General features: G+C 51.5%; 68 protein-coding genes, 1 tRNA gene and 5 pseudogenes. 17 read left to right on the forward strand and 57 right to left on the reverse strand.

What is annotated here, in order from left to right:
* The 41 genes and pseudogenes from stfP to D9734_RS18875 all read right to left on the reverse strand — a co-directional run.
* Positions 1–304 (reverse strand): annotated as a pseudogene (stfP, locus tag D9734_RS18670) (protein StfP); the annotation flags it as partial.
* Positions 305–307: 3 nt separating this feature from the next.
* Positions 308–892 carry a YmfQ family protein gene (locus D9734_RS18675; RefSeq protein WP_000383567.1) on the reverse strand — a complete coding sequence of 195 codons (585 nt, stop codon included), beginning with the start codon at positions 890–892 and terminating at the stop codon, positions 308–310.
* Entirely contained in the window at positions 883–1,941 is a 1,059-nt protein-coding gene (locus D9734_RS18680; protein ID WP_130209661.1) for a baseplate J/gp47 family protein, read from the reverse strand. The genes D9734_RS18675 and D9734_RS18680 overlap by 10 nt, the downstream gene beginning before the upstream one ends.
* On the reverse strand, positions 1,928–2,353 hold the full coding sequence (locus tag D9734_RS18685; RefSeq protein WP_000424732.1) for a phage GP46 family protein: 426 nt from the start codon (positions 2,351–2,353) through the stop codon (positions 1,928–1,930). Before D9734_RS18685 ends, D9734_RS18680 begins: the two co-directional genes overlap by 14 nt.
* Positions 2,353–2,901: a phage baseplate assembly protein V gene (locus D9734_RS18690; protein ID WP_001752126.1), complete on the reverse strand. Its 549-nt coding sequence runs from the start codon at positions 2,899–2,901 to the stop codon at positions 2,353–2,355. The genes D9734_RS18685 and D9734_RS18690 overlap by 1 nt, the downstream gene beginning before the upstream one ends.
* The gene (locus D9734_RS18695; RefSeq protein WP_021567870.1) at positions 2,901–3,980 is read right to left on the reverse strand and encodes a phage baseplate assembly protein; all 1,080 of its coding nucleotides are present in this window, start codon (positions 3,978–3,980) and stop codon (positions 2,901–2,903) included. Before D9734_RS18695 ends, D9734_RS18690 begins: the two co-directional genes overlap by 1 nt.
* The gene (locus D9734_RS18700; protein WP_032172860.1) at positions 3,977–5,305 is read right to left on the reverse strand and encodes a DNA circularization N-terminal domain-containing protein; all 1,329 of its coding nucleotides are present in this window, start codon (positions 5,303–5,305) and stop codon (positions 3,977–3,979) included. Before D9734_RS18700 ends, D9734_RS18695 begins: the two co-directional genes overlap by 4 nt.
* A 60-nt stretch (positions 5,306–5,365) precedes the next feature.
* Entirely contained in the window at positions 5,366–7,201 is a 1,836-nt protein-coding gene (locus D9734_RS18705; RefSeq protein WP_130209663.1) for a phage tail tape measure protein, read from the reverse strand.
* Positions 7,202–7,342: 141 nt separating this feature from the next.
* The gene (locus D9734_RS18715) at positions 7,343–7,612 is read right to left on the reverse strand and encodes a phage tail assembly protein (protein WP_000661054.1); all 270 of its coding nucleotides are present in this window, start codon (positions 7,610–7,612) and stop codon (positions 7,343–7,345) included.
* The gene (locus D9734_RS18720; protein WP_000090998.1) at positions 7,612–7,968 is read right to left on the reverse strand and encodes a phage tail tube protein; all 357 of its coding nucleotides are present in this window, start codon (positions 7,966–7,968) and stop codon (positions 7,612–7,614) included. The genes D9734_RS18715 and D9734_RS18720 overlap by 1 nt, the downstream gene beginning before the upstream one ends.
* Positions 7,968–9,464 carry a phage tail sheath subtilisin-like domain-containing protein gene (locus D9734_RS18725; protein WP_096969770.1) on the reverse strand — a complete coding sequence of 499 codons (1,497 nt, stop codon included), beginning with the start codon at positions 9,462–9,464 and terminating at the stop codon, positions 7,968–7,970. The genes D9734_RS18720 and D9734_RS18725 overlap by 1 nt, the downstream gene beginning before the upstream one ends.
* Positions 9,448–9,618 carry a DUF2635 domain-containing protein gene (locus D9734_RS18730; protein WP_000497751.1) on the reverse strand — a complete coding sequence of 57 codons (171 nt, stop codon included), beginning with the start codon at positions 9,616–9,618 and terminating at the stop codon, positions 9,448–9,450. Before D9734_RS18730 ends, D9734_RS18725 begins: the two co-directional genes overlap by 17 nt.
* Positions 9,619–9,626: 8 nt before the next feature.
* Positions 9,627–10,187: a hypothetical protein gene (locus D9734_RS18735; protein ID WP_000779279.1), complete on the reverse strand. Its 561-nt coding sequence runs from the start codon at positions 10,185–10,187 to the stop codon at positions 9,627–9,629.
* Positions 10,184–10,690 carry a hypothetical protein gene (locus D9734_RS18740; protein WP_000213502.1) on the reverse strand — a complete coding sequence of 169 codons (507 nt, stop codon included), beginning with the start codon at positions 10,688–10,690 and terminating at the stop codon, positions 10,184–10,186. The genes D9734_RS18735 and D9734_RS18740 overlap by 4 nt, the downstream gene beginning before the upstream one ends.
* Positions 10,665–11,075 (reverse strand): phage head closure protein, encoded by a 411-nt coding sequence (locus D9734_RS18745; protein ID WP_000702388.1) that lies wholly within the window; start codon positions 11,073–11,075, stop codon positions 10,665–10,667. Before D9734_RS18745 ends, D9734_RS18740 begins: the two co-directional genes overlap by 26 nt.
* Positions 11,072–11,395 carry a head-tail connector protein gene (locus D9734_RS18750; RefSeq protein ID WP_000927707.1) on the reverse strand — a complete coding sequence of 108 codons (324 nt, stop codon included), beginning with the start codon at positions 11,393–11,395 and terminating at the stop codon, positions 11,072–11,074. The genes D9734_RS18745 and D9734_RS18750 overlap by 4 nt, the downstream gene beginning before the upstream one ends.
* A 2-nt stretch (positions 11,396–11,397) precedes the next feature.
* A complete protein-coding gene (locus tag D9734_RS18755; RefSeq protein ID WP_000601364.1) occupies positions 11,398–11,598 on the reverse strand; it encodes a hypothetical protein in 201 nt (66 codons plus the stop codon).
* Positions 11,599–11,647: 49 nt separating this feature from the next.
* Positions 11,648–12,853 (reverse strand): phage major capsid protein, encoded by a 1,206-nt coding sequence (locus D9734_RS18760; protein WP_000257506.1) that lies wholly within the window; start codon positions 12,851–12,853, stop codon positions 11,648–11,650.
* 14 nt (positions 12,854–12,867) lie between these two features.
* Positions 12,868–13,518 carry an HK97 family phage prohead protease gene (locus D9734_RS18765; RefSeq protein WP_001193631.1) on the reverse strand — a complete coding sequence of 217 codons (651 nt, stop codon included), beginning with the start codon at positions 13,516–13,518 and terminating at the stop codon, positions 12,868–12,870.
* On the reverse strand, positions 13,496–14,737 hold the full coding sequence (locus D9734_RS18770; protein WP_000466250.1) for a phage portal protein: 1,242 nt from the start codon (positions 14,735–14,737) through the stop codon (positions 13,496–13,498). Before D9734_RS18770 ends, D9734_RS18765 begins: the two co-directional genes overlap by 23 nt.
* Positions 14,737–14,919, reverse strand: coding sequence for a protein YmfR (gene ymfR, locus D9734_RS18775; protein WP_000605604.1), 183 nt, complete (start codon positions 14,917–14,919; stop codon positions 14,737–14,739). The genes D9734_RS18770 and ymfR overlap by 1 nt, the downstream gene beginning before the upstream one ends.
* A gap of 11 nt (positions 14,920–14,930) precedes the next feature.
* Positions 14,931–16,664, reverse strand: a complete 1,734-nt coding sequence (locus tag D9734_RS18780) for a terminase large subunit (RefSeq protein ID WP_000088153.1) — start codon at positions 16,662–16,664, stop codon at positions 14,931–14,933.
* The gene (locus D9734_RS18785) at positions 16,661–17,155 is read right to left on the reverse strand and encodes a phage terminase small subunit P27 family (protein ID WP_000929175.1); all 495 of its coding nucleotides are present in this window, start codon (positions 17,153–17,155) and stop codon (positions 16,661–16,663) included. Before D9734_RS18785 ends, D9734_RS18780 begins: the two co-directional genes overlap by 4 nt.
* Before the next feature lie 125 nt (positions 17,156–17,280).
* A complete protein-coding gene (locus tag D9734_RS18790) occupies positions 17,281–17,631 on the reverse strand; it encodes an HNH endonuclease (RefSeq protein WP_130209665.1) in 351 nt (116 codons plus the stop codon).
* A 92-nt stretch (positions 17,632–17,723) separates the two neighbouring features.
* Positions 17,724–17,921, reverse strand: coding sequence for a hypothetical protein (locus D9734_RS18795; RefSeq protein ID WP_044864224.1), 198 nt, complete (start codon positions 17,919–17,921; stop codon positions 17,724–17,726).
* Between the two features lie 91 nt (positions 17,922–18,012).
* The gene (locus D9734_RS18800) at positions 18,013–18,564 is read right to left on the reverse strand and encodes a hypothetical protein (RefSeq protein ID WP_044864225.1); all 552 of its coding nucleotides are present in this window, start codon (positions 18,562–18,564) and stop codon (positions 18,013–18,015) included.
* A complete protein-coding gene (locus D9734_RS18805; RefSeq protein WP_105288599.1) occupies positions 18,548–19,024 on the reverse strand; it encodes a glycoside hydrolase family protein in 477 nt (158 codons plus the stop codon). The genes D9734_RS18800 and D9734_RS18805 overlap by 17 nt, the downstream gene beginning before the upstream one ends.
* Before the next feature lie 3 nt (positions 19,025–19,027).
* A complete protein-coding gene (locus tag D9734_RS18810; RefSeq protein ID WP_049592843.1) occupies positions 19,028–19,363 on the reverse strand; it encodes a phage holin, lambda family in 336 nt (111 codons plus the stop codon).
* 180 nt (positions 19,364–19,543) lie between these two features.
* Complete coding sequence (locus D9734_RS18815; RefSeq protein WP_032236481.1) at positions 19,544–20,833, reverse strand: DUF6575 domain-containing protein; 1,290 nt, start codon at positions 20,831–20,833, stop codon at positions 19,544–19,546.
* Entirely contained in the window at positions 20,830–21,270 is a 441-nt protein-coding gene (locus D9734_RS18820; RefSeq protein ID WP_032236482.1) for a hypothetical protein, read from the reverse strand. The genes D9734_RS18815 and D9734_RS18820 overlap by 4 nt, the downstream gene beginning before the upstream one ends.
* A gap of 599 nt (positions 21,271–21,869) precedes the next feature.
* Positions 21,870–22,622: an antitermination protein gene (locus D9734_RS18825; protein ID WP_105288598.1), complete on the reverse strand. Its 753-nt coding sequence runs from the start codon at positions 22,620–22,622 to the stop codon at positions 21,870–21,872.
* A 13-nt stretch (positions 22,623–22,635) separates the two neighbouring features.
* Positions 22,636–23,625 (reverse strand): DUF968 domain-containing protein, encoded by a 990-nt coding sequence (locus tag D9734_RS18830; RefSeq protein WP_130209667.1) that lies wholly within the window; start codon positions 23,623–23,625, stop codon positions 22,636–22,638.
* A gap of 7 nt (positions 23,626–23,632) precedes the next feature.
* The gene (locus tag D9734_RS18835) at positions 23,633–24,430 is read right to left on the reverse strand and encodes a KilA-N domain-containing protein (RefSeq protein ID WP_001061397.1); all 798 of its coding nucleotides are present in this window, start codon (positions 24,428–24,430) and stop codon (positions 23,633–23,635) included.
* A gap of 19 nt (positions 24,431–24,449) precedes the next feature.
* Entirely contained in the window at positions 24,450–24,839 is a 390-nt protein-coding gene (locus D9734_RS18840) for a RusA family crossover junction endodeoxyribonuclease (protein WP_000767113.1), read from the reverse strand.
* Positions 24,836–25,162: a LexA repressor gene (locus D9734_RS18845; RefSeq protein WP_021576792.1), complete on the reverse strand. Its 327-nt coding sequence runs from the start codon at positions 25,160–25,162 to the stop codon at positions 24,836–24,838. Before D9734_RS18845 ends, D9734_RS18840 begins: the two co-directional genes overlap by 4 nt.
* Entirely contained in the window at positions 25,159–25,812 is a 654-nt protein-coding gene (locus D9734_RS18850) for a phage N-6-adenine-methyltransferase (RefSeq protein ID WP_024249645.1), read from the reverse strand. Before D9734_RS18850 ends, D9734_RS18845 begins: the two co-directional genes overlap by 4 nt.
* On the reverse strand, positions 25,812–26,306 hold the full coding sequence (locus D9734_RS18855) for a PerC family transcriptional regulator (protein ID WP_072178178.1): 495 nt from the start codon (positions 26,304–26,306) through the stop codon (positions 25,812–25,814). The genes D9734_RS18850 and D9734_RS18855 overlap by 1 nt, the downstream gene beginning before the upstream one ends.
* The gene (locus D9734_RS18860) at positions 26,303–27,244 is read right to left on the reverse strand and encodes a helix-turn-helix domain-containing protein (protein ID WP_130209669.1); all 942 of its coding nucleotides are present in this window, start codon (positions 27,242–27,244) and stop codon (positions 26,303–26,305) included. The genes D9734_RS18855 and D9734_RS18860 overlap by 4 nt, the downstream gene beginning before the upstream one ends.
* Complete coding sequence (locus D9734_RS18865) at positions 27,234–27,413, reverse strand: DUF4222 domain-containing protein (RefSeq protein ID WP_001250269.1); 180 nt, start codon at positions 27,411–27,413, stop codon at positions 27,234–27,236. Before D9734_RS18865 ends, D9734_RS18860 begins: the two co-directional genes overlap by 11 nt.
* 175 nt (positions 27,414–27,588) lie before the next feature.
* Entirely contained in the window at positions 27,589–28,146 is a 558-nt protein-coding gene (gene ymfL / locus D9734_RS18870) for a protein YmfL (RefSeq protein ID WP_000515829.1), read from the reverse strand.
* A 43-nt stretch (positions 28,147–28,189) separates the two neighbouring features.
* Positions 28,190–28,390: a YdaS family helix-turn-helix protein gene (locus tag D9734_RS18875; protein WP_000649477.1), complete on the reverse strand. Its 201-nt coding sequence runs from the start codon at positions 28,388–28,390 to the stop codon at positions 28,190–28,192.
* Positions 28,391–28,480: 90 nt separating this feature from the next.
* On the opposite strand from D9734_RS18875, the gene D9734_RS18880 reads away from it, so the two are divergent.
* Together D9734_RS18880 and D9734_RS18885 are read left to right on the forward strand one after the other, a co-directional pair.
* Positions 28,481–29,155, forward strand: a complete 675-nt coding sequence (locus D9734_RS18880; RefSeq protein WP_000848748.1) for a LexA family transcriptional repressor — start codon at positions 28,481–28,483, stop codon at positions 29,153–29,155.
* Positions 29,156–29,326: 171 nt separating this feature from the next.
* On the forward strand, positions 29,327–29,530 hold the full coding sequence (locus D9734_RS18885) for a ClpX C4-type zinc finger protein (RefSeq protein WP_001369946.1): 204 nt from the start codon (positions 29,327–29,329) through the stop codon (positions 29,528–29,530).
* Between the two features lie 201 nt (positions 29,531–29,731).
* On the opposite strand, the gene D9734_RS18895 is transcribed toward D9734_RS18885, so the two are convergent.
* A complete protein-coding gene (locus D9734_RS18895) occupies positions 29,732–29,977 on the reverse strand; it encodes a hypothetical protein (protein WP_000141753.1) in 246 nt (81 codons plus the stop codon).
* 112 nt (positions 29,978–30,089) lie between these two features.
* Here D9734_RS18895 and D9734_RS18900 point away from each other — a divergent pair.
* From D9734_RS18900 to D9734_RS18935, 8 genes and pseudogenes are all read left to right on the forward strand, one after another.
* Positions 30,090–30,400 (forward strand): annotated as a pseudogene (locus D9734_RS18900) (hypothetical protein).
* 14 nt (positions 30,401–30,414) lie between these two features.
* A complete protein-coding gene (yfdP, locus tag D9734_RS18905; protein ID WP_000135682.1) occupies positions 30,415–30,777 on the forward strand; it encodes a protein YfdP in 363 nt (120 codons plus the stop codon).
* A 65-nt stretch (positions 30,778–30,842) separates the two neighbouring features.
* Positions 30,843–31,667, forward strand: coding sequence for a DUF2303 family protein (locus D9734_RS18910; RefSeq protein ID WP_000081287.1), 825 nt, complete (start codon positions 30,843–30,845; stop codon positions 31,665–31,667).
* A 127-nt stretch (positions 31,668–31,794) separates the two neighbouring features.
* Positions 31,795–32,331, forward strand: a complete 537-nt coding sequence (yfdR, locus tag D9734_RS18915) for a 5'-deoxynucleotidase (RefSeq protein ID WP_021038217.1) — start codon at positions 31,795–31,797, stop codon at positions 32,329–32,331.
* Positions 32,322–32,684 (forward strand): hypothetical protein, encoded by a 363-nt coding sequence (locus tag D9734_RS18920; protein ID WP_130209671.1) that lies wholly within the window; start codon positions 32,322–32,324, stop codon positions 32,682–32,684. Before yfdR ends, D9734_RS18920 begins: the two co-directional genes overlap by 10 nt.
* Positions 32,684–32,989: a protein YfdT gene (gene yfdT / locus D9734_RS18925; protein ID WP_000206732.1), complete on the forward strand. Its 306-nt coding sequence runs from the start codon at positions 32,684–32,686 to the stop codon at positions 32,987–32,989. The genes D9734_RS18920 and yfdT overlap by 1 nt, the downstream gene beginning before the upstream one ends.
* The gene (locus D9734_RS23605) at positions 32,905–33,339 is read left to right on the forward strand and encodes a helix-turn-helix domain-containing protein (protein ID WP_077873866.1); all 435 of its coding nucleotides are present in this window, start codon (positions 32,905–32,907) and stop codon (positions 33,337–33,339) included. Before yfdT ends, D9734_RS23605 begins: the two co-directional genes overlap by 85 nt.
* Entirely contained in the window at positions 33,261–34,379 is a 1,119-nt protein-coding gene (locus D9734_RS18935) for a site-specific integrase (protein WP_240780549.1), read from the forward strand. The genes D9734_RS23605 and D9734_RS18935 overlap by 79 nt, the downstream gene beginning before the upstream one ends.
* A gap of 14 nt (positions 34,380–34,393) precedes the next feature.
* Here the strand turns inward: D9734_RS18935 and D9734_RS18940 are convergent.
* From D9734_RS18940 to proB, 3 genes are all read right to left on the reverse strand, one after another.
* Positions 34,394–34,469, reverse strand: a tRNA-Thr gene (locus tag D9734_RS18940).
* Positions 34,470–34,583: 114 nt separating this feature from the next.
* The gene (proA, locus tag D9734_RS18945; protein WP_130209673.1) at positions 34,584–35,837 is read right to left on the reverse strand and encodes a glutamate-5-semialdehyde dehydrogenase; all 1,254 of its coding nucleotides are present in this window, start codon (positions 35,835–35,837) and stop codon (positions 34,584–34,586) included.
* Positions 35,838–35,848: 11 nt separating this feature from the next.
* Positions 35,849–36,952, reverse strand: coding sequence for a glutamate 5-kinase (gene proB, locus D9734_RS18950; RefSeq protein WP_001285288.1), 1,104 nt, complete (start codon positions 36,950–36,952; stop codon positions 35,849–35,851).
* A gap of 287 nt (positions 36,953–37,239) precedes the next feature.
* On the opposite strand from proB, the gene phoE reads away from it, so the two are divergent.
* The gene (phoE, locus tag D9734_RS18955) at positions 37,240–38,295 is read left to right on the forward strand and encodes a phosphoporin PhoE (RefSeq protein WP_062883175.1); all 1,056 of its coding nucleotides are present in this window, start codon (positions 37,240–37,242) and stop codon (positions 38,293–38,295) included.
* A 100-nt stretch (positions 38,296–38,395) separates the two neighbouring features.
* On the opposite strand, the gene crl is transcribed toward phoE, so the two are convergent.
* The 3 genes from crl to gpt all read right to left on the reverse strand — a co-directional run bounded on the left by crl (position 38,396) and on the right by gpt (position 40,650).
* A complete protein-coding gene (gene crl, locus D9734_RS18960) occupies positions 38,396–38,797 on the reverse strand; it encodes a sigma factor-binding protein Crl (protein WP_130209675.1) in 402 nt (133 codons plus the stop codon).
* A gap of 57 nt (positions 38,798–38,854) precedes the next feature.
* Entirely contained in the window at positions 38,855–40,099 is a 1,245-nt protein-coding gene (gene frsA / locus D9734_RS18965; protein ID WP_130209677.1) for an esterase FrsA, read from the reverse strand.
* A 92-nt stretch (positions 40,100–40,191) separates the two neighbouring features.
* On the reverse strand, positions 40,192–40,650 hold the full coding sequence (gene gpt, locus D9734_RS18970; RefSeq protein WP_001291990.1) for a xanthine phosphoribosyltransferase: 459 nt from the start codon (positions 40,648–40,650) through the stop codon (positions 40,192–40,194).
* A 260-nt stretch (positions 40,651–40,910) separates the two neighbouring features.
* Between gpt and pepD the strand changes: the two genes are divergently transcribed.
* Positions 40,911–42,368 carry a cytosol nonspecific dipeptidase gene (gene pepD, locus D9734_RS18975; protein ID WP_130209679.1) on the forward strand — a complete coding sequence of 486 codons (1,458 nt, stop codon included), beginning with the start codon at positions 40,911–40,913 and terminating at the stop codon, positions 42,366–42,368.
* Positions 42,369–42,424: 56 nt separating this feature from the next.
* Here pepD and prfH read toward each other — a convergent pair.
* The 5 genes and pseudogenes from prfH to lafU form a co-directional block, all read right to left on the reverse strand.
* Positions 42,425–42,592: pseudogene (gene prfH / locus D9734_RS18980) on the reverse strand (peptide chain release factor H); the annotation flags it as partial.
* Positions 42,591–42,953, reverse strand: a pseudogene (locus D9734_RS18985) (RtcB family protein); the annotation flags it as partial. The pseudogenes prfH and D9734_RS18985, both read right to left, overlap by 2 nt.
* A gap of 190 nt (positions 42,954–43,143) precedes the next feature.
* Entirely contained in the window at positions 43,144–43,596 is a 453-nt protein-coding gene (locus D9734_RS18990; RefSeq protein WP_130209683.1) for a GNAT family N-acetyltransferase, read from the reverse strand.
* The gene (gene dinB / locus D9734_RS18995) at positions 43,593–44,648 is read right to left on the reverse strand and encodes a DNA polymerase IV (protein WP_130209685.1); all 1,056 of its coding nucleotides are present in this window, start codon (positions 44,646–44,648) and stop codon (positions 43,593–43,595) included. The genes D9734_RS18990 and dinB overlap by 4 nt, the downstream gene beginning before the upstream one ends.
* A gap of 70 nt (positions 44,649–44,718) precedes the next feature.
* On the reverse strand, positions 44,719–45,504 hold the full coding sequence (lafU, locus tag D9734_RS19000; protein ID WP_165383296.1) for a putative lateral flagellar export/assembly protein LafU: 786 nt from the start codon (positions 45,502–45,504) through the stop codon (positions 44,719–44,721).
* Between lafU and D9734_RS19005 the strand changes: the two are divergent.
* The 3 genes and pseudogenes from D9734_RS19005 to D9734_RS19015 form a co-directional block, all read left to right on the forward strand.
* A pseudogene (locus D9734_RS19005) lies at positions 45,476–47,188 on the forward strand (flagellar biosynthesis protein FlhA); the annotation flags it as partial. The gene lafU and the pseudogene D9734_RS19005 sit on opposite strands and share 29 nt — an antisense overlap.
* A gap of 104 nt (positions 47,189–47,292) precedes the next feature.
* Positions 47,293–47,571: a type II toxin-antitoxin system HicA family toxin gene (locus D9734_RS19010; protein ID WP_130209691.1), complete on the forward strand. Its 279-nt coding sequence runs from the start codon at positions 47,293–47,295 to the stop codon at positions 47,569–47,571.
* Positions 47,564–47,920, forward strand: coding sequence for a type II toxin-antitoxin system HicB family antitoxin (locus D9734_RS19015; protein WP_130209693.1), 357 nt, complete (start codon positions 47,564–47,566; stop codon positions 47,918–47,920). The genes D9734_RS19010 and D9734_RS19015 overlap by 8 nt, the downstream gene beginning before the upstream one ends.
* A 56-nt stretch (positions 47,921–47,976) precedes the next feature.
* Here the strand turns inward: D9734_RS19015 and D9734_RS19020 are convergent, their stop codons facing one another.
* Entirely contained in the window at positions 47,977–48,726 is a 750-nt protein-coding gene (locus tag D9734_RS19020; RefSeq protein WP_130209695.1) for a C40 family peptidase, read from the reverse strand.
* Between the two features lie 311 nt (positions 48,727–49,037).
* Here D9734_RS19020 and dpaA point away from each other — a divergent pair, with 311 nt between their 5' ends.
* The gene (gene dpaA, locus D9734_RS19025; RefSeq protein ID WP_001225679.1) at positions 49,038–49,778 is read left to right on the forward strand and encodes a peptidoglycan meso-diaminopimelic acid protein amidase; all 741 of its coding nucleotides are present in this window, start codon (positions 49,038–49,040) and stop codon (positions 49,776–49,778) included.
* Here dpaA and D9734_RS19030 read toward each other — a convergent pair.
* On the reverse strand, positions 49,749–50,516 hold the full coding sequence (locus D9734_RS19030; protein ID WP_000333380.1) for a class II glutamine amidotransferase: 768 nt from the start codon (positions 50,514–50,516) through the stop codon (positions 49,749–49,751). The two genes, dpaA and D9734_RS19030, sit on opposite strands and share 30 nt — an antisense overlap.
* A gap of 205 nt (positions 50,517–50,721) precedes the next feature.
* Positions 50,722–51,300 (reverse strand): D-sedoheptulose 7-phosphate isomerase, encoded by a 579-nt coding sequence (gene lpcA, locus D9734_RS19035; protein ID WP_016159301.1) that lies wholly within the window; start codon positions 51,298–51,300, stop codon positions 50,722–50,724.
* A 239-nt stretch (positions 51,301–51,539) separates the two neighbouring features.
* Between lpcA and fadE the strand changes: the two genes are divergently transcribed.
* Entirely contained in the window at positions 51,540–53,984 is a 2,445-nt protein-coding gene (gene fadE, locus D9734_RS19040) for an acyl-CoA dehydrogenase FadE (protein WP_130209697.1), read from the forward strand.
* 42 nt (positions 53,985–54,026) lie between these two features.
* Here the strand turns inward: fadE and ivy are convergent, their stop codons facing one another.
* Positions 54,027–54,473 carry an Ivy family C-type lysozyme inhibitor gene (gene ivy / locus D9734_RS19045; RefSeq protein WP_205712823.1) on the reverse strand — a complete coding sequence of 149 codons (447 nt, stop codon included), beginning with the start codon at positions 54,471–54,473 and terminating at the stop codon, positions 54,027–54,029.
* Positions 54,474–54,528: the final 55 nt, after the last annotated feature.

Raw genomic sequence — 54,528 nt, forward strand, 5'->3', positions numbered from 1 at the left:
CTTCTCCCAAACCAAGGTTTTCGAGAGCCGTTTTCACCGTGCCATCCGATTTGATATCACCAAACGGATTCTTGCGGCTTAACAGCAGCGCGCGAAGTGCGGTAAGTAACTGGTCGTGCCGCCCCTTCTCCAGGCTGGCACCGGATGCCTCCACCACACTGCAAAGTTCCTCCTGCAACATGTCAAAGTAGTCATCATCCAGATCGGTGGCAGGCGTGCCGGTCTGGGGGTTACCACGGGTAAAACCGTTCTTACCCGCGCCGAACTTATCCTTCTGCGCGGTTTTCGTGTCTATACGATGCATGGATTACTCCGGATATTTAAAAATTACGTAGGTATGCGACGGGCAGAGTTTGTTAAGCACACACTCGACAACGGTGTCGCCCCAGATACGCAGTGCGGAATCACAGGGATCGCCACATGTCATCCAGGTGGTGTTGGTGGTGGCTGGCATATTGACCTGCCAGTAATACCGCCATTCCGGCGCATTCACCGCGTCAGTACAGGCCGATGAGCAGGTGAACGTGCTTTTGTCGTATCGCGTGATGGTGGCGTCTGGTCTGCCTAGGGCAGCAAGCTGTGCAAGGTAAAAATCCTCATTGATGCCGCCCGCCAGGTTAACCTTCGCATCCAGTCGTTGCTGACGCTGGCGAAGGGTCTGTGTTCCTGCGGGAATACATTCATCCGGCAGGCCGCACAGACGCTCCCAGCGATTTATCAGTTCGGTGGTGGTGCGCGGATCCAGCTCCCGCATCAGGGCATCCGCACGCTGATGAACGCGGGTTAATGACTGTGCCGCACCGGCAATCGCCGGATCGCTGGCTGACCACGCCGGACCGGGCGGCAGCAGTGCCGACAACAGACGGATGTAATCATCGTTTGTCACGTCCATGAAATCGTCCCCAGAACCGCCAGTTCATTTTTTGCAATGGAGATATTTTCCGCCGGTGCAAGCAATTGATGGCTGTATTCCCCGTTCGCACCGGAAATCGCTTCACTGATACGCGACACCTTCAGTTCTCCCTGCGGATAACCATCACGCAGCAGGAACGAACGCAACTCCGCGGTGATGGCAGCCCGTATTTCCGGTGTATCCGGCGTCACACGGATATGAAAATCCACCGTATGCGCCACCGGCCTGAACACATACAAATCAGAGCCTGCCACCGGGGCCAGTGGCCCGATATGTTGTCTTGCCGCCGTTTCCGTTGATTCTTCCGGAATGGGATTAATCAGGTCACTGCTGGCAATCATCACACCGACAGTCCCCGTTCCCATCCAGTGACGGTATGCCCATGCGCGGGTAATGCCGGGCACTTCTTTAGCCCAGACAACATAGTCCCCGTCAGCCCCGCCCTGAGGCGTCCAGTAATACCGATCAATGACGCGGGCGCGCCACGTTTCCAGATCTTCAGTATCAAATCCACCTGTCAGAGTGTCTGCCACGCCGGAAGACGGCAGACCATTAACCGGCGTGACCAGGATTAATGACGTACCGTCGTCAGCGTTACCGACCGCGCCTGCACTTGAGCAGGCGATCGGCACGCGCAGGACACCACCGGCGCTGGTTGCATCGGCAGTTGCCGTGTACTGAACCAGGTCATCGCGCTGAATAACACTCCCGGCGGTCACCTTCAGGCCATCGCTGACGCCTTCCCAGCGCATATACCCGCTGGCAGTCGTGGCCCCCTTGCGCGGACACCGTTTCATCGCAGCATGTCGCGCCAGCCAGGACTCATCGCACAGGTCAGGCAGCATGTTCATTGCCAGATAATCGATGTACCCGTAAACCGTATGCAGCGCCGCCGCATACACCTTTGCCCGCACGTCTTCATCCATGCGCCGGAGCGTGTCGCTGACGTCCAGCCTGGCGAATAAATCGTTACGGAGCATACTGATATTTTCTGCCAGCGTCGGGCGCTGAAATTCACTGTCCGCCATGCGTTATCGCACTCCACAGATCATCAAAAGAAATCATTACCGGTCCGTCACGACGCCAGAGAGTGATACTGTTACCCAGTTCATTAATCCCGGTGCGGCGGATATCCAGATCAATACGGGACACCACGCCGTCATCAATCATCCATTGCAGGCATTCGCGGATATACCCCCTTACCGTCTGCACCAGCTGATTGGTCAGTTTGCTGCGCTGAAGCAGCCACAGTCGGGAGCCGTAACGGTCATTCTGTACCGCAGGCCAGGTATCCCCCCACCATCCCATCGGGACGTCGGCGTTGTCATCAGGCTCCGCCCGCCGCCAGGTAAACAGGGAAATCACCACGGCGCGGGTCAGCGGATCCAGCGGTGCGCTGGCGCAGGTGCGTTTACCGTTCACCGTCAGCCACAGTTCCATCATGCCTCCATCGCTTTATCAGGTTTGTCGGTGTTACTGCCCTGACCGTTCTCTCTGTGACGATGCCCGTTATAGGCAAGCCGCATCGCTGACATGGTGGTGCCGCTGGAGTCGCACAGGTCTTTCACCTGTCCTGTCACTTCCAGGTCCATTTCAAAACGTGCTTTAGGTGAATTGCGAAACGTGATCGTTTTACCTGCACCGTCCACCACGATCCCCTCCCGGGTCAGCGTCACGGACTGCCCCTGATCGTCATAGACAGCCACCTCACCCGTCTGCAGCCCTTTCAGGCGGTAACGCCGATCCGACACCGTAACAACCACCGCATGAGAACGGTCACCATCCGGAAACAACACCACCGCTTCCGCACCGCTGTTTGCCCTTGCGGTAAAACCGTAAGGTTCAAGATGTTCAACCCCGGCTTTGGGTTCACCGGCAATCAGGGACACATCCACGGTCTGACATTTCGTGGCGGCACTGATGCTTTTCACCACGGCCCGCCCAATCAGCCCGAGGAGTTGTCGCTGTATGGTTTCAATCGCCCTCATCAGAACGGGTCCTCCTGTACTCTGGCTTTTTTCTTTTTCCGCGCGCCGGGATCTTCGGGTTCAGGCAGATAAGCATCAGGCGGGCCGACACGGATTTCCGTCAGGGTGCCGTTCTGGTCCTGAGTAAACGTGACTTCCGAAACAAGCAGTTCGGTATTGTCGAAACCACAGACCGGATCAAAGACAATCACCCGCTGGTTGGGCTGCCACAGCGTACCGTTACCCTGTCGCCAGCCCTGCACCACATAGGTGGTTTCATCCGTCCGCGCCGCCCGTTGTCGGGCTTCAAAGTCAGCACGCGCAATACAGCCTGCCCCCGTGGCCTGCCCTGTCTGCCTGATATACATCGGACGGTAACGGGCAATAAATGCGTCCTCTGTGCGGGCCCGCAGCGCGGTGGTGGTGGCCTCACCGAAATCATCGTCGTTTCCGGCACGCTGCCCCGCCACCTGGTAAACTGAAAACCGCTCCCGGATACTCTTCTCCGTATCACAGGAAAGGATGTTTTCCCCAAGTACCAGCGCGGTATGTGCCCGCGTTGAGCCAATACCGCCAATCACCAGCCTGCCGTGCGGGTCGTCGTAAGCCAGTGCCTGCTGCTGACCGAGTATTTTGTTGATTACCTCAATCACCGTTTCACCGTGATCAGGCTGGACGTCAGGAATAACACCCGACGGCGCACCGTTGTTCACCACCTCAATGCCGAAGGGCGCAGCAAGCGCCTGCGCAATCTGTACCAGCGATCGTCCGTTAAACTGTGTCGGTTCGGCTGCACAGTCAATCAGATCAGCGGTCAGACTGCGTCCGGCAATACCGGTGCTGACCGAACGGGCATCGTAACGAACGGGCGTCGCCTCCACCCAGCCGGTGATCACCAGCTCATCACCAATCAGCACTTCCACTTTTGAACCGTTTTTAATGCGCGGCTGAAGCGTGGTGATACCCTCATCTCCCGGCCACTGGCGGGTGATCTCCACACTGAAATCCCGCGCCAGTCGTTCAACACCGGCACCGATGCGCACCGATGTCCAGCCATTCCACTCCCGGCCATTTACCCGTAGCGTGACGTTATCGTTCATTGCACTGGCACCTTCAGAGGGATCACCGGCACAAAGCCGGGATGCGTAATGGCATTACGCCGGATAATGTCCGCGTCACGCGCCGCGTTATCAAACCAGGTCGCCGCCAGCACCAGCGCGGGTAAAACCTCATCCGGCGTGCGCTGAATGATCCGTGCAGACTGTTCAAGGCGCGTGTTGATATCCGCATTCAGATCTGCTTTCACCCGGCGCAGCGCCAGAAACAGCGCATCACTGGTTGTACGGGACAACTCCTTATCAATTGCCGTATTCAGTGTGTCGCGAATGTCAGTCAGTTCTTCCCACGTCGGCAGGTCAACTGTGTTTTTCACCGCCGGTGCATTGTTCAGTGCCGGATGCGTGACGGAAGGCCAGCCAGTGCTCTGCGCAGGTGTTGTTGCCTGCCCCACTGCGGCATTCTGCATCACCGCGGAAGTTGTTGGCGCAGGCAATCGGGTGACGGCATACGCCGCTTCGCTGATTGCGGTCGTACGAAGGGTGCTGGCAACCACGTTACGCTGCTGCGTAGCCGTGGCGGTGGTTTTACTGTCCGTTTTCCAGACGCCGCGCGGTTGCAGATCGCTGCCGAGGCTGACACCGGAAAGCGTTTTGATCATGGTGACCAGGTCGCTGGCGTTACCATAAAGGCGCTTCCCGGTACGCCACATTTTCTGCACCTGCTCAACGAAATTTTTGCCTGACGATGGCGGCGGCAGAAGTACCGAGATATCCCCCTGCAACAGCCTGGCGGCATCCGATACGGCAGAATCCACCACTTTCATCGCATCAGAAACATACCCAAGCATTGTGCTGGCATTACCGACGACGTCGTTCTGCACAAAATCTGCCACGCCATCGATACTGAAACCACTGAAGCTGTCACTGATGCAGTCATCCAGTGCAGAACAGGATGACATCAGCGTCTGCGCCGTCGCCGCACCTGAAGTGGGGTAAGAGAGTTCTCCCGCTTCGACAAACTTCAGGTCAAAGCGGACAATACGCCCTTCACTCTTCGATGTGCTGACCCGAACTTCCCCGTCAACACAGACTTTCAGCTCACCGTAAGTCGGATGGACAAGCGTGCCGGGACCGGGTTTATTCAGCGCGTCAATCAGGCGATCGCGCTGGTCAAAGCAGTCATCTCCCACCACATAAGCTGTGATGGACGGGCGGAAAGTGATTTTCCCCAGGTCTTCGGTATAGGGTTTGTCGCGGTTCGGGTATTCGTGCGTTTCCACACGACGACCGGTTCCCGCACTTTCTTCTTCAACCTTAAACGGCACACCGCGAAATGACGCGTCCTGAAGTCTGTCTTTCCACGTCATATAAACTCCGTACATAAAAAATCCCACCGGAGTGGGACTCATTAACAGATTAATTTTTCATTACCTGCCAAAGCGCGTATAGCCAACATCATGGCTGACATCAAAACCGCTGGATCGCGTTTCCATAACCCGCATACCCGGAGGCGAATTCACAAAAGAGACCTTGATCTCACCATCAACTTTTGGCGCAGAAGCTTTGTTAATCATGAAGGGATTCGGGCCTGTGGCATCGGAGGCGTTGTTTGACTGAGCCGGATCTACCGCCTGATAAGGTGTGTATCCCCGTGCCGGTATTCCCGTCCCATAAGCATCATAAGCACCCGCGCCCCACTGCGCAGAGTTAATGACATCGACCGTGTCACCGGAACTGTCGGTAAACCACTCAATAATTGGCTTCAGCTTGTCCCACATATCCTGAAACCACTTAACAACCGGTCCCCAGTTATTGATTACCATCCCCAGCGGCGACCAGGCAAAAACCTTCTTCAGAAGTTCCCAGCCAGCCTCAAAATAAGGACCAATGGTTTCCCAGAGCTTCTTGAAATAAGGTCCGACAACATCCCAGTTAGTGATAATTAATCCCGCAGCCAGGGCTATCGCCGTCGCAATCATTCTAATCGGCGTCATCGACATGATCCTGCTGACAATACTGATGGCACCGCCAACGCCCATCAATCCCAGTTTCAGAATCGCAAGACCGGCAGCAAGCCCGACGACGCCGCGAATAACCCGGGGATTTTCATCCGCAAACTTCGTGAATTTTTCCCCTAACTCTCCCAGCCATTGCGTGATATTTTTGGCGTCACCAGAAAATGCGCCGCCAATAGCCGCAAGGCCGTTAGTTGCGGTCCCCGTCATTGCCTCCCACAGGTTGGACAGCGTACCAAGCTGGGCCTGAACACGTTTATTCAGGCTGGCCTGTTTATTCATCTTCTGCTGGATCTGATCGTAACCATCCTTTCCTTTATCGATCAGAGCATTGACCACCTGAAGGGTTTCAGCATCATCACCAAATATTGCCTTAAGTACACCTGTTCGCTTAACGTCGGTCAGTTTTCGCAGCTTTGCCAGTTGCCTGAACATGTTATCAAGACCGCCAAAACTTCCTTTGCCGTCAGTAAAATCGAGCTGTACCCCGAGTTTCTGGCGGGCCATAACTTTATTAACGTCCCTGATTTTCTTAACGCTTAATCCGGACTGGATAACTTTTCGCAGGGCATTACCTGCCGACTCCCCGTTCATCCCCATCTGATCCATCATGACGCTGATGGGGGCAAGGCTCTGTGCAGCCTGAAGACCGTCCTTGTTCACCATCTTCAGAACAGAACTGGTTTTAGTGAAGAAGGACAACATGTTGGTATCGTCAACGCCCAGATAAAACGCCTTCTGGATAGTGTCGAACAGCCCCATCATGTCTTCTGACGCCGTTCCGGTAGCATCCTGCATCTTTGCAGCAAACTCAGCAGCCGCTTCCGGTGTTTTTTTCAGTTGTACCGCAAGATAAGCTGTCGCTTTACCCACACCACCCAGAATGTTTTCTGCCGGGATCCCCTGACGCACCAGCATCTGCATCATGTTCTGGAAATCAGCCGTTGTACCGGGTAGCTGGTTACCCAGGCCAATAGCCAGTTTATTGATGTCCTGAAAGCTCTTTCCAACCTCGCCGTTCGCATCCATCATGGCGACTTTCAGCCCGGTGGCGGCGTTTTCCTGATCGGCATAAGATTTCAGGGAAAGCGCCAGACCCGCTGCCAGTCCGCCACCAAGCGCCAGCCCACCCTGTGACGCTTCTTCCGCCTGGCGTTTAAATCCCCGGATTTTCTTTTGCATTTTCGACAGCGCGGGAGAAAGCCTGTCGACACCGGTGATCAACGCCTTAAGCTCAAATTCAGCCATGTGTGCGTTTCTCCTGCTCTATCCTGTTTGCCTGACTGACCAGTAAGGGAATTTCACTGATCGGCATATTCAGCAATTCGAAAGGATTAATGCGCCAGTAGCTGGCGCAGTCAAAGAAGCGATCAGTGAGGTATTCAGCCGTCAGGCCTGGAGGAAAAAACCAGCCACAAGCCACGCCGCTGCATTCAGGTCTGCCGGAGACATCTGGTCGACAGAGCTTTGCGGCACTTTCGCCAGCCGCACAATGTATTTCGACACCACATGCGCCAGAAGTCTGACTGACTCATCCTGATTCATCTGGTAGGGATACCCCAGCTCGCGGACATCCTTCCCGGTGGGCTCATCAAACTCCAGTACGGAGAGTGTCTCGCCATGAGCAGTAATCGGTTTCTTTAACTCAAGCTCTTTCATTACTGGTAATCCCCTTCTTCACCGTGGAACTCAAGATCAACCGTGCCTTCTTCGGCATTATGGTTCGCTTCGCCGTGCAGCCATGCAGACGACAGTACATAGACCTGACCGTTCGCCAGCTCGGCAGTGATTGTCATCTCATCAGACGAGGTGATTTTGCTCACCGGAAAATTCTTCGGCACCTTGAAGGTCCCTTTGACATAAGGCGCACGGTGAGTTTCCTTGCGGTCCACTGAACCGTCCAGGCCGATGATGTCATCATTGACCGTCCTGTTCATGGGCACCTCAATGCCGCCGGTCAGCGATAGCTGCTGACCGTCAATTTTGAAATAACAGGTTCCCCCGATACGGGCCATTATGCAGACTCCTCTGAATACTGAAGACGGAACTGGTTAACCACGGCAAAGACACGCAACTGGTTAACATAGTCAGGCGGGAACAGCGTGTTCAGGCGGTTCGGATCGCTGGCATCACGCTCCACAACCAGGTACTGCTTGAACAGTTCGTAGTTTTCCACGATCCCCGCACGCTCGAGCTGACGGTAGGTTGCCAGCAGTTCCCCTTTGATCACTGCCGGGGTGACAATCGCCTGACCGGGACCAAAGCGGGTACCGTCACTGGCAAGCTTGTGACGCCCGTACTTACTGGTAATGACGGATTTCAGTTTGCGCAGTACATACACGCTGGTATGCAGCGTCTCGCTGTCGAGGTAGCTGTTATCCGCAACCCCGTAAGCGTTTTTCCTGTACGTGGTGACATCACGCTGAATGCGCAGTACCCCGCTTTCGACATACGCCGTTGCCACGCCATGAGACAGCAGGGTCTGTTGTTCGGTCATCGTGAACCGTTTCCCCTTCGGCGCAGGCAGCATACCCACCAGCTCACCGGTCTGCGTGGGACGTGCCGGATCGTTGCGGATAAACACCGCTGCGCGGGCGGTACGGCTTGCCGCCAGCTCGTCGGCAGGCGTCTGTGTGTCTTTTTCGTACCCCGCCAGGGTAATGTGCTGCTGGTTAAACTGGTCACCTGCGGTCACCAGTTCTGACAGCGTGCCGATCTTTGCCGTATACACATGACCATACAGCTGACGCGCATAGCTCCAGCGACCGCTGGTATCGTTCATCTCGGTCACCAGCGTGTTAACGGAGCCCGTGTCGTTGAACGGCAGGCCGATATAATCAAACGGCTCATCCGCCATTGCAGCCACCGCGCCGGTGAGAACAGGAGCGCCCGTTCCGGCGTTCCCCGTCGCCACGGCAATCTGTACGCCCGCTGGCAGCACTTCGCCCCCACCAAAGCCGTAGTAATTGAGGCTGACAGGAATTTCATTCCCGCAAAGCCCCTTATGACGCGCGGTCAGTGTGACCACGCCTGCCGAAGATGAAGCCGTAAACGGCAGGGTCGGAACGGCATTGATGGCATCCTGGATACTGCTGGCAATCATCATGACGTTATCGCCGTTAGTCACCGGTGCCTGCACGCGGGTACGTCCCACATAAACATTCACCGTGCCGGTTTCGGTTGCCGCCCCGGTCACCGTCAGCGTAACTGTTGCCGCCGCGCCCGTGGATTCAGGAACGGCAATCACATACAGTTCACCAAACGGGTCGGTCTGGCGATAAGCCTCGACCATACGCGCCAGCTGACTTCCCGCACCACAAATCTGGCGTGCATAGTCTGCCGACGGCATCAGCACCAGACTGTTGGCAACAATCTCTGCACCGTTATTGGCATGGCCAATCAGCAGCGATGCTCCGCTGTCCTGTGCAGTATTCGCCGCCTGGTTATCCATTTCCGCATAAAACAGCGGAACCAGCGTATTCGACGGAATGGTGTTAAAGCTTATCGTCATCGGTGTTCACCTTTTTATTCACGCGCCGGATATCACCCGCGGCTTCACGGCGCAGCCAGTAGTTGTTCTCATCAACATTTCGCCCCTCGGCGGGCAAAAGGTCGCCGCGGGCAGGGTCAGGAACTGACCGCCCTTTAACAGGTTTCACAAACATGAAGATTCTCAGGAAGGAAGGGTTATTTCGGTGTGATGTTCGATATCGCCGTCAGGCCCGTTACCGGGCTCGAGATAATCAACATCAATCGCCAGCGTTTGCAGTTCATCCAGGCTGTTCAGATCATCCTGCTGGCGGGTATCGTCTTCAGTCAGCTCGCTGATGACCGAAAAATCGAACTGATAAATCAGCTCATGACGATTCAGATCCAGCAGCGTGCCGCCGTCATAGGTAATCGGGTTACCGCACGCCTCCGGGTTCCAGCCCAGCAGAGCCTTAAAGAGCATCTGCCGGACATCGTCCACCACATCATACGAGGCAAACTGACCGCGCTCATCACGCCCGTTACTCAGTATGACAACCACGGAGAAACCCTCTTTCAGCTCCTGCCAGTAGTCGGTCTGGCTTTTGTTTTCTCCCGGAGAATCATCACCCGGTACAACATATGCTGCCGGGAGTTTCAGCTTTCCGACCTCCGGCAGATTTTTGAACTGGGCCGCGCCTGCAACCCGGTTTTCAAAATACGGACAGCGGGCACGCAGTGCAGCAATAACAGGCGTCAGTTTCATCTGTGTCGTCGCTCCGGCTTCAGTGATTTACGCAATTCCCGCGCCAGAAAATAGCGTGTCCAGCTGCGGTTCTTTTCAAGAGTTTCCACCATGAAGTTATTACGTGGAGCCAGTCGCCAGCCGCTGCCACCGGATGCACCACGATGATGGCTGCGACGACGCTTTGCCCCGCGCCTCACGCCATAGAACAAAAAAGCCGGATAAAAATCACCGGTGATACGGCGGTTTCCCTCTCCATTACGCTGGTTAGGGGCTATACGTGCCATAAAACCAGGGCGATGTTTACTGGCTCTGGGTACCATGTAACCAATCGAACGAGCCAGGCGTCCGGTCTGATAACCGGGGTTTTCACCCGGTGCCGACCGCGCACGGCGCATCACCAGCCGACGGGCATCACGCATATGACGCTGACCAATCGTGACAAACGCCCGCCGGACACGGGCGCGGTTAAAGCGCATCTCCGCGGGCTGCTGAAAATCAACGTGCAAAAAGGAAGTCGTCATTGTTGCCTCCGTGACTCTGCCTACATTCGCCCAGCTCCGTACACTCCAGCAGCAGAAAGCGCCGCGCCCCGTTCAGATCGCGCTGACGTTTCACCCGGTACACACTGTCACCGCAGACCACCTCATAATCAGCGGTGATCCCCCGGCGATAACGAATGGTGATGTAATGGGTGATGGCGTCCCCTGTCTGCGCGGTTTCCTGCCAGGTGGTGGCACTGGTCTGGATAACCTTCGCCCATGTCCGGAACGTAACCGGGTATTGAGGCTCCACGCCAAAGTTATCCGCGGGCATATCCACCCGCAGGCGGATCAGGACGCGTTTATTCAGTTCACCGGGGTCCGGCAGAATGTAGGTTGCGCTGGTCTGCGCCTGACGAATTTTCATTGCGGAAAGTACCTGTACGGGCCGACAAGCCAGCCAAAACTCTGCGGCATGTCGAGTTTCTCCACTTCCGTAACCGACGAGCGGTTTTCGTAAAAATGGCTGATAAGCATCAGCATCCCCAGACGAATATCATCCGGCAGGTGCAGCCCGTCCGGATCGCTGTCCGGAATGGATTCATCCGGTGCATAGAGCTTCCGGTTCAGATACGTTTCCGTCCGCTTTTGCGCCGCACAGGCCAGCAGTTGCAGATGGCGGTCATCAGCATCGAAATCCTCATCCAGCCGGAGTTGGGCTTTAATCTCTTCCATTGTCAGAAGCATACTCAGCTCTCTTTACTGGTCGTGGCTTTTTTCTCTTTTGCCGCTTTACTGCTTTTTGCACTGGTTCCGCGCTCAGCTAACCCGGCCTGAAGTGCAATCTCCTGCACCCGGGCAGGAAGCGCCCCGTCGTCATACTCACCGGCCCGAATGACCTCAACACGCATACCGTCCGGTGACCATTTCAGATCTTGTTTCAGGATCATGATTCTTCACCCGTCAGAACAGGGGGCGCGGTTCCGCGCCCCTGAATGATTACGCCGCTGCAATCTTCAGCAGTTTGATGGCCTGCGAATCGACCAGCATCCCGCCGGTGCGCTTGGTGGTATAAAAACCGACAAACGGTTTATTGGTGTACGGGTCACGCAGAATGCGGGTGCCGATACGGTCAACGATGGTGTAACCCCGTTTGAAGTTACCAAATGCAATGGCTTTCGCATCAGCGGCGATATCCGGCATCTGTTCGTTTTCAGCGATACCGTAACCCGCCAGAGAGGACGGCTGCCCCAGCTCCAGCCCCGGACGCCACAGATAGTTACCCTCGCTGTCTTTCAGCAGACGGATGGCAAACAGGCTGTTGTTGTTCATCATGAACTTCGCGCCAGTGCGGTGTGCCTTACGCAGCGTGTAAATCAGTTTGATAATGGCGTCTGCGGTCACCGCAGTCGCTTCGCCGGATACAATATGCTGAAGTTTGCCGAACGCCCGGACCTTGTCGGTTTCATCAGTGGATTCATACGCCAGGAACCCTTTCGGCTTCTTGGTGCCATCGCCTGAGGTAAAGGCAATTTCTTCCTGTTCGGCAAATTCGGTTGCCAGCTCGCTGTTGATCCAGGCCTCCACGTTGAAAAAGGCATCATCCAGCATTTTCTGGGTGGCCTGCGGGTTGCCGTAAATTTCCCCCATGAGAGGTTCAATCAGCTCCAGTCTGGAGGTGGCAGTCTGGGATCGCGTATCCGTTTCCCCCACCCATCCGGAAGCCGTACCGCCCAGATTCACCAGTTTTTTGTAGTCGGAACCGCCAACGGTGATCACCGTGGCTTCCTGACGCATCACCACTTCATCTTTCAGCAGGTTAAGAATGTTGCGATCCAGTTCTTCCGGCACGGCGTAGCCACCGTCTTCATCGGTACCCACCTGCAATGCCTTACGCTCCAGATCGCGCAGACCGTCTTCACGGCCTTTACGCAGGAAGCCCACAAACGCCTCTTTATGCTCGGTGGCCAGTTTATTTTGCGCTCCACCAGCCGGACGTTTCAGCTCAAGCAGCTCTTTTTCAAGGTCGCTTTTGAGATTTTCCAGCTCGCTGAGTTTCCCGTTCAGGGTTTCCACCTGCCCGGCAAGCTTGCCTTTTTCCTGCTCAATCGCATCCACGCGCTTGTCGTTCTTTGCTTTGAAGTCGTCAAACTTCTGCTGCAGCTCCTGCGCGACCTGTTCGACATCTTTAATATCAACCGCCATCGTATTTCTCCTGATTAGAAGTTCAGATTTTTCAGTGCATTCAGTGCAGAGCCCACATCCTCAGCGTCGCGCAGGGACAGTGCGCCATAGCCCCCGGCCATGAATGCTTTGGCCTGGGTACGGGAGAGTCCGACATCACGCAGGACTCTTTCGATTTTTTTCTGTTCGGGGATTTCCCCGCGGGCCAGTGCGTTCTTGACGTCGCTGATCCGCGCCTCGTCGTTAGACGGGAACGTCACCAGGCTGACTTCCCAGAGGTCGATTTCTTTCAGCAGAAAGGCTTCTTTGCTCCGGTCGTATTCCCAGTCTTTCAGGACGTACCCAATAGAAAGGCCGGTTAACGAACCGGCCTTCATGTGTGCATGTGCGCGTTTTGCGAGGGGATCATCATCAATAAGCAACCGTCCCCTGACGTAAAGCCCGACATCGTCTTCCTTCATTTCGGTGTAAACACCGATGGGTTCATCCATGCGGTGCTGCCAGAGCAGCGCAGGTAACGCTTTTCTGTCACTCCACGCCCGCAGGGAAGCAGCAAATGCCCCGGACATCACCACATCATCGTGGCTGTCCTTTACACCAAAGACGGAGCCATACCCTTCAAACTCACCGGAGTCACTGACAGATTTCAGACTCAGCGGTACATCAAGACGTTGTTTCGTCTGCATTGGCGTTATCCTTCTGCTTACCGGCTTTACTGCCATCGGAGGGTTTCGTGGTCATGTTCATCGGTGTGAGATAGACATCACCACCGGGACGCGGATTCATATCTTCCAGGTCGCGGCAGTCATTGGGAGAGTAAATTCCCCAGTTGATCCCGGTGGCGTAGGCTTCAAAACGGGACTTCATATCCCCGCGCAGTAACGCCCCGGCGTTAAATTTGGCGTAATAAACGCCCTGCTTACTTTTTCGTACCAGTCCGGTGTTGATCCGCTGTTCGATGCGGGTCAGATACGGCACCAGTGAATAGTTGATAAATCCCAGCCCCAGCTCTTCGATATTGTTGAAGGTGGCGCGATCGGTGTTCTGCACCATGTGCAACGGCACCCGGAACAGACGACAGATTTCTTCAAGCTGAAACTTGCGGGTTTCCAGGAACTGGCTGTCCTCGGCGTTCAGCGCCATCGACTTCCAGTCCAGCCCCATCTCAAGGATCATCGGGCGGTGAGCATTGCCAAGCCCGGTGTGACGCTCCTCAAAATCTTTCTTCAGGCGCTCATAAGCCTGATCTGACAGCGTCTGCTCTGTACGCAACACACCCGACGTCACCGCGCCATTGCTGAACAGTCTGGCCCCGTGCTCTTCGGTCGCTGCCGCCAGCGATATTGCCTCGCGGGCATAGGCGATGGGATTCAGCCCCACCAGTCCGTCCAGCGTCAGCGTGCGCACATGCCAGATATCCTCCTGGCTCAGTACATCCGTGGAGCCATCCGGGAATGTGACCTGATAGATCGGCTCCCAGCTACTGTTAAGCTTCGGTACCACACAGCCGGGATCGACGGGCAGCAGTTCAGCCACTTCGCCAAATGCTTTCACTTTGTAGGCGTAAAAGTTTCCCCGCAGGCACAGACAGGTGACCACCAGCTCCCAGAACTCCTGCGGCGTCATATAGCCATTGGGATGCGTGGAGATCAGTTTATGCAGACGTTCGCCGGTGGCTCTCTGCTTCAGGCTGCCGTTCAGGTGATACAGATTGCAGGGCAACATCCCGACCGACTCTGCCAGCACTCTGACGCAGGAAAAAACCGCCGTCAGTCGCATGGCCCGCTGACTGCTGATCTGCTTTCCGGTATAGGTGTCGTAGGACAACCCGATGGCATCCGCCAGCTCTGCTGGCGTGGTCACCGGTGCGTCACTTTTTCGTTGAAATAATCCCGAAAAGAACACTATTTACCTCCACCAACAGACAGCTGTGTACGATCGAGATATCGCGCTACCAGCCACGACCAGAACAGGCACAACGCCCCGGCAACAACAAACCCCGCCGGGGGATAAATCAGCCAGGCACCATACGCCAGCAAAAGCGCCCCCAGCACGCCCACCAGAGGCGCGAGAATCAGCATGATCATAATTACCTCAGTTAAAGCGAGCGGATCCCATAGGACTCAATGTGGTCAGACAGCGTGTCTTCTTTCTCGTACAGCATGGCTCTGCCAACCGCCATAATCAGCGCAACTGCACCGTCAATTTTGTTTTCCGCCTGCTCTTTGACGGGTTTCACCACATCATCGTTACCCGGAATGGTTTTGCCGACCACATTGCCGATACACCAGGTCATGATGGGATTGCCATCATGATGAAAGCGCCCCGATTCAATTGCCGCTTCCAGCTCTTTCATCGGGTCGGACATGTTGGTGTAGTTCTGAATGATAGTGACGGGATTCAGGTCTTCATCAGCAAGGTCATGTGACAACCCGGTCGCCCCGAAGGGGTCGATGGGTGACTCACTGACCGGGCTGATTTTGTTCGCCGCTTTGGCCTCCTCGAGGATGTAGCGATAATCCACCTCCGCACCATCGGTAACGGTCAGAACGCCCATTTCCACCCATTTCTGAAAGCGTTCGGCTGTCCGGCGATCTTCATTTTTCTCGACGCTGTACACCGTGTCATACGGTACCCAGAAGCGCGGAGCCACACTGTAGTAATGCGTTTTACCGTCAATCTCGCGGGTATAAAGTCGCGCCATGCTGTTCATATCCAGCTTACGCGCCAGGTCAAAGGCCAGAATGCACGGCTGCCCCTCGAACTGCTCAAGGGTCAGTGATTTATCCTCGCAGCTCTGCCAGCTCACCAGGTTGAAATACGCCGAACGCGCCGACACCCAGATATTGAGGTGTTTTGTTTTAAAGACGTTTGCCAGACGGGCGTTATTTTTCGCACGCTGCTGCTGACTTAACAAAAATTCGCGATAAACCGACACGCCAATATTTGGATTGGCTTTTTCCAGCACCTGCGGGTCGGTCCAGTCATCGCCTTCGTCAACGGTATAGATGATCCCGAACAGTTCATCGTTGGGTACCGAACCGTTGAGCATCTCGATAACTTCCCGCCGCTTGTCGTAGCACGGCCCCTCAATGTTGTACCCGGCGGTGGTGATGGCCCACATCAGTGGCTGACGTCGCGCGCCCATCCCGGTAAGCATCGTGGTATAAAGCGCATCGGTGGCGTGCTCGTGATATTCATCCACCACGGCACAGTGGGGTGATGAACCATCACCGGGGTTACCGATCAGCGGTTCAAACCGCGCGCCATCCTCCGGACGGTTCATGTTTGAGGCGTTAACCTCAATCCCGAACGCTTCCGTCAGCATGGGTGTGCGTTTACACATCAGTCGCGCCGGGCGAAAGACTTCCCACGCCTGTTTCTCTGTCGTGGCACCGGAATACACTTCCGCGCCAAACTCGTTATCACAGGCAAAACAATACAGGGCAACACCGGCAGAGATTGCCGATTTGCCGTTCTTACGGGGGATTTCGGTATACACCTCCCTGAAGCGGCGCAGCCGGGAGCCTTTATTGACCCAGCCAAACGCACAGCAGATCACAAAGAGCTGCCACGGTTCCAGCGTGATGGGCATCCTCTTGAATGCCCACTCCCCCTTGGTGTGTGGCAACAGCTGAATAAATTTCGCGGCCCGTTCAGCCAGGTCCTTGTCGAAGCGGTAACGAAACGACTTACTTTTTTCCGCCATCAGGTCATCAAGATGGCGCTGGCAGGCCTGAATCACAAACTGGCAGGCCACAATCTTTCCGCGCACGACATCACGGGCATACTGATTGGCAGCATTTACGTTGGGGTAAGATTTCCGGCTCATGATTCGATGATTTTCAGAAACGGGTTAGTGGCTTTCTTCTGCCCCGCCAGGCCAATCAGACGCTGGCGGCTGCTGGGGTCGAGTCCGAGCATTGCCCCCGTGCTGCTCATCTCGGACTCCTGTTCTTTCTTGGCGGTCAGCTCCGGATTTTTGACCATGCCACCCATTGCACCGGTGATGGTGTTGCCCTGTCTGGCAATATTTTTCACGGCACGCCGCCAGAACTCGTAGGCCACGCACCACCGCTCAAGCACCGCGAGGTCAGTCACGCACAGCAGGCCCTGACCGCAGAGTTCTTTGGTTGTCAGTTGCCACATGATCGTGGCGAGAGGGAGATCTTCTTCAGCGAACCACTCCGGTGGCTCAACACCTTTGATGGGCGTAAAAACAGGTTCATCTTTATTCAGGGCTCGCTTGCCGGGGTTTCCGGCCAGCGCCTTGCGCGCCGTTGGCTTGGGGCGACGCCCGGAACGCCCCGCCGTTCCAGCCATATGCGGCACTCCTGGTTAAATTTCATTTTTCGCGGGTATAAAAAAACGATGGGGCGGGCAGTCCGGAAGACGTCAGGCTGCAGGGATTTGACCCGCCCCTCCCCTCAGACAGTTGAGAATTATTATCACTTTAACCGTTCACGGGCCGTCTTCGCCTTATGACACGGCCAGCACAGACTCTGCAGATTACAGTCGGCATCAGTGCCGCCATGCGCTTTAGGGATGATGTGGTCAACGGTTTTCGCCTCACGCACCACACCAGCACGCAGACATAACTGACACAGGCCTTTGTCACGCTTCAGGACACGCGCGCGGATAACATCCCACTTCGAACCATAGCCGCGCTGATGACGGGACTGACCTGGCTTGTATTGCTTCCAGCCTTCGCTTTTGTGGCTTTCGCAATAGCCTGACGGGTCAGTGGTTGTAGAGCTGCAGCCGCGAATACGGCAGGCCTTTGGGATTCGCGGGGGCATTAATCTTTCCCCTTAATTTATTACTATGAGGCAGACCACAGAGATCGTAATAAAAAAACCGCCCGAAGGCGGTTTAAAGTACGGTTCGCATTTTATCCTTTTAAAGCGAGCTGAATTGCATCGGCCAGCTTTCCAATGCGCTCAGTTGCCTGATCTAAATCGCTATGCATTACTCCATTACCTGAGCTTGCTGATGCCTTAGCTATCTCAAGTGCAGCCTGAACTGCAAGTAAACGCTGTGTTTTTTCATCAGTACTAGCCATACCATTTTTAAAATAGTTCTCTAACATAATAATTCCCTTTCTTACCCTGCCGATATAGCAGGTCACGAAAAGTTAATGGGGATTATATTGCAGTTTTCAAGGTTATTTTCACAGCCCCTCAGGGAGAGGGGCTTCTGTGATACTGTTGCCGTTCCCGTTCTATCTGGCGTATTCCTGCGAGCTGATTATTCGCCCTGTCAATAGCTGTCAGTAGAGGTTCAATCCACAGCACGGCCTGGCAGTATGTCAACGCGCCGGTGGTAAAGGAGTCATTATCGGCTGAGTAAGGGTGCCCGGGATCGGAATGTATGGCGCCGGAACGTAAACTGTTCGCATATTCGAGCACCCCGTTAGCGATATCAGCAGGAACAGGAAAATCGCAATTTTTTTCACGATGGAGAATCTCCCTGTATTTAATAACCGTTTTTTCACCACTGTCACTAAGTAATGAGTTCAGACTTCCAGTATATTCTGCTACCTGATTAAAGCGGCTAAAGTTGAATGCCTGTTCAGCTATCACTTTCCCTTGATATTCTGCTTCACCTACGGCTTTATCCGCACGTAACTTTTCTATCTGATATTTACTGTAGTAATGGTTTGCTGACCAGACGAGTCCACCAAAGATAGAAATGAAGAATGCAGCGATAACCAGCTTATAACTCAACTTCATTTACCACCCCGCCAGCCTCTTTAAATCGGGCAATCAGGTCACCGATTTTATGTTCATACTGACCGTAACCTGCACCGGGTAATGACGCCCAGATATTGCTGCAACGAGCGATAGCCTGACGAATATCGCCGCAATCAATCATCGGTAAAGCACCACGCTCTTTAATCTGCTGCAGCGCTACAGCGTCCTGGCTTTCTGGAGAAAAATCTTTCAGGCCAAGCTGTTTACGGTAAGTATCCCACCAGCGTGAAAGAAGCTGGTAACGTCCAGCGGCTGTTGATTTGAGTTTGAGGTTTAGCATGACAAGTTTGCGAGGGTGATCGGAGTAATCAGCGAACAGTTCGCCACCAACAATAACGTCATAACCGTGGTTACGTGTCGGTTGTCGCCCGTTATCCGTTCCTTCTGACCATGCCACCATATCAAGGAAAGCTTTACGCTGGGAATTTAGAGCCTGCATAAATTACTCCTTCGAGCTACCAAATTTATTACCGATTACTCGCATTGCAGCCCCACGAATAGCATCGACACCGATCAGCCCCACGCCACCACCAATGGCAACAGAAAGCGATTTAGGCCATCCGACATACTCAAGCGCGGATGCAAAAGTCAGCGTCAGAGCACCACAGAGCAAAATCTCGAGCGTTTTTCGCTTCCAGCCACCACCACCACCAAAATAAGCAATACGCAAACCAGCCATAACGATCGACATAATCACTGCGCCAAGAGGCGTATCTCCACGCCACCAGCTCTGGAAAATCTCCAGCCAATCCGGCCATGTGTTTGGATTATGGGGCATGAATATCGTCTCTCACCTCGTAAGTTATGCAGGCGACATATAAAAAGTTAAATAAAATAGTTGAATCAGATTGAGACATGGAAAAGGCTCGCCTGTGCGAGCCTTTTATTTAGGTAGAGTGTTATAATAAAATCAAATTTACATTATCTTCTTCCAAAAAGAAGATAATCATCATATCCTTCAGAGCTCCTGATAAGCAGGTTGCAATTTTTCACACCACTGCCTTAAAGTAGAAGCCCTTCTCTTTATTGTTTTGGAGCTGAGAGATATACATCTATCTTGCAAAAATCGTTCAGCTGTAAGTGGATCGAGCTCAGAAAGATTTTTAGCTTGACTCCAGGTAATCCACGCCCACCCGCAATGACTTGTTTCAAAACCGCGTGCAGCGATTCTTAGTCTCTTATCATAGTCAGATTCAACCAATTGCTGACCAAGAGCTGAAACAGAACCATTACTATTTAGTAACCCAAGTATTTTGGCCGCATGAATATAATACAATATATGTCGATTATCCAGACCAGTACTAATCAGGTTCAGATGCTTCTCTTGCCATTTTAATTCAACTATCTTAAACACTTGTTCAATTAGGTTAGCCTGCGGTACCTGATAACTACTAACAACTTGAGTAGCCATTTTAATCAATGTGCCAGAATAGAACTCAGCATCAGTTTTTCTGACTCTAAGAATAATATCATCAGTCACATTACTTTTTAGTTCAAAACATGAACTTGTCTCTATCACACTTTCAAATAAAGCAGATAACATCTGAACATCGATATTATTCTGTTTAACAAAACCAATAATATCTTTTCTTGATAGAATCAGCTCATTTAGTTTTTTCAGCAATGGTTCAATTTGCTGCATTTTATCTGCCTTGAATGAAAGAACAAATGAACCAGGACGTCCAGATACTGGACTCATTACATCTTTTTCATCAAATGCAGCTAATATTGATGAATAGAAATCATTAAAACACTCAAAAAGCTTCGAGACGCCTTTTAAAACCAAGGGTTCCACAGAAGTTGCTGTTTTCTCCACATGAATCTCATGCGTAGAGAATTCTACCTCCTTTCCAATTTTACCATTAGGTAATACAGGAAGAACACTACTAATATATAAGTTAGGTTCTGGAATTTTTATCTTCTCATTTAACTCAGAAACATTTATTTTTATTTCATCAACATGATTATCTTCATAGTAAATATTAAACTGATAGCAAAGCTTTTGTTCTTGATACACTAAAACACTTCTAATATCAATTCTTTTACGCTCGAAGTGCTCCAACCTATCTTTTGAAATCGGTATGATAATCCATTTATCATAATCTTCTTCGTCGCCAATCCAATAGACAACAAACATGCTATTTATTTCATTAGACACAGAGAAAAGTTTTGGCTCTTCGAAGAACTCATAAATTTTTTGCATATATAATGTGCCGAACACACTATCTTCCAAAAAAATATTGCTCATCTAACCACCTCTCTTATACAGGTGAATTTTTCATGAACTCGAGCATCTTTACAAAGCCAAATGGTAAAATGAGTCGAATCAGGAGCTCCTGTTTTTAGCATTCTTCCATCCTGTGGATTCAACTCGCCTTTAGCAATAAACCTTTCACCTATTCCTTCAGGAAATTTATTAAATACATTTACCAGTGATGTTTCGTCCATGAACATAGAAACACCATAGCAGCATTTCAATTTTAACCCTTGGAACTTTTTCATTCTTTTTGGGTTTTCTTCTTTCATGTTTAAAAAACAAGCTTTCCCAGGTGGATTATTTCTGGCTAAGCGATAAAAAACCCCTTCAGCATCCAAGGACTCTTTTGGAGGAACATCTGCAGGAAAATAATCGGGAAAAATCTGTTGGGCAGAGTCTTCAAGAACCTGCTGTGCATTTTTAGTCATACAATACGCTACCCAAGTAATTAACAAAAATCTGCCAATTTATTGGATATACACGTCCCAAATCCCTTGGCATCGTATTGAATATAACAACAAGCACATTAATCACATATGCAATAAAGGCATAAAAAACACAACATATATAACAAAAAGAAATCAACAACAATATACGGGATGATGAGGATTTTTTTTATCTATATATAGTGGCTGGGCAAAAGAATTGTTATAAAGTTGGCGTCCCTTGCTCCCATGTAATCATATGAAACACAGGATATAATTCCTGAAGGTAATCACATACTTCCCTAGATACATAGATGAGAGACTAAAATAAAACCTACCGCCAAGAACTATGCTTTTTTCAACCAATCGTACTCTCTGCCCTGTCTAAAAGGCGGCCATTCAAAGCAAGTACTTATTCTTTTATGTTTATCAAGAAGCTACTAAGACTATTCAGAACTGATATTTGGATAACAAAATACCTACTTGATGGCGGGTTCTTGAAGATTCTCAACGGCAGACATACAAAGCCCATCGTTGAGAAAATCTTATCCATATTTTTTGAAAAATGCAAGCATCATGTCGCCATCTTCGGCGAAAATCACTTATCTCGTCACCTTTCTCAATTGTGCTTCAGCGTAAGATTCCTCCTGCCAGCACTTTGTAACCAGTTTATCAATGACATTTGCATATCCTTTGTACCACTGATAATCAGTCAGGTCCGGTACCAGCTTCTGGACATGATGCCGCGCCAGTGTGGTTGGTAAACGACTAAACCGTTTTCCATTGCAACGCCCACAAATCTTATAAACAGGTGTGCCATGAAGCCGGGTCCTTTTTTCATCCAGGACAATACCTTTACCCTTACACCCTCTGCACGCTGTGCTGACTTCTCCCTTACCATGACAATGCTGACATAGTTCCTTCACCCACTCTTCCTTGATAACAGATTCCCCGCTTCTGGAGTGCTTCACCACCTCGCGCAATACATTATGAAATCCAGTACCAGCACAATGCTCACAGCGAGCCTTACTTGCCGCAGACCTGGAATAATCAGCAAAGGCAAAATTCACAAGGTAAGGGATGATCTGTAACCGGATTTCTTCACTCAATTTGTTCAATGTCGGGTTATCCAGTGCCATCGCGTAATTGAGCAGACCTTCAATCGCAAACTGAGGATCCTGAACACCAACTTTTGCCAGGAATAAGGCAAACCCAAGCGGTGCTTTCGACTGCACCATCCCCTGCGCAGCCATCACATCCGTAATCGTTAAACCACCTGAGCCTGTCGCCGGTGCGTCATCGCTCAATTTTGGAGATTTTGGGGAGTAATATTTTGGTAAGGCTTCAAGGTTCATGCTCGTTCTCCACTTACGCCAGTACGCCAATTGCCAGCGCACGATCGATAAAACGAAATATCAGCTCCAGTTGGGCGCCATACATCTCTTCAAATGCCACGGTATCCGCATGCAGTTCGTCGTGATGCTTTCTGCACAAAGGCAACACAAAGAGGTCATGCGCTTTTGTACCCATTCCCCCCTGACCGTGGCCTATCAGGTGGTGGGGATCATCAGCAGGCTTTCCACAACATGCACACGGCTGTGTCTTAACCCAGCGCGTGTACTTTTCATTAACCCAGCGGCGACGTTTTGGGCGTAACATAAAAGACTCCGGCGACTCCGGATCCACTTTCAGCGCCAGCACCTTTTTCGCTTTATCCTGGATGATGCTGGTGGCAGGAACCGAAGGCACAAGGTCACTTTCCCGGGTGACAGACGGCACAACAGGCTTCGGTAATCTCAGTGCCTTACGGGCTGCACTTTCCGGTAAGGCATCCGCCAGGTCATTACGAACCAGCCACCAGCACAGTTCCGGCATTGTCACAACGTGACTATCATTAAAACCGAGATCCCGACGCACGACAGATAACACCCACCGGGCACAGTTATCCGTTGCCATTGATTCCAGCCGTTCCGTGAACTGATCGCGCAGCTGGTTATCACAGTGCCAGCACAGACGGATTGCGCCCGGCGCGTGTCGCATTGTGGTCATGTTCTCGCTGTGCCAGCCGGAATGAGGCCACTGGCAGCCTTTTTCACGAAGTAACCAGCTTTCAAGACATTCCACGCCACCAGCACGACGGATCACTGCCTCATTGCGGAACACGGCCCGAACGGCAGGATCATCCGCCAGCGGTTGTGATGCCGCCGGAACGGCACCACTGGCGAAAGATGAATAACGTTCCGGCTCAGGCTCCAGCAGGACACGCCCCTGCATAAACAAGGGCATCAGCTCTGAACCTGGCCTGAACAATACGATCCCCATACGCGGGGCAATTTCAGGGGTCAGTAGTGCTCTCACGGTCACCTCAATGAACGGTATCGAGCAGCTTTAACAGCTCAGGGAATCGGGATTCGAAGAAATGCGGCTGCGTCTCGCGCGGATTTGCGGGACTGGTGATGTTCTTGCCGAACATGCAACCTTTCGCTGTCAGCGACCAGAATTTTTTGATGTTGTTAATCGCGGTACGGCTGTATCGTTCGCGCTGCTCGACGATCCCCAGCTTCACCATCTGGTGATATGCCTGATTAGCCGTCAGGCGGATACCATACTGTTTCAGCAGTGCACTCAGTGACAGTGTCGGGCGACTTGAGCCATCGTGTGCATCAGCAGGAGCATCAATGGCATAGCGCGGTGCCAGATTCGGTAAGCCAACAGCCTCCTGAAGTTTCTGACAGGCTCCAAGCACTGAAGAGTTAGACAGATTTAACTCCCGGCGCATAAAGTCCAGCAGAATCACGCCAGCCTGCATCTTGTCAGCAGCCTGTCCGGATAATTTTTCAGGTGCGCTGGTTACCATGTCGAAAGTACGGATCACCTTCAGATGGAATGACGGGCTGATCCACATTGCATAGGCATACACCAGTTCTTTGCAGACATACGTCCCCTGGTTATTTCCGCCACGAATAACGTTAACTGGCTCTATATTGACCGAGTTGCAAATCTGCAACTCGCTTATTAAACGTTCAGTTTGCTCATTGCGGAGCCAGAATGCAGGCTTATGCTTATCCAGAGAACCGGCAGCCCTGTGCAGATCGTTCAGGCTGTAACGCCCATAAGCATCACGACGAACTTCAATACCATCAATGACCATCAGATTATTCATACTTCGTTTCTCCTCTTAATCAGGCGGCTGCACCCGCCGTTTTCTCGTACTTACTGATAGTGATCTCGACCTTCCCTTCCGGGATAACCGGTCCCCACTCCACCAGCATTCTTTTCACCTGACTGTCGTCTTCCCACACACCCGCGTGGGTCAGGGCGTCAAACAGCGCCTTGTTATAGTTGTCCAGATCGCGGATCCGGTTATCCGGAGGAAACAACACGATCTCCACTGAAGCAGGTGCCGACGTTGGTTTTGGCAGACGACGTAACTGCTCAACTATTGCTGCACACGCCGCGCTCTGGAATTTGCGCCCCGCCGCGCTTATCAGGCTCTTACCTGCAAACGCCCCTTTATTGGGGTGTCGCCAGTACGTGTTCACGCTGGGCGGGAAAGGCAAGATCAGCTTCATACTTTCAGGCCCCTCTCATGTAACCAGTGGGCTGCACGCAGCCTGGCGTTTTCCTCACCGGCAAGCAGTGAGCGGATAATCCCGACCGCCTCGCTGTCGTCGTCCTTCACCACGGTATGAAGCGTGATGCCCCGGGCCACGCCACGCTTTATCGTGATGACGCCTTTTTTCTCCAGTGCGCGAAGATGTTCTACCGCTGCATTCACTGAACGGTATCCCAGCATGGTTGCCACCTCCTGATTGGTTGGCGGGAAGCCACGTTCTTTTTGGTAAGAAATCAGCATATCCAGCACCTGCTGCTGGCATTGAGTTAACATCGTCATGCCGCCATCTCCCTGACCAGTTTTTCCGCCTGCTGGCGAACCTGCGCCAGAAACGCCTCACCACATGCCTCAAGTTCATCGCGCCCGATGTAGCTGATTGCCGGTCCCTTCCAGGTCTTGTCAAAAACAGCAATAGCACCAGCGAAAAAAGCTCCTGTCGGTACCTGCTTCTCGTCTTTCGGGATAAACCAGACAGGCAGTTCAAAACCAATACGCCCGCGAATAAAAGCAATATGATCTGCATCTTCCGGCCACCACACTTCGCTGGTGGCAGCTTTGATCAGGAAAACATAGCGCCCGCCCTTATCACGCATGGCACTGGCATGTTTCATGATGTAACGCATGCCGGTGATGTATTGCCCCTCATGCTGACTGGCGCGGCTGTATGGGGGATTACCAAAGGCAGCCCCTTTAAGCTCCGCAAGACGTTCTGACCAGTCATGCGCCAGCGCGTTGTCTTCCGCCGTGTAATACGCAGCACATTTGGCGTTATCACCGTCAGTAAACAGATCCAGAACAAACGGGCCAAACAGGGTGTTAATTCCCCAGAAAATGTTGTCCGGCGTGCGCCACTGATCACCCACTTCCTTCAGTTCATGGGCTGGCTTGTTCCGCAGTTCCACCAGCTCCTGGCAATATTTATTACTCATTAAGCCCCCACGTAATTCCCTGACAGATACCACTCATCACCCGATACAGCGCGCTTGCTGCTTTTCCGTAAACACTGCTCACGACGCGCCAGAAAATTGTTTCGTTCTGGCTGGGAGTGGCTTTCACGGAATGCCGCCATCCACACCGTTGCAGCACGACGGTATAAGCCCCTGGACTCCAGTTCTTCCGCCTGGCGGGTCAGGCACAAAATCACCCGGGGATCGTTAGTGCCGACATAGAAATTGCGCACAGGTCTGGTTTCACGAACTGGTTGTGGTTCCGGCTCCTGCGCTCTCTCAGTCAGGCGTGGGAAATGTCTGCGTGTATCTCCTTCACAACGGTGAGCCACACGCCCACTCTGACGTAACTTGCTTGCTGACTGCAGAACGCGCTGCCGTGAGTAACCTGCAAAAGCATCCGCAATGTCTCCGGAAGTACACCCCGGATGGGCTTCAATGAATTTCTGAACGTCATTCAAAAGACTCATGATCACCCCCTGAATCCTGCCGGGATCTGGCTGTAGTCCACGTTGTCGTAACTGGCTTTGAAGTACGGGTCTTCGCGTTTTTCTGTGTACGTGCTGACGGACGGCGATAAGCGCAGGGAAAGCTCATCCCATTTTTCCCGCAGCTTCGACGGGCTGAGCACGTTACGGCACCAGAACGGATCGCGGCTGACGCGGCTGTACATCTCGCAGATTTGTTTGTGAGTACGACCATCCTGCACACACATCAGGCGAATTTCGTTTGCCCAGGCTGTCCAGTTCGGTTCTTTGGGACGAACCACCTCGCCGTCACATTCGGCAGCCTGCTCGTACAGGGCGATGATTTTTTTCCAGAGCCACTGTGCGCAGGTCAAATCATCCTGCGTCCCCCACTGGCGCTTTTTAGGGCTGAATACAACCGCATCAGGATGGCGAGTTAAAAAATCCTGTTCAGCCGTCTGCGTGTCCGGTTGCGAAGCGTCCGGACGAGAAGGTTTTTTATCTGACGGATCATGTTTTGATTTTACTGACGGATCCCCGCCAGATTCTGACGGGTGAAAACCCGCTTTTTTGCCAGATTTCGACGCATCAAATTTTGGCGGGTCAGATTTTGATGCGTCAGATTTTGACGGGTCAGAATCTGACAGTTGAGAAAATGCCGCTGCCTGAAGCTTCGCAACGTTAAGCTGATAAACATTCGACGCATTGCGGTTACCCTGGCGACGCGCCTTACGCGTTAACCAGCCTTCTGCTTCCAGCCGTGCGATAGCCGTTCTGACGGTACTCATCCCCGCGCCAATCTGACGGGCAATGGTTTCAATTGATGGCCAGCACACACCTTCGTCATTACTGAAATCAGCCAAGCGGGCCATAATTGCCACGCTGGATAACTTCATGCCTGATGCAGCGCAACCATCCCATACATAGCCGGTTAATTTAGTGCTCATGACCGACCTCTATTTCCCTGAATTTACGACGAAACTGTTCGAGCGGACTGAAGCATTCATGCTCATAACCTTCGCGGAGGTAGATAACCCGTTGTGTTTCCGGCTCCCAACGAATGACTCTGACGGGCACTCCGTAGTGATCTTTGAACCAGCGGTTAACTTGTCGCAAAGGACTGTCTCCTTCTGCCGGTTGAAAGCACCCACAGCCCACTCTGCAAAGCTGTGGGTTACAATTTCCCTGTCACCTGGTACATTCACTGCATAGCAATATTCCACCTTCGCTTTTCCACCCGGTACAGGAAGCGCAATCAGTTGCGAGCGACGGTAGTGTGTTGTTAAACTGTTCATGCGTTAGTTTCTCCACAACCAGAAGCAATCGACGCCACGACGCCCGGAGCTGCACACTCGCGGGCGTCATTACTTTCTGAAATGCAAAAAATTTTGTAGACAAGTGCTGCATGCTCCTGCAGCTTCGAAATTGAGAGATACAGCTCGTCGTTAATTGCTGTCTTCTCATGCGGTTCCACTACACCGTCTTCGATTGCTGAACGAATCTGTTTTGAATAACTGCCGATCTGTTCAATGACTTCCAGCAGACGCTGGTTAATATCGGCGTTGTCCACATCCTCGACGTCAGGAAGAGACACAAAGACGCCATTTGCAGACTGCGCCACAGCATCAGCAATGAAGTGAGTGCCACCAGCACGCTGTAAAACCATTGCCCATCCCAGCGGGAAAATCTGATCGCCATCTGCACGAAGGCGGTTGAATAAAGCGTTTTCTGTTACATCGAGCCAGTCAGCCGCTTCAGCGTAACCACCCGGCAACGCCGCGATAGTTTTTCTGACAGCTTTCACGTACCACTCAGGCTGTTTTTCTATTTTCCAGTGATGCTTACCCACGATTAGCCTCATCGTTCTGTGGTTAAAAATTGAAAGTGTTCTGCTAATCTTTCGGATAGATATCCGGTCTTAAGTCAGATTTCGTAATTGCACCTGACGTGCATTGCTCAAGTTTTTTAGCCAGCACAAAACTGGCTTTTTTATAGCCATTGAAAACCAGCCGTAAGTAGCCAGGTGTTGAGCCAACTTTTCCGGCCAACTCGCCCTGCTGTTCTTTGGTTAAAGAGTCCCAATACGCTTTCATACAATATGTACCTCCGGTGTACATATTACATGATTAAAATGAACCTTCAAGATACTTGTACCTTAACGGTACAAGGGTTTTAATTTCGTTATGAAAACAATCCATGACATCCGGCGGTCTAACGCCAGAAAACTGAGAGATGGTGTTGGAGGGAATTCTTCCTTTGCCACTATGATTGATCGCGAGCCAACCCAGACCAGCAGGTTTATGGGAGATGGTGCTACTAAAAATATCGGTGACAGCATGGCACGACACATCGAAAAATGTTTCGACCTGCCTGTCGGATGGCTCGATCAAGAACACCAGACAACGAACATCACAAAAAAACCTGATGTTTCAATCACTAATAAACAAATCACATTAGTCCCTGTCATATCATGGGTACAGGCCGGAGCATGGAAAGAAGTTGGATATTCTGAGGTTGATTTGAGCACAGCAGAAACGTATCCCTGCCCTGTACCCTGTGGGGAAATGACTTATATCTTGCGGGTGATAGGTGATTCAATGATTGATGAGTACCGCCCGGGAGACATGATTTTTGTCGATCCTGAAGTACCTGCCTGCCACGGTGACGACGTTATTGCATTGATGCACGATACAGGTGAAACCACCTTCAAAAGGTTGATAGAAGATGGGACACAGCGTTATCTCAAAGCGTTAAACCCAAACTGGCCTGAGCCTTACATTAAGATCAACGGTAATTGCTCTATAATTGGAACTGTGATTTTCTCAGGAAAACCAAGAAGATACAAAATCAAAGCCTAATCAATGTTTATGAACCTGCTTCGGCAGGTTTTTTTATACTTGACAATGTACCTATGAGATACATAATGTGCCCAAGAGAAACAACAAACAGGCAGGACGCCCACGAAGTAGCCGCCGGTGGCGTATGAATGACCGGATGATTCGTTAAATACTATGTGTAAGAGAGCGCAAATGAACCGTTATTTCACATGCTCGTTTTGTGGCGCAAACGAGCTGCAGGCAAAAAAAATCATCGCCAAAGGCGGAAAAGATGAAGTTGCTATCTGCTCTGAGTGCGTAGTCTTGTGTGTCGGGGCATTAATCAATAGCAGCACAACTATTCGGTTCACACCAAATGAGAATGCGCCTTTAGATGCGCGGAAATCTGGAGGTTAAAGAACAAAATGAAAGTCCAGATTTTAAACAATAGTGGTGAAGTCGTTTGGTCATACGACATAGCCGCTCCTGTAGATCAGAGCGGCGATAGCTGGACCAATGGGAAACATCAGATTATGGCTGGAGTTGTATTCTCTTTACGCCGTGCTTTGGAACAGGCTGAAGTCTTTCCATCAGACCCTGAATGGAAATGGCCTTTTTCTATTTGTCCAAATTCGGAGAGTACATTTCAGAAAATTGGTCAGAAAGTCGCACTCGAAGAGCATCAGCCAACTGTTTCCTGATTTTTTCAGGTAACTCGTCGGCATCGCAGAAACAACAACGCTCGATCATGTTGAAAGCCGATTCGTAGAACTGTTTCTGCTGAGTGTCGCTGAGACAGGAAAAGAGCGACGTTACGATGATTTTATTAATTGCATTATCAAGTTCTTTTTCATCAAAAGTCATTTGATTTTCCTTTTATGTATACGGGCTTAAAAGGATACCACCGAGCCTGAAGTGGTGAAAAGACAGGCACATAACAGCTAAGTATTTTCAACCAGAGAGAATCCTTAGCGTTGTGGTGAATGCGGCTCAGCGCACGCGGGTTAAGGTTGAGGCTGACAGTCGACCTTCTGTGGATACCCACCCGCCTGGTGTGCAACCTTCGCCAGGCACCGGGAGGCACCCGGCACCACAACTTTATGCTGTGTGTAGTCCTAGCGGTACCAGTTTGTACCCTTGCTTCCGGCTGGTACCGCTCTTTTTACAAAACAGAGAAGAGCATCACCGGACGACGGGCTCATAACCCACTCCATCCGGGCGGCTGCCACCGCAGGTGTTCTTCTCTGTTTTGTGGAGAAACTAATCGGCCTTGCAGGGTCGATATGATGAGGAGCAGCAAAATGGCTAGCGAACGCAGTACTGATGTGCAGGCATTTATCGGGGAGCTGGACGGCGGCGTATTTGAAACCAAAATCGGCGCAGTTCTCAGTGAAGTCGCTTCCGGTGTGATGAACACGAAAACCAAAGGGAAGGTCTCACTCAATCTGGAAATCGAACCGTTTGATGAGAACCGTGTGAAAATCAAACACAAACTCTCATATGTTCGCCCGACTAACCGCGGGAAAATTTCCGAAGAAGACACCACCGAAACGCCGATGTATGTCAATCGCGGTGGTCGCCTGACTATTCTGCAGGAAGACCAGGGACAATTACTGACTCTTGCCGGTGAACCTGACGGAAAACTCCGCGCAGCAGGTCGTTAATATCGTTCTTAATAAACTGATTATTTATCTCATCACTGAATATCTTTATATAGTGAGGACTTATTATGTCTCAGAACTTAGACGCAACCGCAATTAATCAAATCCATGCCCTTATTTCTGCTCAGGGTGTTAATGAAATTATCAGTAAGATTGGTGCCGATGCTGTGGCATTGCCTGAGAATTTCCGCATTCATGATCTGGAAAAATTTAATTTAAATCGTTTCCGTTTCCGTGGTGCGCTTTCCACTGCCAGCATCGATGACTTTACCCGTTATTCTAAAGATCTTGCAGATGAAGGCACCCGCTGCTTTATCGATGCCGATAATATGCGTGCCGTCAGTGTGCTTAACCTGGGTACTATTGATGAGCCAGGTCACGCAGATAACACTGCCACTCTCAAACTGAAAAAGACAGCACCGTTCTCTGCTCTGTTGTCTGTTAACGGCGAGCGTAACTCCCAGAAGTCACTGGCAGAATGGATCGAAGACTGGGCCGACTACCTTGTGGGCTTTGATGCTAATGGTGATGCCATTCAGGCAACAAAAGCGGCTGCGGCAGTCCGTAAAATCACGATTGAAGCAAACCAGACCGCTGATTTTGAAGACAATGACTTCAGCGGCAAACGCTCCCTGATGGAGTCTGTCGAAGCGAAGACCAAAGATATTATGCCTGTGGCATTTGAATTTAAATGCGTTCCGTTTGAAGGCCTGAAAGAACGTCCGTTTAAATTACGCCTCAGCATTATCACTGGCGATCGTCCTGTACTGGTTCTGCGCATTATTCAGCTGGAAGCAGTGCAGGAAGAAATGGCTAACGAATTTCGTGATCTGCTTGTTGAGAAATTCAAGGACAGCAAAGTAGAAACCTTTATTGGTACTTTCACCGCCTGATTTCATTACTGCAAATGCCCCTGCGGGGGCATTTATGGAAACGTAATTGACTCAATAATCGCCGGATGGTGAGGGCTTCCTTTTACCAGAATTCAGCGCGGTGCAGCGCATATACGTGGAGAACAAAATGTCATTTATTAAAACTTTTTCCGGGAAGCATTTTTATTATGACAGGATAAATAAAGACGACATCGTTATTAACGATATCGCGGTTTCTCTTTCAAATATCTGTCGCTTTGCAGGACATCTTTCACATTTCTACAGCGTCGCCCAACATGCGGTGCTTTGCAGCCAACTGGTACCGCAGGAATTTGCTTTTGAAGCGTTAATGCATGATGCAACAGAAGCGTATTGCCAGGACATCCCGGCGCCACTGAAACGCCTTCTTCCTGACTATAAACGGATGGAAGAAAAAATAGACGCCGTAATCCGTGAGAAATACGGGTTACCCCCGGTTATGAGTACCCCCGTGAAATATGCCGATCTCATCATGCTGGCAACCGAACGCCGCGATCTCGGGCTTGATGATGGCTCTTTCTGGCCTGTGCTGGAAGGTATCCCGGCAACAGAGATGTTCAACGTGATTCCACTGGCTCCAAGCCATGCCTACGGGATGTTTATGGAACGCTTTAACGAATTATCGGAGTTACGCAAATGCGCATGAATGTTTTCGAAATGGAAGGGTTTCTTCGCGGGAAATGTGTACCGCGAGATCTGAAAGTGAATGAAACGGATGCTGAATACCTGGTGCGTAAATTCGATGCGCTTGAAGCTAAATGTGCAGCACAGGAAAACAAAGTAATACCAGTGTCAACTGAACTGCCACCAGCAAATGAAAGTGTTTTGTTATTCGATGCTAACGGAGAAGGCTGGCTAATTGGCTGGCGTTCTCTCTGGTACACCTGGGGACAAAAAGAAACCGGAGAATGGCAGTGGACATTTCAGGTCGGGGACCTTGAAAACGTCAATATCACTCACTGGGTAGTAATGCCAAAAGCACCGGAGGCTGGAGCATAATGACCACTTTTACCGACAAAGAACTGATTAAAGAAATTAAAGAGCGTATCAGCAGCCTTGACGTGCGAGACGATATTGAGCGCCGTGCTTATGAAATCGCACTCCTATCTCTGGAAGTAGAACCAGATGAACGCGAAGCTTATGAATTATTCATGGAAAAGCGTTTTGGTGACTTAGTAGATCGTCGGAGAGCAAAAAACGGCGATAACGAATACATGGCATGGGATATGACTCTCGGTTGGATCGTCTGGCAGCAACGAGCTGGTATCCATTTTTCAACAATGTCACAGCAAGAGGTGAAATAATGGAGCCATACAGCCTCACACTCGATGAGGCCTGTCATTTTCTCAAGATATCCAGACCGACTGCCATTAACTGGATACGCACAGGGCGTCTTCAGGCAACACGCAAAGATCCCACTAAGAATAAATCTCCTTACCTCACAACACGACAAGCCTGCATTGCGGCTCTTCAGTCTCCGCTGCATACTGTCCAAGTGAGCGCGGGTGATGGCATAACAGAGGAAAGAAAATGTCACTCTTCCGCAGAGGTGAAATATGGTACGCCAGTTTCACATTGCCGAACGGTAAAAGATTTAAACAGTCTCTTGGAACAAAGGACAAAAGGCAGGCGACAGAACTCCATGACAAGCTAAAGGCTGAAGCATGGCGGGTCAGCAAACTTGGTGAAATACCTGATATAACGTTCGAGGAAGCGTGTGTCAGGTGGCTTGAAGAGAAAGCACATAAAAAATCACTGGACGATGACAAAAGCCGGATCGGATTCTGGCTTCAACATTTCGCAGGAATGCAACTAAGAGACATTACTGAATCAAAAATTTATTCAGCAATGCAGAAAATGACGAACCGGCGTCATGAGGAAAACTGGAAACTCAGGGCAGAAGCATGCAGAAAAAAAGGGAAACCTGTTCCAGAATACACGCCAAAACCAGCGTCCGTTGCAACGAAGGCTACGCATCTTTCATTTATAAAGGCCCTACTAAGAGCCGCAGAGCGTGAATGGAAAATGCTGGATAAGGCACCAATTATTAAAGTGCCTCAACCAAAGAATAAACGGATCCGCTGGCTGGAGCCCCATGAAGCACAAAGGCTGATTGATGAATGTCCGGAGCCATTAAAGTCTGTTGTTGAATTTGCACTGGCAACAGGTTTAAGACGCTCGAACATCATCAACCTTGAATGGCAACAAATAGATATGCAGCGCCGGGTGGCATGGATAAACCCGGAAGAGAGTAAATCAAACCGCGCAATCGGCGTTGCGCTGAATGATACTGCATGTCGCGTTTTGAAAAAACAAATCGGGAATCATCACCGTTGGGTATTTGTGTACAAGGAAAGCTGTACCAAACCAGACGGAACGAAAGCGCCAACAGTAAGGAAGATGCGGTATGACGCAAACACAGCCTGGAAAGCGGCGCTGAGACGGGCTGGTATTGATGATTTCAGATTTCACGACTTGAGACACACCTGGGCAAGTTGGCTGGTTCAAGCCGGAGTCCCGTTGTCAGTGTTACAGGAAATGGGAGGCTGGGAGTCTATCGAAATGGTTCGTCGATATGCTCACCTTGCACCTAATCACCTTACCGAACACGCACGGCAAATAGACTCGATCCTGAACCCATCGGTCCCAAATTTGTCCCAGTCAAAAAATAAGAAAGGTACTAATGATGTGTAACTTATTGATTTAAATGGTGCCGATAATAGGAGTCGAACCTACGACCTTCGCATTACGAATGCGCTGCTCTACCAACTGAGCTATATCGGCCCTGAAAGAACATGTTCACGAACGTGAATCACGGTGGACAAGGTTAAAACTAACCGGGCGATGCGTCAATGGCCTTGTGAATCAAATGGCTACTTTTGCATCACCCGATTTTATTTACGCACGAATGGTGTAATCACCAATGCCGATCCACTTGTAGGTGGTCAGTGCTTCCAGCCCCATTGGGCCGCGCGCGTGCAGTTTTTGCGTGCTTACGGCGACTTCTGCACCCAGACCAAACTGGCCGCCGTCGGTAAAACGCGTAGAGGCGTTAACGTAAACAGCGGAGGAATCCACTTCGTTAACAAAACGCTGGGCGTTGCGCATATCGCGGGTCAGGATCGCATCGGAGTGTTGCGTGCCATGCTCGCGAATATGGGCAATGGCGTCGTCCAGATCGCTGACGATTTTGACGTTCAAATCTAATGACAGAAACTCATCGTCATACTCTTCGGCTTTAACAGCCACCACCTTCGCAGGGCCTGGCTGCAACTGTGCCATTGCGGCAGCATCTGCGTGTAATGTCACGCTGCTTTCCGCCATTTGTTTGCTTAATGCGGGCAGGAAGCTATCGGCGAAGTTTTTATTCACCAGCAACGTTTCTACCGTATTACATGTGCTCGGACGCTGAGTTTTCGCGTTGACGATTACTTTCAGGGCTTCAGCGATCTCTGCACTTTCATCAACGTAAATATGGCATACGCCTATACCGCCTGTGATCACCGGGATTGTCGACTGTTCGCGGCATAGCTTATGCAGACCAGCGCCGCCGCGCGGGATCAGCATGTCGATGTATTTATCCATACGCAGCATTTCACTGACCAACGCACGGTCAGGATTATCAATTGCCTGTACTGCACCTGCCGGTAAACCGCAGGATTTCAGGGCGTCCTGAATCACCGCCACCGTTGCAGCGTTAGTGCGACAGGTTTCTTTGCCGCCACGCAGGATCACCGCGTTACCCGTTTTCAGGCATAGCGAAGCAACATCGACCGTCACGTTCGGGCGCGCTTCATAAATCACGCCAATCACCCCCAGCGGCACGCGACGACGCTCCAGACGCAGGCCGCTGTCCAGCATGCCGCCATCGATTATCTGCCCCACCGGATCGGCGAGGTTACACACATGGCGCACATCATCGGCAATGCCTTTCAGCCGTGCGGGCGTCAGTGCCAGACGGTCAAGCATCGCTTCGCTGAGGCCATTAGCACGCGCGTCAGCAACATCCTGGGCGTTAGCGTTGAGGATGCTTTCGCTTTGTGCTTCCAGTTCATCGGCGATTTTTTCCAGCACGCGATTTTTTTCGCGGCTGGAGAGTTGCGCTAATTTATACGAGGCTTGCTTCGCGGCAATGCCCATTTGTTCCAGCATCGGCCTGCTCCTTAACGGGTAATCATGTCATCACGGTGAACGGCTACCGGGCCGTATTCATATCCCAGTATTGCATCAATTTCTTGCGAGTGGTGTCCGGCAATGCGGCGCAATGCATCGCTATTATAGCGACTGACGCCGTGGGCAATATCACGACCTTCGAGGTTACAAATGCGGATCACTTCACCACGCGAGAAGTTGCCGGTTACGCTCTTAATGCCTTTCGGCAACAGGGAGCTGCCGCGTTCAAGAATGGCGGCGGTTGCCCCTTCATCTACCGTGATTTCACCCGCCGGCGGCGCACCGAAAATCCAGCGTTTACGGTTTTCAAGCGGAGTCGCCTGGGCATGGAACAGCGTACCGACGGAAATACCTTCCATCACATCACCAATGACGCCCGGCTTGCTGCCCGCGGCAATAATGGTGTCGATACCCGCACGGCAAGCCACGTCAGCGGCCTGCAATTTGGTGCTCATGCCGCCGGTTCCAAGACCTGAAACGCTATCACCGGCAATCGCGCGCAGTGCGTCATCAATGCCGTAAACATCTTTAATCAGTTCTGCCTGCGGATTGCTGCGCGGGTCAGCGGTATACAAACCTTTTTGATCGGTCAGCAGCAGCAGTTTATCGGCACCCGCCAGAATCGCCGCCAGCGCAGAAAGGTTGTCGTTGTCACCAACTTTAATTTCTGCCGTAGCGACAGCATCGTTCTCATTGATTACTGGAACGATGTTGTTATCGAGCAGTGCACGCAGGGTGTCGCGGGCGTTCAGGAAGCGTTCACGGTCTTCCATATCAGCACGAGTCAGCAGCATCTGCCCGACGTGAATGCCATAAATCGAAAACAGCTGTTCCCACAGTTGAATCAGTCGACTCTGCCCTACCGCCGCCAGCAGTTGTTTTGAGGCGATAGTCGCTGGCAGTTCCGGGTAACCCAGGTGCTCACGTCCGGCGGCAATCGCGCCCGACGTCACAATGACTATCCGATGCCCGGCGGCATGTAACTGCGCGCACTGGCGAACAAGTTCAACGATATGGGCACGGTTCAGGCGGCGCGATCCACCTGTTAGCACACTGGTGCCGAGTTTTACCACCAGCGTCTGGCTGTCACTCATGATTCTCTGCCATTCAATTTTAGGAAAAATGATATCAAACGAACGTTTTAGCAGGACTGTCGTCGGTTGCCAACCATCTGCGAGCAAAGCATAGCGTTTTGTTGCGCGGGATCAGCAAGCGTAACGGCAGTTGTTTACGCTTTTATTACAGATTTAATAAATTAGCACATTTTAAGAATATTATTAAGCTGTAATATATCTTTAACAATCTCAGGTTAAAAACTTTCCTGTTTTCAACGGGACTCTCCCGCTGAATATTCGCGCGTAAATTAAAATCAGGAAAGAAAATGAAAAAGAGCACTCTGGCATTAGTGGTGATGGGTATTGTGGCATCTGCATCCGTACAGGCCGCAGAAGTATATAACAAAGACGGTAATAAACTGGATGTCTATGGCAAAGTTAAAGCCATGCATTATATGAGTGATAATGATAGTAAAGATGGCGACCAGAGTTATATCCGTTTTGGTTTTAAAGGTGAAACACAAATTAACGATCAACTGACTGGTTATGGGCGTTGGGAAGCAGAGTTTGCTGGTAATAAAGCAGAGAGCGATACCGCACAGCAAAAAACACGTCTCGCTTTTGCCGGATTGAAATATAAAGATTTGGGTTCTTTCGATTATGGTCGTAACCTGGGCGCGTTGTATGACGTGGAAGCCTGGACCGATATGTTCCCGGAATTTGGTGGCGACTCCTCCGCACAGACCGATAACTTTATGACCAAACGCGCCAGCGGGCTGGCGACTTATCGTAACACCGACTTTTTCGGCGTTATCGATGGCTTGAATTTAACCTTGCAATATCAAGGAAAAAACGAAAACCGCGATGTGAAAAAGCAGAATGGCGATGGCTTCGGCACCTCGTTAACCTATGACTTCGGCGGCAGCGATTTCGCCATCAGTGGGGCCTATACCAACTCAGATCGCACCAACGAGCAGAACCTGCAAAGCCGTGGCACAGGCAAGCGTGCAGAAGCATGGGCAACAGGTCTGAAATATGATGCTAATAATATTTATCTGGCAACTTTCTATTCTGAAACGCGCAAAATGACGCCAATCTCTGGCGGCTTTGCCAATAAGACGCAGAACTTTGAAGCGGTCGCACAATATCAATTCGACTTTGGTCTGCGTCCATCACTGGGTTACGTCTTATCGAAAGGGAAAGATATTGAAGGCATCGGCGATGAAGATCTGGTCAATTACATCGATGTCGGTGCTACGTATTATTTCAACAAAAATATGTCAGCGTTTGTTGATTATAAAATCAATCAGCTGGATAGCGATAATAAGCTGAATATCAACAATGATGATATTGTCGCGGTTGGCATGACGTATCAGTTTTAATGAATATTGCCGGATGCGGCGTGAACGCCTTATCCGGCCTACGAAAACCAATATTTCAGGCCGGAATAGATGCGTAAACATCACATCCGGCACATTTCATTCACGCCGTTAACTTCACCGGCTCGTCACGAAAATCATCCGCCGGTTCCAGTTTCAGATTCAACGTCACCAACAGTTCACGCAGCTTCTCGTGAAACTCACGCAAGGTATACTCCAGCCGCTCTACCACTTCGGCATCTTTTACCGGAACACTCGTCCAGTCGCCTGCTTTATCGAACAGACCAAACTGATAGCTGTATGTAAAACGGGATTCCTGCGCTTCCAGTTCCATCCACCAGCCCCAGAACTCACGCACTTCCGGCGCGGGTTTCACGTTGACGCATACAGCCAGACAATCGAAAAAGAATCGATTATCTTCGCACTTACCTTCACGAATATACGGGCCTAGTGCGGTAAATTTTTTGATCAATCTGCTTTTCGGGTGTCCACTCGGTAACGTCATTGCGATCTCCTGTTGTGATGCAACTGTTTTACCAAATTGACAAAATTTAGCAAATTTTTAACACAATCGCTTTTCGATCCAGTTGGTGATTTCCTGAAGCGCCTTGTCAAAATTCCGATACACGGGGTTAAGCGGAATCTCTAACAATTTACCATCCGCAGATGACGACGTGATTAAGCGTGAATCCTCTTCCGGGCTGAACGGATCGTTCTTCCAGTACCCTGATAACATTGGCGTTGGGCAACGACGTCCCAGCAATCCTTGCACTTTTAATGAATAGCGATTCAGCTCAACACGCAACGCTTCATCAGAAGCATCATGCATTCCCAGTCGGCTCGCCAGAACGTCAAGATACATTTCCGGCACTTGTTGCTGGCACTTAAAATCACTCAGCAAGGTGTGAACCACCGGGCCAAGACAGGCCACCGCTTTCAAACGTGATGCCTCGAGATAAGCCAGGCGTACAGCAACGTTAGCACCGAAACGAAAACCAAAGGCGGCAACGCGAGTGTGATCTACCCATGGAACGTTAGGCAGCGCCTTTAAGACATGTTGGTGCAGCAGGCTGGAATCCTGGGTGAGTTTCCATTTTGAGGAAAAACCGACTGAAGGCATATCAATAGTCAGCATCGCAATGCCGCGCGGTGCAAAATAGCGCTCATAAAGGGAGTAATAGTCGGTTTGCATCGCATCCAGACCACCACACATTAATACTGTCGGGAATGGACCATCACCTTTTGGCATATGCAAAAAGCCAGTGATGGGCGCGCCCCCCGGAACGGTAAACTCCATTTGCCGCATTGTTCCAGGCAGACGTTGCGCAGCTTCTTCATACGCGCGATTTGACAACGCCTGTACCTGTTCAGCCAGATCATCGCCCTTCAAGTGCGGATAGGCGGCAATATTGTACAACGTAGCTGCGTGCAGCCAGTGACGCCCGCTGAGTTGCGGATCTTCTTCCGCACAGGCTTTCTGTTGCCACACCATCGCCTGGGTGGCCCACTCATAAATCCAGTTGCCGCCGCGGTAGCCAATCACCGTATCGTATAAATCATTGTCGGTGCGTTCAGCATCGCTCATCACAATGCGCGCCTGGACGTCGAGGATTTCACGCGGATCAACACCGCGCCAGATCCACATCAGGCGGTTAATCATGCGATACCAATGAGGAATATTTTTGCCATCGAGGGCCGACTGCACCGACGGTTGCGCACCGTGGTTAAAACGGCGGACTAGCGTCGAGGTTTCAGGATGTTTAAAGCGGGGTTTGAACAGGGTTTCGCTCAGGTTAGCCTGTGTCATGGATGCAACCTCCAGGAATACTTACTGGAAGCTATTGTAACCTGCCTGACGTTAAAAAGAACAACGCCCGGCAGTGCCAGGCGTTGAAAAGATTAGCGACCGGAGATTGGCGGGACGAATACGACGCCCATATCCCACGGTTGCTCAATCCAGGTATCTTGTGGGATATCAACCACATAATCATCAACCAGCGGGCGACCAGCCGGTTTCGCGAAGATAGTCACAAAGTGTGCTTTAGGATACATTTCACGAATCGCAACCGCAGTACCACCGGTATCTACCAGGTCATCAATGACGATAAAGCCTTCACCGTCACCTTCTGCGCGTTTCAGTACTTTCAGTTCGCGCTGGTTGTCGTGATCGTAGCTGGAAATACATACGGTATCGACATGACGAATACCCAGTTCACGCGCCAGTAACGCACCCGGTACCAGACCGCCACGGCTTACGGCAATAATGCCTTTCCATTGTTCAGAAGGCATCAGTCGGCTTGCGAGTTTACGTGCATGGATCTGCAACATGTCCCAGGTGACGATGTATTTTTCGCTCATGTGAAGTGTCCCAGCCTGTTTATCTACGGCTTAAAAAGTGTTCGAGGGGAAAATAGGTTGCGCGAGATTATAGAGATCTGGCGCACTAAAAACCAGTATTTCACATAAGTCCGCGTCTTTTTACGCACTGCTACTACCTGTCGCTAGATAAAGTGGTATTCTCAAACATATCTCGCAAGCCTGACTTGTGCTGACAACATTTTCTGCTAACCCTGTGACCTGCAATACTGTTTTGCGGGTGATCGACAAGGAGACTTAACGTGTCTGAACTGTCTCAATTATCTCCACAGCCGCTGTGGGATATTTTTGCAAAAATCTGTTCTATTCCTCACCCGTCCTATCATGAAGAGCAACTCGCTGAATACATTGTAGGTTGGGCAAAAGAAAAAGGTTTCCACGTCGAACGCGATCAAGTGGGGAATATCCTGATTCGTAAACCTGCCACCGCAGGTATGGAAAACCGTAAACCGGTTGTCCTGCAGGCTCACCTCGATATGGTGCCGCAAAAAAACAACGACACCGTGCACGACTTCACCAAAGATCCTATCCAGCCTTATATTGATGGCGAATGGGTTAAAGCGCGCGGCACCACGCTGGGTGCAGATAACGGCATTGGTATGGCGTCTGCGCTGGCGGTTCTGGCTGACGAAAACGTGGTTCACGGCCCGCTGGAAGTGCTGCTTACTATGACCGAAGAAGCCGGTATGGACGGCGCATTCGGTTTACAAAGTAACTGGTTGCAGGCTGACATTTTGATTAACACCGACTCCGAAGAAGAAGGTGAAATCTACATGGGATGTGCGGGGGGTATCGACTTCACCTCCAACCTGCATTTAGATCGTGAAGCGGTTCCAGCTGGCTTTGAAACCTTCAAGTTAACCTTAAAAGGTCTGAAAGGCGGTCACTCCGGCGGTGAAATCCACGTTGGCCTGGGTAACGCGAACAAACTGCTGGTTCGCTTCCTGGCGGGTCATGCAGAAGAACTGGATCTGCGTCTTATTGATTTCAACGGCGGCACACTGCGTAACGCCATCCCGCGTGAAGCCTTTGCGACCATTGCTGTCGCAGCTGATAAAGTCGACGCACTGAAATCTCTGGTGAATACCTATCAGGACATCCTGAAAAACGAACTGGCAGAAAAAGAGAAGAATCTGGCCTTGTTGCTGGACTCTATAGCGAACGATAAAGCTGCCCTGATTGCGAAATCTCGCGATACCTTTATTCGTCTGCTGAACGCCACCCCGAACGGTGTGATTCGTAACTCCGATGTAGCCAAAGGCGTGGTTGAAACCTCCCTGAACGTCGGTGTGGTGACCATGACCGACAACAACGTAGAAATTCACTGCCTGATCCGTTCTCTGATCGACAGCGGTAAAGACTACGTGGTGAGCATGCTGGATTCGCTGGGTAAACTGGCAGGCGCGAAAACCGAAGCGAAAGGCGCATATCCTGGCTGGCAGCCGGACGCTAATTCTCCGGTGATGCATCTGGTACGTGAAACCTATCAGCGTCTGTTCAACAAGACGCCGAACATCCAGATTATCCATGCGGGCCTGGAATGTGGTCTGTTCAAAAAACCGTATCCGGAAATGGACATGGTTTCTATCGGGCCAACAATCACCGGTCCACACTCTCCGGATGAGCAAGTCCACATCGAAAGCGTAGGTCATTACTGGACACTGCTGACTGAACTGCTGAAAGAAATTCCGGCGAAGTAATTATTTGATTTGCTGCCGGATGGCGTTTAATCGCCTTCCGGCAGTTTCATCCTTCATTATCCTTCGATAAAAGCCATCCCTGTGAACGTTCGTCGCGGGTTGCCACGTTTAATCTGGTGATGGAACATTCGCCGCTGCGATTTCAGCACCGCGCTATTTTCCTGTTGCTGTTGTTCTAGCTTCCAGGCGATCAGCAATCGCGCCAGCCGTTTGTTCGCATGCTGCAAATGCTGACGGCAGGTTTTCCTCCAGCCAGCTTTCTTCAGCAACGTCATCCAAAGCTGATAATCGCTTTTCAAACTTATCGGCGTTGTATTTGCGAGCGAGAATATCTGTTTGCCATAGCGCCATGCCGCAGCCGATATCATTGCCGACCAGTGCCGGGTAAAAACGGCCTGCGGAGAAGAACGCTGCACCAATCGGGTAACCGCGTCCGGGGTGTAAATCTGGCATCCCTACTACGCGCTGCATGTTGGGTAAATTTGCCGTGGTGTGTAATTGTTGGATCGCTAAACTCTCGATCCACAGGTCATCAGATGCGATGGTAAATACCGCATCGGATAAGGGACGAATATATTTGCCCATGAACCATTCCATTTATGAATAAAAATCAGAAAATGGCAGACGAATCCAGGGCAAGAAAAAAAGAATTAATCCTGGAAAGGTCTGCAAAGAGTCATTGATAAAGGATTTGTCATGATTTACCTCCTTGCAGTTTGTGGAATAAGAAAACGCGCACATACTAGGCGGGCATTATTTTCATTGCAAGCTGGATTTAATGTTGCGGTTTATATCGCATATAAAAATTAGTAAACCACGCTCCCCGGCATTCAACTCGCTGCTGCTTAACTGTCTGAAAACCATAACGTTCAAAAAAGGGTTTTGCGGTTATGCTGGCATCCACCGTAAGTTCGGATTCAGACTTAATCAAAGGTTTTAACAAGGCGCTGGCGACACCGCGGCGGGTGTATTCCGGGTCAACAAATAACATATCGATATAATGTTCAATGCGGGAAATAAAACCAACCGGTTGTGCATTAATGACTGCAACCCGCACTTGTGATTTCGCGAGTTTCTCCTTCCAGCGAGATTCGTCAATCTGCGCCCAGGCGGCAATTTGTTGTGGAGAATAATGCTGACTGGCGGTCATCGTAACCGCTCTAATGAAAATAGCGCATAGTTGCTGAAAATCGCCAGGCTGATAGTTTCTTATTTGTATGTTATTCATAATCCCAACACCAGTTGTCTTTCCATTTGAGGGTCAAGCAACGTCACATGCAGCCCCACCAGCCGCACACCGCGCCCGCCGCGGCGTTCATCCCAGGTTTTACGCGCGGTGGCGATTAAGTCAGCTTTATTCAGCCGCGGCCAGACGTGCTCCTGAGTGGTTTGCTGAAAATCGTCGAACTTTAATTTCACCCCCTGGCGAGCAATCAGTAAATCAGGTTTTACCTTTGCCAGACGGCGTTCAAGTTCCGGATACAACCGCTCGATAATTGCTTCACATTCAGACCAGTGATGAATATCTTCCGCCATCGTGCGTTCCACGCCGACGGATTTTCGCAACCGTTCGCTGTTAACGTCGCGCTCGTCAATCCCCTGACTACGCTCCCACAAAATGCGGCCAAATTTGCCAAAGCGTTTAAGCAACGTCACCAAATCACACTTTTGCACATCACCGCAGGTTCGTAGCCCCATCGCTTCCAGCTTTGCTGCCGAGACTTTGCCAACACCGGGAATTTTTGCCAGCGGCAAGGTTTGTAAAAATGCCGAAACTTCTGCCGGAGTAATCACAAACTGGCCGTTGGGTTTATTCATGTCGGAGGCGATTTTGGCGAGAAACTTAACTGGCGCAACGCCCGCAGACGCCGTCAGGTGCAGCTCGTTGAAAATCGTCTGGCGGATTTCCTGGGCGATGAGGGTCGCAGAACCGTGGCAATGGACACTATCGGTGACGTCGAGATAGGCTTCATCCAGCGACAGTGGTTCAATGCGCGAAGTGTAACGCGAGAAAATTTCGCGGATATGATTCGAGGCTTCTTTGTAGGCGTCAAAGCGCCCCGGAAGCAAGGTGAGATGCGGGCATAATTTGAGCGCCATCCCTGTCGGCATAGCGCTGCGTACGCCGAATTTACGCGCGGGATAATTGGCGGTGCTGATCACCCCCCGACGTTCGCGGCTGCCGCCAATAGCAATAGGGATATCGCGCAGGGCGGGATTGTCGCGCATCTCCACCGCTGCGAAAAAGCAGTCCATATCCACATGAATGATTTTACGCATTGCTCACCTCTCAATACTGGTAAAGTATACAGTGATTTCAGGGTTTGAGAAATGCGTAAAGATTCAGCATTTAACGCGTTCGCTGCGAAAGCACCTGCTGCTTATCCAGCTTTTGCACCAGCGGCTGCACCACTTTATCCCCATGCTGACCAAAGTATTGATACAGCGTATCGGACGCGCTTTTAGTCAGCACCATAATCTCGATGCGCCGGTTGCCCGCGCTTTGCGGATTTTTGGCATCCAGCAGCATCTGGTCCGCCATTGCGCTCACCTGCATCACTTTATCTTCCGGCATTCCGGCCTCTTCCAGCACCCGACGAGCCGAAAGCGCGCGATCGCCCGAAAGGTTCCAATTGTTGTAGATATTGTTTTTGTAGGCCATCGCGTCGGTATGCCCGGTAATAATAATTTTGTTATCGAGCGAGTCGAAAACTGGCGCGAGTTCCACCAGCAGCGTTTTAAAGAACGGCATAATCTTCGCGCTGCCACGTTCAAACATATTGCGGTTCTGGTCGTCTTTAATCAGCACGCGTAATCCCTGGGGAACAATCTCCATCTCCAGATTCGCTTCCATATGCGCATCACGGGCAATGGTGTTGATACTGGTTGCCAGCTCGCCAAGCTCGGTGGCAGATTTCTTTTTCAGCAGCGCCGTTTTCTCGTTAACGTCGCGCACTTTTTTCTCCGTCTCTTCCGGCACCGCCACGGTGGCAGGTTTTGGCGGATGAGACGGGCTAATTTTATTTAACGGCGACAGCCCGCCGCCATTGAAAATCGACTGCCCGTGTAGCGCGGCGATAATGCTTTCACGCTCGGATTTACTGACGCTGTTGACAATCAACTTTATCGTCGTCACCAAAGGGGCCGAGCGTATTTCCGAGGTTTCTGCCCGCTTTACCCTGGACGCGATGCCCGGCAAACAGATGGCGATTGACGCCGATCTTAACGCCGGGTTGATCAACCAGGCACAGGCGCAAACCCGGCGTAAAGATGTTGCCAGCGAGGCCGATTTCTACGGCGCAATGGACGGGGCATCGAAGTTTGTGCGCGGGGACGCCATCGCCGGGATGATGATTCTGGCGATCAACCTGATCGGCGGTGTCTGCATCGGGATCTTTAAATACAACCTGAGCGCCGATGCCGCCTTCCAGCAGTATGTGCTGATGACCATTGGTGACGGCCTGGTGGCGCAGATCCCTTCCCTGCTGCTCTCCACTGCGGCGGCGATTATTGTCACCCGCGTCAGCGACAACGGCGATATTGCCCATGACGTGCGCCACCAGCTGCTGGCAAGCCCGTCTGTGCTCTTCACCGCTACCGGAATTATGTTCGTGCTGGCAGTGGTGCCGGGGATGCCGCACCTGCCGTTTTTGCTGTTCAGCGCCCTGCTGGGCTTTACCGGCTGGCGAATGAGCAAACGCCCGCAGGCGGCGGAGGCGGAAGAGAAAAGCCTCGAAACGCTGACCCGCACCATCACCGAAACCAGCGAGCAACTGGTCAGTTGGGAAACCATTCCGCTGATCGAGCCAATCAGCTTAAGCCTCGGCTACAAGCTGGTGGCGCTGGTGGATAAAGCGCAGGGTAACCCGCTCACCCAGCGGATTCGCGGCGTGCGGCAGGTGATTTCCGACGGCAACGGCGTGCTGCTGCCGGAGATCCGCATTCGGGAAAACTTCCGTCTCAAGCCCAGCCAGTACGCTATTTTCATCAACGGCATTAAGGCTGATGAAGCGGATATTCCGGCGGATAAACTGATGGCCCTGCCCTCCAGCGAAACCTACGGTGAAATTGACGGCGTGCTGGGGAACGACCCGGCGTACGGGATGCCGGTCACCTGGATCCAGCCCACGCAGAAAGCGAAGGCGCTGAATATGGGGTATCAGGTGATCGACAGCGCCAGCGTGATTGCTACCCATGTGAATAAGATTGTGCGCAGCTATATTCCTGATTTGTTTAACTATGACGACATCACGCAGTTGCATAACCGTTTGTCGTCGATGGCACCGCGCCTGGCGGAAGATTTGAGCGCGGCGCTGAATTACAGCCAGTTGCTGAAAGTGTACCGGGCGCTGCTGACCGAAGGCGTTTCCCTGCGCGATATTGTCACCATCGCCACCGTGCTGGTCGCCAGTAGCACCGTCACCAAAGATCATATTCTGCTGGCGGCCGATGTGCGCCTGGCACTGCGGCGCAGTATCACCCATCCGTTCGTTCGCAAGCAGGAGCTGACGGTGTATACGCTGAATAATGAGCTGGAAAATCTGCTGACCAACGTGGTGAATCAGGCGCAACAGGGCGGCAAAGTGATGCTCGACAGCGTGCCGGTCGACCCGAATATGCTCAACCAGTTCCAGAGCACGATGCCGCAGGTAAAAGAGCAGATGAAAGCGGCGGGGAAAGATCCGGTGCTGCTGGTGCCGCCGCAGTTGCGTCCTTTGCTGGCGCGCTATGCAAGGTTGTTTGCGCCAGGGCTGCATGTGCTGTCGTATAACGAAGTGCCGGATGAGCTGGAGTTGAAGATTATGGGAGCGTTGAGTTGATTGGGGATTCTTTTCCATGCTTTGCACCATCTGACACCATTGATTGACGTCACACTGCAAACAGACTACGATGACACCATACAATGACGTCATGGATTGATAGTATGATTAAGGTCAGCGCGCTAGGCTCTCGTCATAGAAAAACATTCGACGATGTAATGACGGAGCCGCCAAAATCTGGAATTAAATGGGATGATGTTGTTGCACTCATTAAAGCGGTGGGTGGAACAATAAAAAATAACAATGGTTCCAGAAGGAAATTTCAGATTGGTACGACCAAATTCAGTACTCATGAGCCACATCCAAAGAATGTGATGGATAAAGGCGCAGTAACAGGTCTTAAGGAGTGGTTTGTTAACTGTGTAGGGGTAGATTATGAATAAAGCATCAAACATTATCACCATTAAAGGTCAACCGGCTGCAGTAACATTTGAAGCTGATATCAACGCATTTCGCGGCAAATTCCTCAATGTAAATGGTTATTGCGACTTTGTGGCGACAAGCATTGAGGCATTGTACCGGGAAGGTGAAAGTGCGCTGGATGAGTGGATGGCGGATTGTGAAGAGGACGGCATTGCCCCTTTTCGTGAAGAAGAAGAGCAAAAACGCCTGACGCTTCGTGTTCCTCATCACATCGATTCACGGCTGACCATTGTCGCCAGACAACATTCCATTTCAAAAAATCAGCTTATTGTTGATGTATTAGAACGTGAGTTTTCATCCCAGATGTAAACAGGTCGGATGCCATATGGCATCCGATTTTTTGCCTGATCGTCAGTATTCTCCATTTACAAAATCGTCTCTTCCGTCAAAATCCGCCGCGCGCCCAAAAAATGGTCCTGCCAGAAAGGTTCGGCTAACCGGCTTACTCGTATGGTTTCCCCCGTGCGTGGCGACTCGATAAATTGCCCGTCTCCCAGATACACGCCCATATGGTCGGCAATCTCGCGGCTGTGAATATGGAAAAACAGCAAATCTCCCCGGCGCAGGTCGTTGTTCGCCACAATCGTTGCCCGATGGTAGTGATACATCTCATTAGCCGTGCGCGGGAGCTTCGCCTCGAGGATCTTGTTGTAGGCATAAAAAACCAACCCGCTACAGTCGAAGCCTTGATCGGGCCGCGTACCGCCCCAGACGTAAGGCTTGCCAATCTGCTGCTCAAGGCGGTGAATCGCCACTTCGGTAATATTGTGCAGATGGTCGCTGCTTAAGAAGTGGTTGTTTTCCGCCAGCGCCTGCCAGCGTCGGTCGCTCAGCTTCAGTGGGCCTGGGAACCACTCCGGGTGCTGTTTTATCTGTTCACGGTTGTGCTGGCGCAGCGCCCTTCTGCTTTCGGCATTGCCTTCCACAATGTAGCTGGCCTGTTTTTTCAGATGTGCCTGGTACAGTTTGAGTACCCGCGCACGGTTTTGCATCCGCTGGCGGGCGGCGTAGCTGAAAGAGATATGTGATGTGGTGGCGCTGGCAAGTAAAGGAAGCAAAAGGGACAAAGAAAACACGCCCAGGCGCAGCAATCTGTCGTGAGAGAACAAATACATGGAGGATATAAACCGGCTGAATGAAGATGAGAATATTAGAGGAAAGGAAGGAGAGGCGGGATTATTAATTGCTTATTTGCATATTACTATCGAGGTTTCATAACCTTAGGAAATAAGAAATAAACAGCTTTACATGCGCTTTTCGGACTTTTGAAAATCGCCACTTATGCTAAATTTGTAAACCCAGCGCCGACAGACTTGCGTAAAACTCTTTTGGTGATAATGTGAGCCTTCCAAATCCAGACTATTCCGATTTGGGATCTATTTTGCCGTCCTGGCGTGTGTAACCGTTTTATCAAGGAATAAGCAGTATGCGTAAAATCGCATTAATTCTTGCGATGTTGTTGATCCCGTGCGTTTCATTCGCCGGTTTGCTGGGCAGCAGTAGCTCTACCACGCCAGTGAGCAAAGAGTATAAGCAGCAGTTGATGGGATCCCCTGTCTACATTCAGATCTTCAAGGAAGAACGTACGCTCGATCTCTACGTCAAAATGGGCGAGCAATATCAGCTGCTCGACAGTTATAAAATCTGTAAATATTCCGGCGGGTTAGGACCCAAACAGCGTCAGGGCGATTTTAAAAGTCCGGAAGGGTTTTATAGCGTTCAGCGTAATCAGTTAAAACCAGACAGCCGTTACTACAAAGCGATTAATATTGGTTTCCCTAATGCCTATGACCGTGCGCATGGTTATGAAGGAAAATACCTGATGATCCACGGCGATTGTGTTTCCATCGGCTGCTACGCAATGACCAATCAGGGTATTGATGAGATCTTCCAGTTCGTTACTGGCGCGCTGGTATTTGGTCAGCCGAGCGTGCAGGTGAGTATTTACCCGTTCCGCATGACCGACGCTAATATGAAGCGCCATAAATATTCCAACTTTAAGGACTTCTGGGAGCAACTGAAGCCAGGCTATGACTACTTTGAACAGACCCGTAAGCCACCGACCGTTTCTGTGGTCAATGGTCGTTACGTGGTCAGCAAGCCGTTGAGCCACGAAGTGGTGCAACCACAGCTGGCATCAAACTACACGCTCCCCGAGGCAAAATAAGCGCCATTCGCCTGGCATAATCTTTTGCCAGGTTTCATTGCCCGTCAGCGGCTGTGTCGCAATCACCGTGACCACATCATTCGGTGTGGTCTGCGAGCTGAAGTCGATTTCCACATCCTGATCCAGCAACGTTGCCACGCCAAACGGCGCGCGGCGGGTGATCCAGTGTAAATTAGTCGAGCAATACGCCATTACATAGCGCCCATCCGAAAGCAGCATGTTGAAAACGCCCTTCTGCCGCAGTTCGTCCGCCAGTGAGGCGATATATTTAAACACTGCTGCCATGTTGCCCGGCGTGCGCGGGTAACGCTGCGTTAATTTATGCAGCAGCCAGCAGAAGGCTTTTTCGCTGTCGGTTTCACCTACTGGGCGGAAGTTGCCAGTTTCCAGTGATTTGTAGCCCGTCAGTTGCCCGTTATGGGCGTACGTCCAGTTGCGTCCCCATAACTCGCGGGTAAACGGGTGAGTATTTTCCAGTGCCACCTCGCCCCGATTGGCCTGGCGAATATGAGCCACCACCGAACAGGATTTTATCGGATAGTCCTGGACCAGTTTGGCGATGGGGGAATTAAAGCTGGGTTGTGGATCTTTAAATGTGCGACAGCCTTTACCTTCGTAAAAGGTGATGCCCCAGCCATCTTTATGTGGCCCGGTTCCACCACCACGCTGCACAAGCCCGGTGAAACTAAAGCAGATATCGGTAGGGACGTTGGCGCTCATCCCGAGCAATTCGCACATCGGTAACCTCCACAACAGCGGGAGCGCATGGCCCCCGGCGAAGATTGATTTAAGAATTTTCAGGTCGGATGCGGCGTAAACGCATTATTCGGCCTACGGTTCGGGTACAGATTTGTAGGCATGATAAGACGCGTCAGCGTCGCATCAGGCATCAGAGCACAAATGCCGGATGCGGCGTAAACGCCTTATCCGGCCTACGCCAGATTTACTTAACCATCTCTTTTTCAATCAACTGGATCAGGATATGGATCACTTTAATGTGGATCTCCTGAATACGGTCGGCATAACCAAAGTGCGGAACGCGAATTTCGATATCCGCTGTGCCAGCCATTTTACCGCCGTCTTTACCGGTCAGGGTGATCACTTTCATCCCCTTCTCACGCGCCGCCGCAATCGCTTTGATCACGTTTGCTGAGTTACCGGAGGTGGAGATCCCCAGCAGCACATCGCCTTCGCGTCCTACGGCTTCAACGTAGCGGGAGAAAATATCGTTGAAACCAAAATCGTTGCCAACACAGGTGATGTGGCTGACATCTGAAATGGCAATCGCCGGATAGCCCGGACGGTTTTCACGGTAGCGACCGGTCAACTCTTCTGCAAAGTGCATGGCGTCGCAATGGGAGCCGCCGTTGCCACAGGAAAGCACCTTGCCACCGGCTTTAAAGCTGTCTGCTAACAGGACCGCCGCGCGCTGAATGGCGTGAATATTGGCGTCATCTTTTAAAAAGTTAGCCAGCGTTTCCGCCGCTTCGTTCAGTTCGTTACGAATAAGATCCTGGTACATGAGGATATCCTTCAGCATAAATGAATTAGACAAAATGCAGTGTACCGGATACCACCAAAAGCGAGAAGACCAGCGCGGTGGAATGACCAGGACTTTTTGACCCGAAGTGCGGATAAAAACAGCAACAATGTGAGCTTCGTTGTAATTATATTGTAAACACATTGCTAAATGTTTTTACATCTACTACAACCATATCATCACAAGTGGTCGGACCTCCTACAAGTAAGGGGCTTTTCGTTATGATGATTTTGAGTATTCTCGCTACGGTTGTCCTGCTCGGCGCGTTGTTCTATCACCGCGTGAGCTTATTTATCAGCAGTCTGATTTTGCTCGCCTGGACAGCCGCCCTCGGCGTTGCTGGTCTGTGGTCGGCGTGGGTACTGGTGCCTCTGGCCATTATCCTTGTGCCGTTTAACTTTGCGCCTATGCGTAATTCGATGATTTCCGCGCCGGTATTTCGCGGTTTCCGTAAAGTGATGCCGCCGATGTCGCGCACTGAGAAAGAAGCGATCGACGCAGGCACCACCTGGTGGGAGGGCGATTTGTTCCAGGGCAAGCCGGACTGGAAAAAGCTGCACAACTATCCACAGCCGCGCCTGACCGCCGAAGAGCAAGCGTTTCTCGACGGCCCGGTAGAAGAAGCCTGCCGGATGGCGAATGATTTCCAGATCACCCATGAACTGGCTGATCTGCCGCCGGAGTTGTGGGCGTACCTTAAAGAGCATCGCTTCTTCGCGATGATCATCAAAAAAGAGTACGGCGGACTGGAGTTCTCAGCTTATGCCCAGTCTCGCGTGCTGCAAAAACTCTCCGGCGTGAGCGGGATCCTGGCGATTACCGTCGGCGTGCCGAACTCATTAGGCCCGGGCGAGCTGCTGCAACATTACGGCACTGACGAGCAGAAAAATCACTATCTGCCGCGTCTGGCGCGTGGTCAGGAGATCCCTTGCTTTGCACTGACCAGCCCGGAAGCGGGTTCCGATGCGGGCGCGATTCCGGACACCGGGATTGTCTGCATGGGCGAGTGGCAGGGCCAGCAGGTGCTGGGGATGCGTCTGACCTGGAACAAACGCTACATTACGCTGGCACCGATTGCGACCGTGCTTGGTCTGGCGTTTAAACTCTCCGACCCGGAAAAACTGCTGGGTGGCGCAGAAGATTTAGGTATTACCTGTGCGCTGATCCCGACCACCACGCCGGGCGTGGAAATTGGTCGTCGCCACTTCCCGCTGAACGTACCGTTCCAGAACGGACCGACGCGCGGTAAAGATGTCTTCGTGCCGATCGACTACATCATCGGCGGGCCGAAAATGGCCGGGCAAGGCTGGCGGATGCTGGTGGAGTGTCTCTCGGTAGGCCGCGGCATCACCCTGCCTTCCAACTCAACCGGCGGCGTGAAATCAGTAGCGCTGGCAACGGGCGCGTATGCGCACATTCGTCGTCAGTTCAAAATCTCTATTGGTAAGATGGAAGGGATTGAAGAGCCGCTGGCGCGTATTGCAGGAAACGCCTACGTGATGGACGCTGCGGCGTCGCTGATTACCTACGGCATTATGCTCGGTGAAAAACCCGCCGTACTGTCGGCCATTGTTAAGTATCACTGTACCCACCGCGGGCAGCAGTCGATTATTGATGCGATGGATATTACCGGCGGTAAAGGCATTATGCTCGGGCAAAGCAACTTCCTGGCGCGTGCTTACCAGGGCGCACCGATTGCCATCACCGTTGAAGGGGCTAACATTCTGACCCGCAGCATGATGATCTTCGGTCAGGGGGCGATTCGTTGCCATCCGTACGTGCTGGAAGAGATGGAAGCAGCGAAGAACAATGACGTTAACGCGTTCGATAAACTGCTGTTCAAACATATCGGTCACGTCGGTAGCAACAAAGTTCGCAGCTTCTGGCTGGGCCTGACGCGCGGTTTAACCAGCAGCACGCCAACCGGCGATGCCACTAAACGCTACTATCAACACCTGAACCGCCTGAGCGCCAACCTCGCCCTGCTTTCTGATGTCTCGATGGCGGTGCTGGGTGGCAGCCTGAAACGTCGCGAGCGCATCTCGGCCCGTCTGGGTGATATTTTAAGCCAGCTCTACCTCGCCTCTGCCGTTCTGAAGCGTTATGACGACGAAGGCCGTAATGAAGCCGACCTGCCGCTGGTGCACTGGGGCGTACAAGATGCGCTGTATCAGGCTGAACAGGCGATGGATGATTTACTGCAAAACTTCCCGAACCGCTTGGTTGCCGGGCTGCTGAATGTGGTGATCTTCCCGACCGGACGTCATTATCTGGCACCTTCTGACAAGCTGGATCATAAGGTGGCGAAGATTTTACAAGTGCCGAACGCCACCCGTTCCCGCATTGGGCGCGGTCAGTACCTGACGCCGAGCGAGCATAACCCGGTTGGCTTGCTGGAAGAGGCGCTGGTGGATGTGATTGCCGCCGACCCGATTCATCAGCGGATCTGTAAAGAGCTGGGTAAAAATCTGCCGTTTACCCGTCTGGATGAACTGGCGCACAACGCGCTGGCGAAGGGGCTGATTGATAAAGATGAAGCCGCTATTCTGGTGAAAGCTGAAGAAAGCCGTCTGCGTAGTATTAACGTTGATGACTTTGATCCGGAAGAGCTGGCGACGAAGCCGGTAAAGTTGCCGGAGAAAGTGCGGAAAGTTGAAGCCGCGTAATTGAATAACGGAGCCGAAAGGCTCCGTTTCTTTATCCGCTAATTATTTAAAATTAAAGCCATCCGGATGGTTTTCCAGGCTGCCGGTCAACGCCGCGAACAGCACCGTTTTACCATCAATCGGAAGCGCATCGTTCACATTCAGCCAGGTGAGTTTCTCTTGCGACGTTTTCTCATCAATAGTCGAGAACAGCCCCGTCATCTGATTAGATTTCTCGGACCACATCACAGCGATACGTTGCGAGCCACAGTCATGCGGTTTGCACGCGCTCATCACCTGATACGTCTCATCTCCCAATGTCACGGTTTGTGCGGGAGTATAAGTACCGCCTTTCACCACCCAGGCAGGCAGCTTATGCCCTTGCACCATCTGATTAAACGCAGCTTTGGTGGTTTCGCCCTTTGCCAGGCTGCTAATAGTTAAATCATCCTGCGCCATTGCACTGGTGGCGATGACCAGAGCGGCGACTGTCGTTATTGCCTTAAACATCATTCCTCCTGAGCTTATCCTGCCCATGTTATTAACCTCCTAAAGCCTGGCGATA

This window comes from Escherichia sp. E14S1, assembly GCF_004211995.1.
Lineage (GTDB): Bacteria > Pseudomonadota > Gammaproteobacteria > Enterobacterales > Enterobacteriaceae > Escherichia.

Excerpts from the sequence above, each read along its gene's own strand:
- yfdT (WP_000206732.1), top strand. The coding sequence starts at position 32,684 with ATGACCACTTTTACCGACAAAGAACTGATTAAAGAAATTAAAGAGCGT.
- D9734_RS18840 (WP_000767113.1), bottom strand. The coding sequence starts at position 24,839 with ATGAAGCTGATCTTGCCTTTCCCGCCCAGCGTGAACACGTACTGGCGA.
- D9734_RS18700 (WP_032172860.1), bottom strand. The coding sequence starts at position 5,305 with ATGACGTGGAAAGACAGACTTCAGGACGCGTCATTTCGCGGTGTGCCG.
- D9734_RS23605 (WP_077873866.1), top strand. The coding sequence starts at position 32,905 with ATGGGATATGACTCTCGGTTGGATCGTCTGGCAGCAACGAGCTGGTAT.
- D9734_RS18845 (WP_021576792.1), bottom strand. The coding sequence starts at position 25,162 with ATGACGATGTTAACTCAATGCCAGCAGCAGGTGCTGGATATGCTGATT.
- D9734_RS18675 (WP_000383567.1), bottom strand. The coding sequence starts at position 892 with ATGGACGTGACAAACGATGATTACATCCGTCTGTTGTCGGCACTGCTG.
- D9734_RS19020 (WP_130209695.1), bottom strand. The coding sequence starts at position 48,726 with ATGTATTTGTTCTCTCACGACAGATTGCTGCGCCTGGGCGTGTTTTCT.
- D9734_RS18730 (WP_000497751.1), bottom strand. The coding sequence starts at position 9,618 with ATGTTTGTGAAACCTGTTAAAGGGCGGTCAGTTCCTGACCCTGCCCGC.
- crl (WP_130209675.1), bottom strand. The coding sequence starts at position 38,797 with ATGACGTTACCGAGTGGACACCCGAAAAGCAGATTGATCAAAAAATTT.
- proA (WP_130209673.1), bottom strand. The coding sequence starts at position 35,837 with ATGCTGGAACAAATGGGCATTGCCGCGAAGCAAGCCTCGTATAAATTA.
- D9734_RS18835 (WP_001061397.1), bottom strand. The coding sequence starts at position 24,430 with ATGAATAATCTGATGGTCATTGATGGTATTGAAGTTCGTCGTGATGCT.
- D9734_RS19015 (WP_130209693.1), top strand. The coding sequence starts at position 47,564 with ATGAATAAAGCATCAAACATTATCACCATTAAAGGTCAACCGGCTGCA.
- phoE (WP_062883175.1), top strand. The coding sequence starts at position 37,240 with ATGAAAAAGAGCACTCTGGCATTAGTGGTGATGGGTATTGTGGCATCT.
- D9734_RS19010 (WP_130209691.1), top strand. The coding sequence starts at position 47,293 with ATGATTAAGGTCAGCGCGCTAGGCTCTCGTCATAGAAAAACATTCGAC.
- D9734_RS18695 (WP_021567870.1), bottom strand. The coding sequence starts at position 3,980 with ATGAACGATAACGTCACGCTACGGGTAAATGGCCGGGAGTGGAATGGC.
- D9734_RS18990 (WP_130209683.1), bottom strand. The coding sequence starts at position 43,596 with ATGAATAACATACAAATAAGAAACTATCAGCCTGGCGATTTTCAGCAA.
- D9734_RS18680 (WP_130209661.1), bottom strand. The coding sequence starts at position 1,941 with ATGGCGGACAGTGAATTTCAGCGCCCGACGCTGGCAGAAAATATCAGT.
- ivy (WP_205712823.1), bottom strand. The coding sequence starts at position 54,473 with ATGTTTAAGGCAATAACGACAGTCGCCGCTCTGGTCATCGCCACCAGT.
- D9734_RS18860 (WP_130209669.1), bottom strand. The coding sequence starts at position 27,244 with ATGAGCACTAAATTAACCGGCTATGTATGGGATGGTTGCGCTGCATCA.
- D9734_RS18760 (WP_000257506.1), bottom strand. The coding sequence starts at position 12,853 with ATGGCGGTTGATATTAAAGATGTCGAACAGGTCGCGCAGGAGCTGCAG.
- D9734_RS18745 (WP_000702388.1), bottom strand. The coding sequence starts at position 11,075 with ATGAAAATTCGTCAGGCGCAGACCAGCGCAACCTACATTCTGCCGGAC.
- D9734_RS18735 (WP_000779279.1), bottom strand. The coding sequence starts at position 10,187 with ATGAAACTGACGCCTGTTATTGCTGCACTGCGTGCCCGCTGTCCGTAT.
- D9734_RS18790 (WP_130209665.1), bottom strand. The coding sequence starts at position 17,631 with ATGCCCCCGCGAATCCCAAAGGCCTGCCGTATTCGCGGCTGCAGCTCT.
- proB (WP_001285288.1), bottom strand. The coding sequence starts at position 36,952 with ATGAGTGACAGCCAGACGCTGGTGGTAAAACTCGGCACCAGTGTGCTA.
- D9734_RS18880 (WP_000848748.1), top strand. The coding sequence starts at position 28,481 with ATGAAAACAATCCATGACATCCGGCGGTCTAACGCCAGAAAACTGAGA.
- D9734_RS18800 (WP_044864225.1), bottom strand. The coding sequence starts at position 18,564 with ATGAAGTTGAGTTATAAGCTGGTTATCGCTGCATTCTTCATTTCTATC.
- D9734_RS18685 (WP_000424732.1), bottom strand. The coding sequence starts at position 2,353 with ATGGAACTGTGGCTGACGGTGAACGGTAAACGCACCTGCGCCAGCGCA.
- D9734_RS18795 (WP_044864224.1), bottom strand. The coding sequence starts at position 17,921 with ATGTTAGAGAACTATTTTAAAAATGGTATGGCTAGTACTGATGAAAAA.
- dinB (WP_130209685.1), bottom strand. The coding sequence starts at position 44,648 with ATGCGTAAAATCATTCATGTGGATATGGACTGCTTTTTCGCAGCGGTG.
- yfdP (WP_000135682.1), top strand. The coding sequence starts at position 30,415 with ATGGCTAGCGAACGCAGTACTGATGTGCAGGCATTTATCGGGGAGCTG.
- D9734_RS18765 (WP_001193631.1), bottom strand. The coding sequence starts at position 13,518 with ATGCAGACGAAACAACGTCTTGATGTACCGCTGAGTCTGAAATCTGTC.
- D9734_RS18750 (WP_000927707.1), bottom strand. The coding sequence starts at position 11,395 with ATGCTTCTGACAATGGAAGAGATTAAAGCCCAACTCCGGCTGGATGAG.
- D9734_RS18885 (WP_001369946.1), top strand. The coding sequence starts at position 29,327 with ATGAACCGTTATTTCACATGCTCGTTTTGTGGCGCAAACGAGCTGCAG.
- D9734_RS18725 (WP_096969770.1), bottom strand. The coding sequence starts at position 9,464 with ATGACGATAAGCTTTAACACCATTCCGTCGAATACGCTGGTTCCGCTG.
- D9734_RS18895 (WP_000141753.1), bottom strand. The coding sequence starts at position 29,977 with ATGACTTTTGATGAAAAAGAACTTGATAATGCAATTAATAAAATCATC.
- D9734_RS18780 (WP_000088153.1), bottom strand. The coding sequence starts at position 16,664 with ATGAGCCGGAAATCTTACCCCAACGTAAATGCTGCCAATCAGTATGCC.
- D9734_RS18920 (WP_130209671.1), top strand. The coding sequence starts at position 32,322 with ATGCGCATGAATGTTTTCGAAATGGAAGGGTTTCTTCGCGGGAAATGT.
- gpt (WP_001291990.1), bottom strand. The coding sequence starts at position 40,650 with ATGAGCGAAAAATACATCGTCACCTGGGACATGTTGCAGATCCATGCA.
- D9734_RS18875 (WP_000649477.1), bottom strand. The coding sequence starts at position 28,390 with ATGAAAGCGTATTGGGACTCTTTAACCAAAGAACAGCAGGGCGAGTTG.
- D9734_RS18720 (WP_000090998.1), bottom strand. The coding sequence starts at position 7,968 with ATGGCCCGTATCGGGGGAACCTGTTATTTCAAAATTGACGGTCAGCAG.
- yfdR (WP_021038217.1), top strand. The coding sequence starts at position 31,795 with ATGTCATTTATTAAAACTTTTTCCGGGAAGCATTTTTATTATGACAGG.
- D9734_RS18805 (WP_105288599.1), bottom strand. The coding sequence starts at position 19,024 with ATGCAGGCTCTAAATTCCCAGCGTAAAGCTTTCCTTGATATGGTGGCA.
- D9734_RS18740 (WP_000213502.1), bottom strand. The coding sequence starts at position 10,690 with ATGACGACTTCCTTTTTGCACGTTGATTTTCAGCAGCCCGCGGAGATG.
- D9734_RS19030 (WP_000333380.1), bottom strand. The coding sequence starts at position 50,516 with ATGTGCGAATTGCTCGGGATGAGCGCCAACGTCCCTACCGATATCTGC.
- D9734_RS18810 (WP_049592843.1), bottom strand. The coding sequence starts at position 19,363 with ATGCCCCATAATCCAAACACATGGCCGGATTGGCTGGAGATTTTCCAG.
- lpcA (WP_016159301.1), bottom strand. The coding sequence starts at position 51,300 with ATGTACCAGGATCTTATTCGTAACGAACTGAACGAAGCGGCGGAAACG.
- ymfR (WP_000605604.1), bottom strand. The coding sequence starts at position 14,919 with ATGATCATGCTGATTCTCGCGCCTCTGGTGGGCGTGCTGGGGGCGCTT.
- D9734_RS18715 (WP_000661054.1), bottom strand. The coding sequence starts at position 7,612 with ATGAAAGAGCTTGAGTTAAAGAAACCGATTACTGCTCATGGCGAGACA.
- D9734_RS18690 (WP_001752126.1), bottom strand. The coding sequence starts at position 2,901 with ATGAGGGCGATTGAAACCATACAGCGACAACTCCTCGGGCTGATTGGG.
- D9734_RS18910 (WP_000081287.1), top strand. The coding sequence starts at position 30,843 with ATGTCTCAGAACTTAGACGCAACCGCAATTAATCAAATCCATGCCCTT.
- D9734_RS18705 (WP_130209663.1), bottom strand. The coding sequence starts at position 7,201 with ATGGCTGAATTTGAGCTTAAGGCGTTGATCACCGGTGTCGACAGGCTT.
- D9734_RS18755 (WP_000601364.1), bottom strand. The coding sequence starts at position 11,598 with ATGATCCTGAAACAAGATCTGAAATGGTCACCGGACGGTATGCGTGTT.
- dpaA (WP_001225679.1), top strand. The coding sequence starts at position 49,038 with ATGCGTAAAATCGCATTAATTCTTGCGATGTTGTTGATCCCGTGCGTT.
- D9734_RS18850 (WP_024249645.1), bottom strand. The coding sequence starts at position 25,812 with ATGAGTAATAAATATTGCCAGGAGCTGGTGGAACTGCGGAACAAGCCA.
- fadE (WP_130209697.1), top strand. The coding sequence starts at position 51,540 with ATGATGATTTTGAGTATTCTCGCTACGGTTGTCCTGCTCGGCGCGTTG.
- D9734_RS18820 (WP_032236482.1), bottom strand. The coding sequence starts at position 21,270 with ATGACTAAAAATGCACAGCAGGTTCTTGAAGACTCTGCCCAACAGATT.
- D9734_RS18815 (WP_032236481.1), bottom strand. The coding sequence starts at position 20,833 with ATGAGCAATATTTTTTTGGAAGATAGTGTGTTCGGCACATTATATATG.
- frsA (WP_130209677.1), bottom strand. The coding sequence starts at position 40,099 with ATGACACAGGCTAACCTGAGCGAAACCCTGTTCAAACCCCGCTTTAAA.
- D9734_RS18825 (WP_105288598.1), bottom strand. The coding sequence starts at position 22,622 with ATGAACCTTGAAGCCTTACCAAAATATTACTCCCCAAAATCTCCAAAA.
- D9734_RS18785 (WP_000929175.1), bottom strand. The coding sequence starts at position 17,155 with ATGGCTGGAACGGCGGGGCGTTCCGGGCGTCGCCCCAAGCCAACGGCG.